The organism is Pseudonocardia terrae, assembly GCF_021343995.1.
Taxonomy (GTDB): domain Bacteria; phylum Actinomycetota; class Actinomycetes; order Mycobacteriales; family Pseudonocardiaceae; genus Pseudonocardia; species Pseudonocardia terrae.
This window is the reverse complement of the sequence record NZ_JAJTTE010000059.1, coordinates 1-42498: the sequence shown is the minus strand read 5'-3', so window position 1 is coordinate 42498 and position 42498 is coordinate 1. Positions and strand designations below refer to the sequence as shown.

Annotated in this window: 43 protein-coding genes; 26 read left to right on the top strand and 17 right to left on the bottom strand. The window is 72.6% G+C overall.

Annotated elements, in window-relative coordinates:
* Nucleotides 1–216: 216 nt before the first annotated feature.
* Complete coding sequence (locus tag LWC33_RS28895) at nt 217–1809, top strand: hypothetical protein (protein WP_233307853.1); 1593 nt, start codon at nt 217–219, stop codon at nt 1807–1809.
* Between the two features lie 264 nt (nt 1810–2073).
* Here the strand turns inward: LWC33_RS28895 and LWC33_RS28890 are convergent, their stop codons facing one another.
* From LWC33_RS28890 to LWC33_RS28850, 9 genes are all read right to left on the bottom strand, one after another.
* Nucleotides 2074–3267 (bottom strand): phage major capsid protein, encoded by a 1194-nt coding sequence (locus LWC33_RS28890; protein ID WP_233307852.1) that lies wholly within the window; start codon nt 3265–3267, stop codon nt 2074–2076.
* A 236-nt stretch (nt 3268–3503) separates the two neighbouring features.
* Nucleotides 3504–3773 carry a hypothetical protein gene (locus tag LWC33_RS28885; protein ID WP_233307851.1) on the bottom strand — a complete coding sequence of 90 codons (270 nt, stop codon included), beginning with the start codon at nt 3771–3773 and terminating at the stop codon, nt 3504–3506.
* A 12-nt stretch (nt 3774–3785) separates the two neighbouring features.
* A complete protein-coding gene (locus LWC33_RS28880; protein WP_233307850.1) occupies nt 3786–3965 on the bottom strand; it encodes a hypothetical protein in 180 nt (59 codons plus the stop codon).
* Entirely contained in the window at nt 3962–4153 is a 192-nt protein-coding gene (locus tag LWC33_RS28875; protein ID WP_233307849.1) for a hypothetical protein, read from the bottom strand. Before LWC33_RS28875 ends, LWC33_RS28880 begins: the two co-directional genes overlap by 4 nt.
* 1027 nt (nt 4154–5180) lie before the next feature.
* Nucleotides 5181–6677: a DNA primase family protein gene (locus tag LWC33_RS28870; RefSeq protein ID WP_233307848.1), complete on the bottom strand. Its 1497-nt coding sequence runs from the start codon at nt 6675–6677 to the stop codon at nt 5181–5183.
* Nucleotides 6674–6955, bottom strand: a complete 282-nt coding sequence (locus tag LWC33_RS28865) for a hypothetical protein (RefSeq protein ID WP_233307847.1) — start codon at nt 6953–6955, stop codon at nt 6674–6676. Before LWC33_RS28865 ends, LWC33_RS28870 begins: the two co-directional genes overlap by 4 nt.
* Before the next feature lie 98 nt (nt 6956–7053).
* Entirely contained in the window at nt 7054–7263 is a 210-nt protein-coding gene (locus LWC33_RS28860; protein WP_233307846.1) for a helix-turn-helix domain-containing protein, read from the bottom strand.
* A 224-nt stretch (nt 7264–7487) separates the two neighbouring features.
* Nucleotides 7488–8621 carry a tyrosine-type recombinase/integrase gene (locus tag LWC33_RS28855; RefSeq protein ID WP_233307845.1) on the bottom strand — a complete coding sequence of 378 codons (1134 nt, stop codon included), beginning with the start codon at nt 8619–8621 and terminating at the stop codon, nt 7488–7490.
* A 254-nt stretch (nt 8622–8875) separates the two neighbouring features.
* Nucleotides 8876–9502: a LysR family substrate-binding domain-containing protein gene (locus LWC33_RS28850; protein ID WP_233307854.1), complete on the bottom strand. Its 627-nt coding sequence runs from the start codon at nt 9500–9502 to the stop codon at nt 8876–8878.
* A 109-nt stretch (nt 9503–9611) separates the two neighbouring features.
* Between LWC33_RS28850 and LWC33_RS28845 the strand changes: the two genes are divergently transcribed.
* Together LWC33_RS28845 and phoU are read left to right on the top strand one after the other, a co-directional pair.
* Nucleotides 9612–10013: a DUF5997 family protein gene (locus tag LWC33_RS28845; RefSeq protein ID WP_233307844.1), complete on the top strand. Its 402-nt coding sequence runs from the start codon at nt 9612–9614 to the stop codon at nt 10011–10013.
* A 60-nt stretch (nt 10014–10073) separates the two neighbouring features.
* On the top strand, nt 10074–10730 hold the full coding sequence (gene phoU, locus LWC33_RS28840; RefSeq protein WP_233307843.1) for a phosphate signaling complex protein PhoU: 657 nt from the start codon (nt 10074–10076) through the stop codon (nt 10728–10730).
* A 332-nt stretch (nt 10731–11062) separates the two neighbouring features.
* Here the strand turns inward: phoU and LWC33_RS28835 are convergent, their stop codons facing one another.
* Complete coding sequence (locus LWC33_RS28835; protein WP_233307842.1) at nt 11063–11527, bottom strand: potassium channel family protein; 465 nt, start codon at nt 11525–11527, stop codon at nt 11063–11065.
* Between the two features lie 687 nt (nt 11528–12214).
* Here LWC33_RS28835 and LWC33_RS28830 point away from each other — a divergent pair.
* Both LWC33_RS28830 and LWC33_RS28825 read left to right on the top strand, forming a co-directional pair.
* A complete protein-coding gene (locus tag LWC33_RS28830; protein ID WP_233307841.1) occupies nt 12215–12694 on the top strand; it encodes an oxidoreductase C-terminal domain-containing protein in 480 nt (159 codons plus the stop codon).
* 168 nt (nt 12695–12862) lie between these two features.
* Nucleotides 12863–13999, top strand: coding sequence for a cytochrome P450 (locus LWC33_RS28825; RefSeq protein WP_233307840.1), 1137 nt, complete (start codon nt 12863–12865; stop codon nt 13997–13999).
* Nucleotides 14000–14242: 243 nt separating this feature from the next.
* On the opposite strand, the gene gad is transcribed toward LWC33_RS28825, so the two are convergent.
* Nucleotides 14243–15643 (bottom strand): glutamate decarboxylase, encoded by a 1401-nt coding sequence (gene gad / locus LWC33_RS28820; protein WP_233307839.1) that lies wholly within the window; start codon nt 15641–15643, stop codon nt 14243–14245.
* A 228-nt stretch (nt 15644–15871) separates the two neighbouring features.
* Between gad and LWC33_RS28815 the strand changes: the two genes are divergently transcribed.
* The 7 genes from LWC33_RS28815 (at nt 15872) to LWC33_RS28785 (ending at nt 22268) form a co-directional block, all read left to right on the top strand.
* Nucleotides 15872–16846 (top strand): hypothetical protein, encoded by a 975-nt coding sequence (locus LWC33_RS28815; protein WP_233307838.1) that lies wholly within the window; start codon nt 15872–15874, stop codon nt 16844–16846.
* Nucleotides 16847–17124: 278 nt separating this feature from the next.
* Nucleotides 17125–17628 carry a DUF389 domain-containing protein gene (locus tag LWC33_RS28810; RefSeq protein ID WP_233307837.1) on the top strand — a complete coding sequence of 168 codons (504 nt, stop codon included), beginning with the start codon at nt 17125–17127 and terminating at the stop codon, nt 17626–17628.
* Nucleotides 17629–17678: 50 nt separating this feature from the next.
* Entirely contained in the window at nt 17679–18644 is a 966-nt protein-coding gene (locus LWC33_RS28805) for a cyclase family protein (protein ID WP_233307836.1), read from the top strand.
* 252 nt (nt 18645–18896) lie between these two features.
* Nucleotides 18897–21050 (top strand): ABC-2 transporter permease, encoded by a 2154-nt coding sequence (locus tag LWC33_RS28800; RefSeq protein WP_233307835.1) that lies wholly within the window; start codon nt 18897–18899, stop codon nt 21048–21050.
* Between the two features lie 63 nt (nt 21051–21113).
* Nucleotides 21114–21398: an SH3-like domain-containing protein gene (locus LWC33_RS28795; RefSeq protein WP_233307834.1), complete on the top strand. Its 285-nt coding sequence runs from the start codon at nt 21114–21116 to the stop codon at nt 21396–21398.
* Nucleotides 21391–21666 carry an SH3-like domain-containing protein gene (locus tag LWC33_RS28790; protein ID WP_233307833.1) on the top strand — a complete coding sequence of 92 codons (276 nt, stop codon included), beginning with the start codon at nt 21391–21393 and terminating at the stop codon, nt 21664–21666. The genes LWC33_RS28795 and LWC33_RS28790 overlap by 8 nt, the downstream gene beginning before the upstream one ends.
* A complete protein-coding gene (locus LWC33_RS28785; protein WP_233307832.1) occupies nt 21663–22268 on the top strand; it encodes a nitrile hydratase subunit alpha in 606 nt (201 codons plus the stop codon). The genes LWC33_RS28790 and LWC33_RS28785 overlap by 4 nt, the downstream gene beginning before the upstream one ends.
* Nucleotides 22269–22325: 57 nt before the next feature.
* Here the strand turns inward: LWC33_RS28785 and LWC33_RS28780 are convergent, their stop codons facing one another.
* On the bottom strand, nt 22326–23273 hold the full coding sequence (locus LWC33_RS28780) for a LysR family transcriptional regulator (protein ID WP_233307831.1): 948 nt from the start codon (nt 23271–23273) through the stop codon (nt 22326–22328).
* Between the two features lie 127 nt (nt 23274–23400).
* On the opposite strand from LWC33_RS28780, the gene LWC33_RS28775 reads away from it, so the two are divergent.
* The 6 genes from LWC33_RS28775 to LWC33_RS28750 are packed head-to-tail and all read left to right on the top strand — an operon-like array spanning nt 23401 to nt 30279.
* Complete coding sequence (locus LWC33_RS28775) at nt 23401–24288, top strand: FAD binding domain-containing protein (protein ID WP_233307830.1); 888 nt, start codon at nt 23401–23403, stop codon at nt 24286–24288.
* Between the two features lies 1 nt (nt 24289).
* Complete coding sequence (locus LWC33_RS28770; protein WP_233307829.1) at nt 24290–24772, top strand: (2Fe-2S)-binding protein; 483 nt, start codon at nt 24290–24292, stop codon at nt 24770–24772.
* Nucleotides 24769–27135, top strand: a complete 2367-nt coding sequence (locus LWC33_RS28765; RefSeq protein WP_233307828.1) for an aerobic carbon-monoxide dehydrogenase large subunit — start codon at nt 24769–24771, stop codon at nt 27133–27135. Before LWC33_RS28770 ends, LWC33_RS28765 begins: the two co-directional genes overlap by 4 nt.
* Nucleotides 27132–28058: an XdhC family protein gene (locus LWC33_RS28760; RefSeq protein WP_233307827.1), complete on the top strand. Its 927-nt coding sequence runs from the start codon at nt 27132–27134 to the stop codon at nt 28056–28058. Before LWC33_RS28765 ends, LWC33_RS28760 begins: the two co-directional genes overlap by 4 nt.
* Entirely contained in the window at nt 28055–28975 is a 921-nt protein-coding gene (locus LWC33_RS28755; protein ID WP_233307826.1) for an AAA family ATPase, read from the top strand. Before LWC33_RS28760 ends, LWC33_RS28755 begins: the two co-directional genes overlap by 4 nt.
* Nucleotides 28972–30279, top strand: coding sequence for a vWA domain-containing protein (locus LWC33_RS28750; RefSeq protein ID WP_233307825.1), 1308 nt, complete (start codon nt 28972–28974; stop codon nt 30277–30279). The genes LWC33_RS28755 and LWC33_RS28750 overlap by 4 nt, the downstream gene beginning before the upstream one ends.
* Here the strand turns inward: LWC33_RS28750 and LWC33_RS28745 are convergent.
* Together LWC33_RS28745 and LWC33_RS28740 are read right to left on the bottom strand one after the other, a co-directional pair.
* Complete coding sequence (locus LWC33_RS28745) at nt 30170–31243, bottom strand: DUF2332 domain-containing protein (protein ID WP_233307824.1); 1074 nt, start codon at nt 31241–31243, stop codon at nt 30170–30172. The two genes, LWC33_RS28750 and LWC33_RS28745, sit on opposite strands and share 110 nt — an antisense overlap.
* A 24-nt stretch (nt 31244–31267) precedes the next feature.
* Nucleotides 31268–31723: an ArsI/CadI family heavy metal resistance metalloenzyme gene (locus tag LWC33_RS28740; RefSeq protein WP_233307823.1), complete on the bottom strand. Its 456-nt coding sequence runs from the start codon at nt 31721–31723 to the stop codon at nt 31268–31270.
* Nucleotides 31724–31795: 72 nt separating this feature from the next.
* Here LWC33_RS28740 and LWC33_RS28735 point away from each other — a divergent pair, with 72 nt between their 5' ends.
* Together LWC33_RS28735 and LWC33_RS28730 are read left to right on the top strand one after the other, a co-directional pair.
* Nucleotides 31796–32170, top strand: a complete 375-nt coding sequence (locus tag LWC33_RS28735; RefSeq protein ID WP_233307822.1) for an ArsR/SmtB family transcription factor — start codon at nt 31796–31798, stop codon at nt 32168–32170.
* A gap of 29 nt (nt 32171–32199) precedes the next feature.
* Complete coding sequence (locus tag LWC33_RS28730; protein WP_233307821.1) at nt 32200–33174, top strand: SAM-dependent methyltransferase; 975 nt, start codon at nt 32200–32202, stop codon at nt 33172–33174.
* On the opposite strand, the gene LWC33_RS28725 is transcribed toward LWC33_RS28730, so the two are convergent.
* Nucleotides 33167–33733: a TetR/AcrR family transcriptional regulator gene (locus tag LWC33_RS28725; protein WP_233307820.1), complete on the bottom strand. Its 567-nt coding sequence runs from the start codon at nt 33731–33733 to the stop codon at nt 33167–33169. The two genes, LWC33_RS28730 and LWC33_RS28725, sit on opposite strands and share 8 nt — an antisense overlap.
* 74 nt (nt 33734–33807) lie before the next feature.
* Nucleotides 33808–34773 (bottom strand): LysR family transcriptional regulator, encoded by a 966-nt coding sequence (locus LWC33_RS28720; RefSeq protein ID WP_233307819.1) that lies wholly within the window; start codon nt 34771–34773, stop codon nt 33808–33810.
* A gap of 119 nt (nt 34774–34892) precedes the next feature.
* Between LWC33_RS28720 and LWC33_RS28715 the strand changes: the two genes are divergently transcribed.
* The gene (locus LWC33_RS28715) at nt 34893–36650 is read left to right on the top strand and encodes an FAD-dependent oxidoreductase (protein ID WP_233307818.1); all 1758 of its coding nucleotides are present in this window, start codon (nt 34893–34895) and stop codon (nt 36648–36650) included.
* An 11-nt stretch (nt 36651–36661) separates the two neighbouring features.
* The gene (locus LWC33_RS28710; protein ID WP_233307817.1) at nt 36662–38569 is read left to right on the top strand and encodes a maleylacetate reductase and hydroxyquinol 1,2-dioxygenase domain-containing protein; all 1908 of its coding nucleotides are present in this window, start codon (nt 36662–36664) and stop codon (nt 38567–38569) included.
* 3 nt (nt 38570–38572) lie between these two features.
* Here LWC33_RS28710 and LWC33_RS28705 read toward each other — a convergent pair whose 3' ends face one another.
* On the bottom strand, nt 38573–39025 hold the full coding sequence (locus LWC33_RS28705; RefSeq protein ID WP_233307816.1) for a MarR family winged helix-turn-helix transcriptional regulator: 453 nt from the start codon (nt 39023–39025) through the stop codon (nt 38573–38575).
* Nucleotides 39026–39107: 82 nt separating this feature from the next.
* Here LWC33_RS28705 and LWC33_RS28700 point away from each other — a divergent pair, with 82 nt between their 5' ends.
* The 4 genes from LWC33_RS28700 to LWC33_RS28685 all read left to right on the top strand — a co-directional run.
* Entirely contained in the window at nt 39108–40247 is a 1140-nt protein-coding gene (locus LWC33_RS28700; RefSeq protein WP_233307815.1) for an LLM class flavin-dependent oxidoreductase, read from the top strand.
* Nucleotides 40248–40249: 2 nt separating this feature from the next.
* The gene (locus LWC33_RS28695; RefSeq protein WP_233307814.1) at nt 40250–40885 is read left to right on the top strand and encodes an FMN reductase; all 636 of its coding nucleotides are present in this window, start codon (nt 40250–40252) and stop codon (nt 40883–40885) included.
* A gap of 222 nt (nt 40886–41107) precedes the next feature.
* On the top strand, nt 41108–41434 hold the full coding sequence (locus LWC33_RS28690) for a DUF1330 domain-containing protein (protein ID WP_233307813.1): 327 nt from the start codon (nt 41108–41110) through the stop codon (nt 41432–41434).
* A 640-nt stretch (nt 41435–42074) separates the two neighbouring features.
* Nucleotides 42075–42498: hypothetical protein (locus tag LWC33_RS28685; RefSeq protein WP_233307812.1), on the top strand; the 424-nt coding region annotated here is incomplete at its 3' end.

The window sequence follows — 42498 nt, the reverse complement described above, 5'->3', positions numbered from 1 at the left end:
CCAGCGCCAGGAGCTCGGCCAACGACAGACATAACGATCTACGGCTGGAGTACTAACCGGGGCTGCGCCCCAGCCCGACGAGCCGTGCCGTGGCCGGTGTGGGTGGCGGGGCTCCAGTCGGGCGGGGTGAGACCGTGACCGGCGGGCCGGTCCGGTGTATGAACCGCGTCGAGGCGGTTGGTGGCCTGCTGGCCGCCCGTCCGACTGGAGCCGGCCATGACGCTACCGCGCAGTGTCGCTGATGTCCTTGCCGATCACGTGCTGTTCGAGATCGAATGCATCGACCGGATGTATCTCAACGTGTACGTGCCCGGGCTGCAGTACCCGGCCGGGCTGGTGGCCTACGTCCATCGCCAGCTCGATCTGCCGATCGCCTCCACCGCCCCGCTGGCCAAGATCAGCGAGGCCTTCGCTGCGGCGATGCGCCGCTTCGCCCGTGAGCAGCGAGTGCCGTGGGTGGACTTCGCCAAGGGCGAGCGCAAGGACGAGGTCATGCACGCCCATCTGGCCGAGTTCCCCGCCGAGGAGGGGGTGCTGTTCATCGGCCGGGCCCAGGAGAAGATCGCCTTGTTCCGGACCGAGAAGCGTCGTAACGCCGAGGGCGCGGCCTATCCATGGATCGTGGCCTCCACCGGGGTGGTCAACCAGTACTACGTGTATGCCGTCGACGCCGACTTCGGACCGTTCTTCCTCAAGTTCTGCTCCTACTTTCCCTACAACGCCAAGCTGTGCCTCAACGGCCATGAGTGGGCCAAGCGGCAGGCCAGCCGGGAAGGGATCGGCTACACCGCGTTGGACAACGGGTTCGCCGCTCTGGATGACCCGGGCGACGGCGAGCGGCTACAGGCGCTCTGCGCTCGGCTGGGCCCGGCCCAGATCCAGGCGCTGCTGGACAAGTGGCTGGCCATTCTGCCCAACCCGTTCAGCGACGCCGACCGCGCCGCGGGCTACCGCTACGAGTGCTCGGTCCTGCAGGCGGAGTTCTCCCTGACCCAGGTACTGGACCGGCCCATCTCCGGGCGGGTGTTCTTCGAGCAGGTCATCCGGGACAACCTCGACGCCGGCCGCCCCGACCAGGTGTCGCTGATCTTCGACCGGAAGCTGATGCGGCGCGGGCCTCGACCCACGCCGGGCCGGTTCCGCACCCGCGTGCTCACCGAGGGGGTCACCCCGAGCCTGCACATCGACTACAAGCACACCACGATCAAGCAGTACCACAAGGAAGGGCGGGCGCTGCGCACCGAGACCACGATCAACGATCCCCGCGACTTCGGCATCCGGAAACGGCTGACCCATCTGCCCGCGCTGCGGGAGATCGGCTTCTCCGCCAACCGGCGCCTGCTCGGCGTCCAACGACTGGAGCCACAACCCGATCCGCGCCGCCGAGGCCTTCACCGCTGTCCACGAGCCCATCCACACTGCCGATGGGCACCGCATCGCCGGGCTGCGCCTGGGCGACCGCCGCGCCCAGGCCCTGCTGCAAGCGCTGCTGGTGTTCCGGCTGCTCCCGAACGGGTTCCGCAACCCCGACCTGCGGGCGCTGCTCGCCGAGCTCCTCGGCCTCGGCGGGCTGTCGGCCGGACAGGTCAGCTACGACCTGCGCCGATTACGCGCCCACGGCCTCATCGCGCGGGTCCCCGGCAGCCACCGTTACCGGGTCAGCGAGACCGGACTGGCCCACGCCAAACTGATCACCGACATCCACACCCGGCTTCTCCAGCCCGGCCTCGCCCAACTCGTCGACCCCGACCCACCCGCATCCAGCACCCTGCGCACCGCCGCCCGCGACTACCAGCGAGCCCTCGATGACTTCACCCGCCAGGCCGGCTTCGCCGCATGACCTCCAAACATGACTCGATCACACCGACTTCGTCGGTCCTAGCCTCCTAGGCACCCACAGCGGCGCTCGGACCTCGGCTTGGTTGGCACGACGCCCCGGGGGACGATCGCCGACGGTGTCAACGCTCGGTCCGGGGGCGTGCCGCTGGACAGCTTACGAGTGGTCGGCTCGTAGCCGGCGAAGGTAGACCTTCCGAAGGTGTCCCTTCCCGGGTTCTGAGCTGCGAGTCGGGCTCATGCCGTGGTCAGGTCGACGGCTGCGAAGGCCGAGGGCCTGCGCACGGCGAGACCCCAACGCCCCTCGACTCGGAGGCGCACCTGGTTGGTCGTGAAGAGGTCACCGGAGCGGTCGACGTCGACTTTGGCGTCCTCGCGCACGTACAGGCGGGTCTGCCGCCAATCACCGAGCAGCGCGGTGCCTGGGGGTACAGCGATGGATCGAACCAGAGGCAGGCCGGTGGTGATGTTCCCGGGCGCCGAGGCGAGCAGCCAGCCGCCCTCGGTTCCCTCGCGGGCGAGGTCGAAGGCCTCCGCGTCGGCCGGGTGGACGACGATCGCCGTTGGCGACTCTCCCATGACTTCCAGCGCTGTCAGCCCCTTGCGAATGCTGACCCAGGGGGAGGTGACGTAGGGCTGGGCAATGGTGCCGCTGGTGTGGAGCAGGCCGGTGAAGTCCTCGCCCTGCCCGTCACCGGAGACGAGCTGCGCTTCCAGCGCCTGCAACACGCCGAATTCCAGCTCGCTGCGGAGGAAGTCCTCCAGATCGTCGTAGTCCGCCAGCAGGCGCTCGACCACAGGCTCTGAAATGTGTGCCACCACGCGACAGCGATCCTCGATCTCGGTGGTGGTGACGACCGACGTGGGCTTCACCGCCCCGTCGGGGACGGGGGCGGCGTTGAGGTCGCGGACCGTCTGTCGCAGGTAGGAGAAGACGTTGCCGCTCATCGCCTTCCGGTCGGTGAGGAGGTCGAGCACCCTCAGCGGGTACTGCGGGAAGGTCACCGTGTCGTCAGCCGGGGCGCGGACGTCAACTGATCCGGCCACGAGCGCCTTGATCCCGTGGGCGGTCTGCACCTTCGTGATGCGCTCGGCCGTGTCCTGCGCCCATGCCGACGCCTTGCGCTTGGCGTAGGAGGGCAGCTCGCCCTCGGTCCTCCGTCCTGGGCTGGCCGAACCGTCGATCAGGCCGAGGCCGCCGCCGAGATCGGCGATCTGCGCCCGCATGGACTGGTCGGCCTTCAGCGCCTTGATCTGCTCGGTGGCCGCCTTGGCTTCCTCGAGGTGACGCTGCGCGCGCTGCTCCTCGGCCGAAGTCAGATCCCGGCCCTCCTTCTCGGCGCGGTCGGTGATCGATTCGATTGCCTTGACGTGCATGCGGGCGGTCTTCGCAGCCCGCTCGATAAGTCGCGTTTCCACGCGATCCTCCACGAGGTGGGTGGTCTGGTGAGACCGGCGGGCCCGGAGAGCGAGACGGCCCGTGGTCGCGGAGGCGCGTACGGGGGCCGCCCGGCCAGCATCGGAGGCGCTGGTGCCGGGTCCAGCAGCGTGGCCAACCGCCTGGTGGCTCTCCGGTCAGCTCCTCGCCTGGGGCGTGATCTTGACCCGTGGCGGCCCTCGATCTCGCACGCGGCTTGGCGTCGCGGTCGCATGTGGACGGTCTCAGTCTAGAGGGTCGGCCGACCGATAGTGCGCTCGGTCTCCCGTTCGTCACGCCAGCGTGTGACCTCGACTCGGCCACGGTCCAACCCGACGACTCGGGCCACGCCGTCGGGCTCGGCCCACCACGTGCCGGTGGTCGTGAGGAGCTGAGGCGGCCCGTCCGGCTGGCCCTGCGCTACGAGGGGGCGGCCCAGGTCCACCAGGGCGGGTACGTGGCGGTGCATGGCCACCAGGGTGTGAGTGGCCGCAGCGTGGCTGGTGTCGATGACGTTCATGCGTCTCCTTGATCAGCTCACCCGGCGCCATGCGCTCGGGTCGTAGTGGGTGAGCGCCTCGACGCTCTCGGCTTCGATCTCCTGCTCGCCGCCCGGCCAGCCCGGCACCCGCACCCGCACCCACACCCGGCGCGGCTGCACGGGCTCCTGGTCGGGCCCTGTGTGGCCCTGCACGGGCCGGTCGCCGCTCACCGGGGCTCCCGGGTGCCGCCCAGCACCCGCGCCCAGTGCCGGGCGCTACGGGCCGCCCTGCGCTTGCGGGCCAGCTCGTGCTCGCGGTCCCGGCGACACCTGACTGAGCAGTACCGGGGTGCCGGGCCCATGTTCGTGGTGCGCGGCGGCAGCGGGTCCCCGCACTGCCGGCACTTGCGCGCAGTCACGAGGCGCCGTCCAGGAACGCCGTCACCTCGGCCGGGTCCAACGGGATGACGCCCGTCGCGGGCCGCCACCCGTTCCGATCCCAGACCAGCGGGCGACCGTGCTCATCCACCCGCTCCACCCGGGTCGCGCGCGGGTCACGAGGGGCGCACGGCCGCCACCGGCCGGTCGCGGCGTGCCAATACAACCCCACCGATCGTGGTTCGTCGTTCTTCATCATGAGCCCTCCCAAGGGCTGCTCGGGACCCGAGATCACGAAACCTGGGACGGTCCCGTGACCGTGATCGCAAAACGACCCACAGCGTCAGGTCGACCACCTGCACGGTGGCCGTCGGCGGTCTGGTCTGGGACTGGAACGCCCTGTCCCCCCGGGCCGCTGGTGGTGTCGCTGGCGGCTTGGCGGGCGGTGGGTCGGGTGTCGGGTACCCCGTGGGCGTGGGCGCGCGGCAGCGGGCCGTACAGGCCGGTTCCTGTCCACATCGGTCGGTGATCATGGCGCGGTGGTGTGGCGGTCGTGGTCATCTGGTGTGCTGCGTGCTCGGCGGTCGCGGTTCATCGCTTGTGACGCGGCGGCGAAGCGGGCGACGAGCTGGTCCATGAATGCGTCGTGCTCGCGCTCGGCGTGCGAGCGCTGCGGGATCGAGGTGAAGGGTCGGCGACCGGCGAAGGCGCGGTGTGTCCGTGGCGCGCGAGCGTGCTCGAACAGCGGGTCGGGTCGACGGTTGATCACCGGTTCCCTCCATCGGTTCGGTCGCGGGGTTGAGCGCGCTGACGGCGAACTGCGGCGCACTTGGCTCGCAGGTCCAGGCGGGGCCGCCCGGGCTCGGCGGCCGGGGGTTGGCGGGGGCCCCGGGTACCAAGGGCCCCAGGCGCGCCCCGGCCACCAAGAACCCGGACCGTGGGTCGGGCCCTCGCCGAGGGGCACAACGCTCTGACCTGCGGAGGTGTCGGGTGGTGTCGGGTTCTCCAGGACTTTTCCACCCGCACCCGCGTAGGACTCCTGGGAAGCCCTACACAACCCGACACCAGTCACTGCTCGCCCCGCAGCGACAGCCCCGCCCACCAGCGTCCGGCGCTGGTCCGCCGGGCGATGTTGAAGCCCCGCTTGTGCAGCGCCGTCGTGAACGCCTTGTTGGTCAGCTCCGGGGGCTCGCCCTCGGCACGGCACCAGTCGGTGAAGGCGCTGTAGAGCTTGCTCGACAGGACAGTGCCGTGGCCCCGGACGATCACGCTGTCGTCGGCGAGGAAGCGGCCGATGAGGTCTGAGTCGTCGTGGTACTGCCGGGCGGCGGCCAGCACGGTCTCGGGCGGGTTGAGGCCCTGGCGCCGGTAGTCCAGCCAGCCCGCCCACAGCCAGGCCAGCACGGAGTCGGCCTCGGCGTGCAGCTTCTCGGGCAGCTCCGGGTCGCGTTCGGTGGCCGGGACGACGACGTTGAACGGCACCGGCTGGAGGCGCCGCCAGATTGCGGGGTCATCGGCGCTGACCTTCGGCAGCCAGTTGGTCAGCATGAACAAGGTGTGCGAGGGCTCGAACTCGATGGGGTTGCGGTAGAGGAGCTTGGCGGGCACCGGGTCGCCACCGGTGAGGTTCTTGACCGTGGCCTCGTCCAGGCTCGCGTCCCGGGCGATCTCCGAGCAGAACGCCAGCCGAGCCCCGCGCAGGCGCATCTTCTCCGGGCCGAGTGCTTGGTCGCCGTACTTGTTCAGCAGGAGCACGCTGGGCGGCACCTCGATGGCGTAGTCGCCGAGCGCGTGGCGCACGGCGTCGCGCAGGGTGCCCTTGCCGTTGGCGCCGGTGCCGTACCAGATGTTGAGGACGTGCTCGCGGACCCGGCCGAGGAGTGCGGAGCCGAGCTGGCGGGCGAGGTAGGCACGCATGTCCGGGTCGGGCTGCACCCGGGCCAGGAACTCCTCGAACACCCCCGAGGCCGCGTCGGGCACGAACGCGGCCGTGGTGACCTTCGACAGGCGGTCGGCCGGATGCGCGGGCCCCAGGTCGGCGCGTTCGAGGTGCACCGTGCCAGAGCGGGTGTTGAGCAGCAGCGGGTCGGCGTCCATCTCCTCGTGCGTGGTGGTGCACGGGTGCAGGTTCCCGGCCAGGTCGAGCACCCCGGCCACCCCGGCCGAGGATTCGACCCGCCGGATGTCCTGGAGCAGGTCGTCGCGCTCAGCCTTCGGTAGCTCGGGCAGCTCCCGCCAGGCCTCCTTGATCAGGTCGACCACGGCGCGGGTCTCGGCCCCCTCGCGGCACTCGGCCCAGCGGGTGCCGTCGTAGCGGTGCCAGCCGATGCCGTGCACGTGCAGCAGCCGGTCGGCGTTGGCCCGGACCAGCCGCTCGGCGAAGCGGAGCTGCCCGCGATGAAGCTCGGGCTGGGTCTCCTTGGCGCCCGCCGGCGAAGGCGACCCTTCGCCAGCAGGAGGCGCCCCTTCCGACTGTGGCGGTGTAGGGGTGGGCGTCTCGGCCTGCTGGCGCAGCCTCGCCTCGAAGATCGCCTGTCCCCGGCTCACGCCGTCAAGCGGGGTCACCGGCGCCCTCCTGTCAGGAGGCGCGCCAGGACGCCCTCTGCACCGCGCCGACGCTGCTCCACGCGGGCTGCAGCGACGAGGGTGCGCGCCTCCTCGGCGCTGGTGTCGCTGGGGCGCCAGCGCAGAGCCCGCCGCACCGCCCGGTCGTGGGCCAGCACCTCGCGGAGCCGCGTGTCCTCGGCGCGCAGCACGGCGTGGATCGCCGCGCGGTTGTCGGAGTCCACAGTCGACTCCACGTCCGCGTCTTCGTCCTTGGCGATAGACTTGACCTGGCTCATCGGGTGAGCTGCGACGCAGGTTGGCGGGGGCGGCTCCAGCGAGCTGGGGCCGCCCCTCCGCTGTGTCGGGGGCGGCTGGCCCGTGGAGCGTGTGCGGCTCATGCCCCAGCCGTCGGGACGCGCTGGGCCAGCTCGTCGAGCTCGTTCAGGTCGACCTTGAGCAGCTTCGGCCCGAGGCGGTACCCGGGCAGGCGCCCTTCACTGATCCAGCGGCGGATGGTGTTGACGCCGCAGTCGGCGTACTCGGCAGCGGTGGACAGGCTCACGAGCTGCCGCTTCGGGGTCTTCGGTTCGGTGGTGCGTGCCATGGTGCTGCGCCCTTCTCGCCCCGGCGGGTTGGGGAGGTCTGGCGACTGTCGGCCAGGAGCCGGGGGGTGTCGGGTGCTGACGCTACGAACGGGCCGCACGGCCGATCAAGGAGTATCACCCGGTCGGGTACTTGCCACATCGCACCACAATGCGCTAGTTGGCGCACGCTTTGCTACCTGACTGCACGGCACGCACACGCGTGGGCACCGGGCTGGTTATCCGCTCAGCCCGAGGGCGGGGCCACCGCCAACTTCGACAGCGCGTCGGCAATCACGCGATCCCGGTCGCGCGCGGCGTGCTGATAGCGCAACGCGGCGGCGGGCGTGGAGTGACCGAGGCGGGCCATCAGCTCCGCGATGGTCGCCCCCGACACAGCGGCCAGCGTCGCTCCCGTGTGGCGCAGGTCGTGGAACCGGAGGTCCGTGCGTCCCGCCTTCTCGCGGGCCGGGTAGTAGACCTTGTACAGCGTCGAGGGGGCGAGCTGTTCCCCGTGGCGGGCGGGGAACAGCAGGCCGTCACGACCCGTCGCCGCGTACTCCTGTAGGTGCTCCCGCACGAGCGGCATCAGGTGCGGTGGGATGGCCACGGTCCGTTTGCCTGCCTCGGACTTCGGGCCCTTCACCTGGCGGCCGGTCTTGGTGCGGACCACGCCGCGCCGCACGTGCAGCAGCCCGGCGTCTACGTCCACATCGGACCGCCGGATCTCAGCCAGCTCGCCGAACCGCAGCGCGCACCACGCCGCGAGCAGGGTCATCAGGTGGTACTTGGCGGGCATTGCCTTCACGAGGACCTCCAGCTCGGGAAGGCTCGCCGGGACGATCTTCTTCACCCGCCTGGACTGGCCCGCGCCCCGTACTCGGCATGGGTTGGCGGGGATCAGGTCGTCGGCCACGGCGGTGTTCAGCACGGTTCGCAGTAGTCCGTAGGCGTGGGCGCGCGCGGTCGGCCCCGTGGTGGCGCCCAGGGCTGCATGCCAGGCGCGGACGTCGGCCGCCGTGAGGTTCGTCATCGGTACCTCGCCCAGCGAGGGATACATGTGGTCGCGCAGGAGCTGCTGGTAGTGCTCGCGGGTACGGACCTCCAAGTCTCGCTGCGCGAGCCAGCCGTCGGTGAACTCCCGCACGGTCGCAGGCTTGGTCTTCGGAGCGGCCGGAGGCAGCCAGTCCTTGCGCAGGATCTCCGAGTGCCGGAGCGAAAGCCACGCCTCGGCATCGCCCTTCGTCTCGAACGTGAGCGCCTGGCCGCTCTCTCGCCGCGCGGAGTACGTCCTGCCGTCTGGGCCGGTGTAGCGCGCCTGGAACCTGCCCGAGGGCAGCTTCCTGATGCTGCCGAAGTACCTCTTGCCTGCCTTCGCCATGGCCTGCTCCCTGGTGCCCGTGCCAGATACGTGCCAGATACAGGGTACCGGTGTGGTGCCCAACGGAGACGTGTGGGCGCGCCAGATCTTGCCATATCCCCAGGTAGAGCAGCATTTGGACAGGTCTCGAGGGGCCTAGGGGCAAGCGTGTGGTACTGGTTCGATCCCAGTATCGCCCACCAGCGAAGGCCCTGGTCAGGACTCCGAACAGGAGGCAGGGACCAGGGCCTTCGTCGTGTGTGCCGACCTCTGACTCAGCGGCGGTGCGTGCCGCGCCGGGCTCGCGGGCGCCGGTCCGAATTCTCCTTCGAGGGGCGGGTGTCCCCGGGGTTCCCTCTCGGCGGAGGGGTGCGGGAGCTGTTGACCGTGCGTCCGCGGACGATCCCGATGAACTCCTCCATCAGGTCGGTGTTCTCCGCGTCCGGCCAGGTGAGGACGACGCCCGACCCCGGCGCGTCGGCCAGTGGTCGGTAGGTGAGGTCCCGGCGGTGGTGGAGGCGGGCCAGCGACTGGGGGAGGACCAGCAGGCCGACGCCCGCGGCGACGAGGTCGATCGCCTCGGCCGTCGTCGCGGGGTCGTACACCCCCGCCCGTCCCGGTCGGTCTCCGGGCCAGGCGAGCGTGTCGTCCTGCGGCCGGAGGACGATCTCGTCGGCCAGGTCCGCGACCGTGACCTCCTCGGCCGCGGTGAGCAGGTGCTCCTTCGGCACGACCACCACGGTGGTCTCGGTGTAGAGCGGTATCGCGTGCAGCCCGGTCCGGTCGATCGGCAGCCGGACGAGTCCGGCGTCCACCGCGCCGGTCCGGACCAGTTCCACCGCCTCGTCCGTGGTCACCATGACCAGATGCAGGGGGACCTGCGGACGGCGCTCGGCCCACATCCGCGCCCACTTGCCCGGGGTGACGCCCGGGACGTAGCCGAGCCGGAAGGAGGCGGGGTGTCTCACCGGCCCAGGCTATCGGCCGGTGCGGCCCCGATACCCTGGGCGTATGACGCGGCAGAGGGCGACCCAGACGATGAAGCCCGCGACGGCGGCGAAGAAGCTCGGCGTGCTCCTCGACGCGACGCCCGCCGAGTTCCGCGACGGGGTCGTCTCGCGCGACGAGCTCGACGCCCTGCAGGCCGATCCGCCCGAGTGGTTGCGCGAGCTGCGACGCAACGGCCCGCACCCCCGCCAGGTCGTCGCGGACCGACTGGGAGTGTCGATCTCCGGGCTGGCTCGCGCCGAGATCACCGAGCCGCTGACCACCGCCCAGATCGCGGCGTTGAAGGAGGAACAGCCGGAGTGGCTGCGCCGTGAGCGCAGCACCCGGGCCGAGGCTCAGCGCGCGGAGGCCCGACTGCAGGCCGAGCGGTCCGGGAGGCCACGCGGCGATCGGGCCGGGGGATGAGGGTCGTGTCGGCGTCGGCCTTCGTCGTTCTCGCGCCCGGAAGGGCATAGCCTGTTCCGGGTGCGTGACGCCTACACCGAGCAGCTCGACGAGATGGTCGCTCTCCTGACGAGCATGTGCCGTGACGTCGCGGTCGCTCTGGAGAAGGCCACCCGTGCGCTGATGCGATCCGACGCGACGCTCGCCCAGGAGGTCGTCGACGAGGACGGCGGCATCGACCTCAAGTGGCACGAGGCCGAGGAGAAGGCGTTCGAGCTGCTGGTGCTGCAGGCTCCGATCGCCACCGACCTGCGCAGCGTCGTCTCGGCCATCCACACCGCCTCCGACATCGAGCGGATGGGAGCGCTGACCGAGCACATCGCCGAGGCGGTCCTCCGCCGCCACCCCCAGCCCGTGCTGCCCGCAGAGGTCGCCCCCTATTTCGGCGAGATGGGCCGGGTCGGCGTCGAGCTCGCCCGCAAGGCCGTCGACGTCATCGAGAGCCGCGACCTGGTCAGGGCCGCGCAGCTCGAGGCCGACGACGACGCCATGGACGACCTGCACGAGCACATGTCCCGCCAGCTGATGGACCGCAACTGGCCCCACGGTGTCGCGGCGGCGGTCGACGCGATCCTGCTCGCGCGCTTCTACGAGCGCTACGCCGACCACGCCGTCGCCATCGCCCGCCGGATCATCTACATCGTCACCGGCCAGATGCCCGGCCCCCTGTCGATCTGAGCCCCGACGATCGTGCACCTGATCGTCGCCCGCCGGACGTCGTCCGTCAGCGACACCTCCGCCACTCGCCCACGGCGATCGGCTTCAGCTCACCTCGTCCAACTCGGCCTGCAGTTGCGCCGCCTCGACGTCGCGCGCGACGGCCCGGGCGAGCAGTGTCCGCAGCACGAGCACGATGAGTGCGACCCCCAGGATGGCCACGCCGACCCCCGCCCATGATGACCGCGACGCCCGGGTCGTCGCGCTGGCCCGGCGCATTGAGGGCCGTGACCGCGAACCACACGAGGGCGGCCCCCGGTGCCGGGCCGTCGACGCCGCGGCCGCCGGGCGCGTCAGCGGCTCGTCCCTGCCTGACCGCGCTTGACCGCGCCGACGATGACCTTGACGGCCAGGCCGAGGACCAGGAGGTCGGCGATCATCTGGACGGTGACCAGGACACGGGCCGGCTGGGTGTGGGCGGTGATGTCGCCGAAGCCGACGGTGCTGAACACGGTGACGGTGAAGTACAGGCCGTCGGTGTGGGTCAGGGGCTCGCCGAAGCTGCCGGGGGACAACCCGGCCAGGACGACGTAGGTGGCCGCGAACAACAACAGGAAGAACGGCACGCTCGTGGCCAGCGCCTCCACGGCACGCAGCATCGGGTACGGCGACCGGATGATCCAGCGGACCTGGAAGCCGACCAGCGCGATGAATCCCGCCAGTCCGATCAGGAGGATCGTCAGTGCTGCCCGGACCGAGGAGTGGTCCAGGGGCAACCCGTAGAAGAGCGCCACCAGCGCGGTGACCGAGGTGGCCACCCGCACGATCGTCCAGGCGATCCGAACCGACGAGGGCCGGCCCTCCGCATGCCCTCGGTCTGCCGCGCCGTCGGGAACGGTCACGATGCCCACCGCAATGTCCTCGCCCGCATACCGCGTCTCCTCGCGGAGATCAGCCGACGTCGCGGTCGGCTCGTACGCGCGACACGACCTCGTGGCGCGGCTCCCTCGTCGATCGTCGCCCGGCAGCACGGGCCCGGTCAGGGCCGAAAGCCTTGGGAACCGGGTGCCTTCGTTCGGTAGATCCGCCTGGTACCGGGCTCGCACCCGCGGGCGTCACGCGCGCCTGGTCGAGGCCGGGTAACCGGGCACCGACACCGTGCTCGACGGGCGGGACGGGACTGAGACGGGACTGAGCATGCGTACGAGCGGTCCGCGAGGTCCCCGGGGGAGAACCAGTCGACGTCAGGCCACCGCCGGTTTGCGGTCGTTCGTCGGCGGTGACCGGACGCGACCCGGTGGCTCCCCCTCGCCGGGTGACGCCAGTGCCCGCTCACGGTCGGACCCTCGTCGCCCGGCGGTCCGCCTGGGTCGGCGTGAGCACGGACACGGGCGTCGAAGGATGCAGCGCCCGCCGCCCGGGTTGCCGGTCGTACGCATCATCACCTGACAGCGCACGATCGCCTGACAGGAGGACGGCGGGACGTCGCCCGGGCCCCGCAACCGATGTTCGGCTACCAGTTCCTCGCCCTCGAGCACTGGGGGAACGCCGTGACGCAGGCCGAGGTCGCCGCCCACAACATGATCAGCAGCCAGGCCGACCGCTGGCCGCACCTGGCCGTGCCGGTGTTCTGGTCCACGCAGTTCGGCACCGAGATCAAGTCGACGGGGGTGCCCAGCGTGGCCGACTCCGTCGTGATCACCCAGGGTTCGGTCCCCGACCGCCGGTTCGTCGCGGCCTACGGGCGGCAGGGACGCCTGGTCGGTGCGGTCACCTTCAACCAGTCCAAGTGGCTGGAGTTCCACGGTCGCCAGGTCGAGCGCGCCGCACCCTTCCCGCCGACCTACCAGACGGTGGATCAACCCGCCGACGTCCGCCCGGTCCCGGCCGAGTTCCCCGAGGCGCCGATCCCCACCCAGGCCGCCACTGTCGTGGTCACCGGCCACGACCCGAGTGAGCGCCGAGCCGAATTCGTGACGCGCTGAGCGCCACGAGCCTCCACCAGCCGCAAGCACGGACGAGCAAGGAGCCGGTGCCATGGCCGCACCCAGCCTCTTCGAACAGGTTCTGGACTACGCCAACCGCCCGACCCGTATCCCCTCTACGCCCAGCTGCGCACGACGCCGGTCGCCCGACAGGACGACGGCGGCTACGTGGTCAGCACCTACCGCGAGATCGTCGAGCTGCTGCACGACCCGCGGGTCAGCTCGGACCCGCGCAACCTGACCGCCTCGGCCGCCGGGGTCCCGGAGGGAGTGCCCGGCCTGCCGGCGAGCTTCCTCCACCTCGATCCCCCCGAGCACGACCGGCTGCGGCGGGTCGTCACCCGCCACTTCAGGCCACCCCACACCCCTGACCGGGTCGACGGCCTGGCACCGGAGCTGCACAAGATCGTCGGCGGCCTGATCGACGGTTTCGTCGGCCGCACCGAGGTCGACATCGTCGACGAGCTCGCCTATCCGTTGCCGGTCGCGGTGATCTGCCAGCTGCTCGGCGTGCCACGCGAGGACGAGCCCCGCTTCCACGTCTGGGTCGAGTCCCTCCTCAAGAGTCTCGACCCCGACACCGGCGCTGCCGCAGAGGTGCAGCAGGCGGGAACGGAGATGGCCCAGTACTTCTCCGGGCTGATCGACGCCCACCGTCGCGCCCCGGGCGGGGACATGCTCTCCGCCCTGGCCACCGACGACGGACCCGAGGGGCAGCTGACCCAGGAGCAACTGCTGAGCACCTCCTTCCTCCTGCTGATAGCGGGGCACGAGACCACCGTCAACCTCATCGCCAACGGCACACTGACGCTGCTGCGTCACCCCCACGTCCTCGAGCGGCTGCGCCGCGACCCCGAGATGGTCTTCCGCGTCGTCGAGGAACTGCTGCGCTACGAGCCGCCCGTGCACTTCGTCCCGTGGCGGACCGCTCTCGACGACATCGAGATCGCCGACACCACCATGCCGAAGGGCTCCCGGATCGTGCTGCTTCTGGCCGCCGGGAGCCGCGACCCCGACCACGTCCGCGCCCCGGACCGGTTCGATCCCGACCGCTTCGACCCGGACCGGTTCGGTCTCGCCCGCGAAGGCGACCAACACCTGGGCTTCGGCGGGGGCATCCACTACTGCTTCGGGGCGCCCCTCGCCCGGCTGGAGGCCCAGACCGCGCTCGGCGAGCTGGCGCGCCGGCTCGTCAACCCGCGGCTGGTCACCGACCCGCCGCCGTACCGGACCAATCCGGTCCTGCGCGGGCCTCGCCACCTCCAGGTCGCGTTCGACGACATCGTCCCCTCCCGGGAAGGATGACGAGCGAGCCGCGCTGTGGGCGATCCGGTCCTGCGGGACGAGGCGTCGTGGCCCTGCGGTCGATGGGGCAGCGGAACTCGATGGCCCGGGAGGTCGACTTCTGGGACGACGGCTACGAGGGGCGGCGGCCGTTCCCCATCTGGTTCCTGGCGAACCGGGTGGGAGGCCGTGGCTCGAATGAACCATCTCGTGCAACCGGACGATGAACGCGTGACAACGCCCGTAGGCAATTGTGGCGCCGGGTCAGAGGTGGCTGAAGCCCCCCGATTCCTGCTTCGTCATGGGAATGGTGACGGGGTGGTTGCTGAAATGGGCGACGGCGTCCCGGAAGTCGTCGAGCAGCAGGGAGGCCATGTCGCGGCTGACGCCGAGGCGGACCAGGACGCGCTGGACGGCGATGTCGGCGGCGGTCCCGGTGAGGGTGTAGGCGGGCACCTGCCACCCCTTGTTGCGCAGCCGGTCGGCCAGGTCGAACAGGGTGTAGCCGGGGTCCTCGCCCTCGCGGATCCGCCAGGTGACCGTCGGGATCCCGGTGTCGGGCCTGCTGTCGCACAGCAACTCGAAAGGACCGAGTTTGACGATCTCGGCGGCGAGGTACTGGCCGACGTCGTAGGAGGCCTGGTGGATGCGGCGATAACCCTCGTGTCCGAGGCGGAGGAAGTTGTAGTAGCTGGCGATGATCTGCCCGGCGGGCCGGGAGAAGTTGATCTGGAACACCGGCATGTCGCCGCCCAGATAGTTGACGTGGAACACCAGATCGTCGGGTAGCTCGCCGGCATCGCGCCAGACGACCCAGCCGACGCCGAGCGGTGCCAGCCCGAACTTGTGCCCGGAGGCGCTGATCGACTTGACGCGGGGGAGCCGGAAGTCGAAGGCCAGGTCGGGCGCGCAGAACGGGGCGAGGAAGCCGCCGCTGGCGGCGTCCACGTGAATGTCGACGTCGAGGCCGGTGTCCGCCTGCAGCTGGTCGAGGGCGAGCGACAGGTCGGCCACCGGCTCGTAGGCGCCGGTGTACGTGACCCCGAGGGTCGGCACGACCATGATGGTGTTCTCGTCGACCCGTTCGAGCATCGTGGCCGGGTCCATGGCGTAGCGGCCGGGGGCCATCGGGACCTCGCGCATCTCGATGTCCCAGTAGCGGGCGAACTTGTGCCACACCACCTGCACCGGGCCGCACACCATGTTCGGGTTGTCCACCGGCTTGCCCGCCGCCCGCCGCTTCGCCCGCCACCGCCATTTGGCCGCCATCCCCGCGAGCATGCAGGCCTCCGACGAGCCGATCGCCGAGGCGCCCACGGTGTTGGCCGCCTCGGGCGCGTTCCACAGGTCGGCCATCATGTGCACGCAACGCCGCTCGATCTCGGCGGTCTGCGGGTACTCGTCCTTGTCGATCATGTTCTTGCTGACCGACAGCGCCATCAGGCCCATCACCTCGGGCTCCACCCAGGTCTGGCAGAAGGTGGCGAGGTTCTGGCGCGCATTGCCGTCGAGCATCAGCTCGTCGGACACCAGCTGGGAGACGTCCCTCGGGAGGCTCTCCTGCCGGGGGAACCGGTACTTGGTGACGGGCCTGGTCAGGTCGCGGTCGACGAACACGCAGTCGTCGAGCTCGTCACGGACCGAGTCGCGGTCGTGTAGCGGCATTCTCGGCATCCCCTCTGATCGGGCCACCCGCGTCGGCCTGCCCGATGGTCACCGCGGGTCGGGGCGCAGCCTTGCCTCGAGCACCCCGTCGGGTTCCGACCGTGATGGCCTGCGGCGCCCACCGTCATCACCCAGCGGGGGTGGGACCGCCGCCCTCACATCGCCTGAGCGTGCTTTCGCCCGAGCCGGGCGGTTCCGACGGCTCATGGTGTCCAGGACGATCGGCGGATGAGCCTGGGGGACGCTTTCGAGGTGCCACCGGACGCCCGGGTCCGGCACACGGGTGGTCGTGGTCCGCTGGTCAGCCGGGTGCATTGGCAGCACGCCGACGGCTCGACCGCTACCTGGGAGTCCCGGCTCGCCCGCAAGCGGGGCTTCGTCGAGGTGGTCCGGGACGGCACCGTCACGCGGATCCTGGCGCGTCCGGCCGTCGCCGTCCGGCTGCGGCGATGCAACGATCTCTCGGGGGTGTCGTTCTTCCTCGGCGGTGCGCTGTTCACCCTGGGTGCGCTGCTGGCGCAGTACGGCGGAGCACCGCTGTCCACCCTCGACTGGACGTTCCTGATCGGCGGGTTCTGGTTCTCCACCGGCGCTTATGCGGCTCTGGTCCAGGAGCTGAACTCGCCTCGCAAGATCGGCGAGGACGGAGCGCTGGTCGCCCGCCCCTGGCGGTGGTGGGCGTACGAGCCGGGCCGGCCCGGGTGGGTGGCGGCGTTCGTCTTGTTCTGTGGCACGTTGGCGTTCGCGATCAGCCTGCTCGACGCGTTCTTGTCGGGCCTGAGCGCGCGCCAGGTCGACCGGTTGGTCTGGGCGCCGGAGGTGGTCGGCTGCATCCTGTTCCTGCTGTCCGGACACGTCGGCATAGTGGAGGTCTGCCACGGCCGGTTCCGTGTGATGACCTCGTCGCTCGGCTGGTGGATCGTCATCGTCAACCAGGTCGGGTCGTGGCTGTTCATGCTGTCCGGGCTCGCCGCGTTCGTGCGACCCGTCACCGGTGACGCGATCAGTGTCGGGGTGATCAACTGGGGCACCGCGTCGGGCGCGGCGTGCTTCAGCGCAGCCGGGCTGGCCCAGTTGTTCGAGCGGCCCGCGGTCGCGCGTCCTGTCGTCCGGGACCCGGGCGCAGGCATGACGCCACAGGCCGTACCCGGTAAGAGCACGGCCACTCGCGAGCCGCCCCCGGATTCGGTGCCCCGACGGTGACTCACCCTCGCGGGGTGACGTCGTCCCCTGCTCGTGGGCCGCACCCTCGTCTCGGCCCGGCTGCTCGCCTGGGGGGCGCGAGGAACGGACATCAGCGTGATCGGCCACGACACCGACAGCACCGACGACCCGGCCCGGCGAGCGCCTGCTCGGCCGCCGGTGTGAGCCGGCCGGGACGGCGTGGTGATCCATCTCCGCGTGGTCAGCCCACCCGATGTCACCGGCGCGCTGATGACGATGCTGCGCGGCGAGCCTGCGGGATCCTCATCGTCGGCGCGATGGTGGTCGGACCGGAGTACGGCGCCGTCCTCAGCCTCGCGTTCGGCGTCACCCGCCGCGACCTCGTCCGGGTACGGCGCAGTGCGGGCGCGTTGCTCGTGGGGTTCACCCTCGCCGTGGCCGGCGCGCTGCTGCTGTCCCTCGGCGTCCGGTGGGCAGCGCTGGAGCCCGAGCTCTACGCCCTCGGCGTGCGTCCGGTGTCGAACCTGATCGACACCCCGAACTGGTTCTCCTTCATCGTCGCGGTGCTGGCCGGGGTGGTCGGCGTCGTCTCGCTGACCGAGGCGCGGTCGAGCACGCTGATCGGGGTGTTCATCTCCGTGACGACCATCCCGGCGGCCTCCGACGTCGGCCTGTCGCTGGCCTTCGGGAGCGGGAGCGAGGCGTGGGGCTCGTTCCTGCAGCTGCTTCTCAACGTCACCGTCCTCGCCGCCGTCGCGATCGCCGGACTCCCCGTGCAGCGGCTCGTCTGGCAGCGGGCCGTGCGGCGCGGTCGGGGATGACCGGCGCGCGCCCGCAGGGTCCGGACCCGAACCGATCGGAGGCCGAAGGCATGACAGGCAGCCAGTTCACCGCCACCGACCCGCCTGCGTTCCCGCCCGGGCCGATGAGCGAGACCGAGTTCCGCACGCTGTACGAGCAGCTTCGCGCCACCCCGCCGTGGGGGCCGGACGACCGGCGGGGCGCGTTGAACTACATCACGCCCGCCGAGGTGCTCGTCGCCATCGGGCAGGTCAGGCTGGGCCGCACGGTGTCCCTCGAGGCGCCGATCGAGCACCAGCCGGCCGCCGACAACCCTGATCCGGCCCGGCACCGGATGAAGGGACCGCCGGGGGCCGACGCCGGACCGGGGGTGTCGTTCAGCCTGGACCGGATCGCCATGAACATCCACGGCAACGCCGACAGCCACCTCGACGCGCTCTGTCACGTCATCTTCGACGGGACCCTGTACAACGGGGTGCCGGCGGACACCGTCACGGAGGACGGGGCGGCCGAGCTGTCCGTCGAGACCGCGGCCGAGGGCATCGTCGGGCGCGGTGTGCTCCTCGACGTGCCGCGCTCCCGCGGCGTGCCCTGGCTGGAGCCGGGCGACCACGTGACGGTGCAGGACCTGCTCGCCGCCGAACGGGACCAGCAGGTGCGGGTCGGCCGGGGCGACATCCTGTGCGTGCGGGTGGGGCACCGCCGCCGACGGATGGAACAGGGCCCCTGGGATGCCGCGGAGGCCCGGGCCGGGCTGCATCCGGGCGTGCTGTCCTTGCTGGCGGAGCGGCAGATCGCCGCCCTGGCCGGGGACGGCAACAACGACACCGCCCCCAGCGCCGTCGGGGGGGTCGACTTCCCCGTGCACGTCCTGGCCGTCAACGCGCTGGGCCTGCATCTGCTCGACTACCTGCAGTTCACGGAGCTGGCCCAGGTGTGCGCGGAGGCCGGCCGCTGGTCGTTCCTGTGCGTCGTCGCGCCGCTGCGGCTGCCGACGGGCACGGGGTCGCCGGTCAACCCGATCGCGATCCTGTGACCGGTCCCGGGCGCCACGCCTGCGAAGGCGTCACCCCCGTCGGGTGAGGCCGCCCGCCGGTGCGCGGGCCAGCCTCGGACTCTCTCCTGGAGCCGAAGTCAGCGGACTGCGCCGGACGAGTCGGTGGAATGTCACGGGTTCCGGGACCGGTGGGTGTGCCACAGGCCCCAGGACGATCCGACCCTCGGGCCGGACGATCCGCGACACGGATCGAGGGTCAGGGGCTCACGACTGCAGCGTGCGGGAGCTGGCATGGCCGAGCCCGAGACGGGCCGCGAACCGATCACGGCGACCGCGGCGGACGCGACACCCGCTCAGCGGGGCGCACCCCCGGAGCCACCTCCGACGGGCACCCGGCCGGGCGGAGGGTGGCGCCGGATCGTCGCCGCCCTGGCGGTGGTCGCGATCGTGCAGGTGCTGCTGGCGCTGTGTCTGGTCAGCGCCGACCAGAAGCTGGAACCGCACAACCTGCCGTTCGGGGTGACCGGCTCCTCGCCCGTCAGCTCGGCGGTGACGTCGAAGCTGTCGCTGACGCTGACCAGCTACCCCGACCAGGCCGCGGCCGTGCAGGCGGTCGACAACGGGGAGATCTACGGCGCCTATGTGCCGGGTGGCGCCTCCGACACGCTGGTCATCGCGCCGCAGAAGAGCTTCTTCGCCGCGATCATCCTCGGCGCAGCCTTCGAGGACGCCGCGCACCAGGTGGGGCGCCCCGTCACCGTGGACGACGCCAAGCCGTTGCCCCTGCGCGACCGGACCGGCGGCGTCACCGGCCTGCTGCTGTTGCCGCTGCTGATCGGCGGTTTCCTGGTGGCCGTCTTCGTCCTGAAGGCGACCGGTCGGGCGGCCGCTCGATGGCGCGTGTCCATCCTGGTCGGCTACTCCGTGATCGGCGCGCTGCTCACCGACCTGATCGCCGGTCCTGGCATCGGGGCCTTCGGCTCCGACCGGTTCTGGCCCCTGCTGCCCTGCTTCATCCTCGTCATCGCCGCGGTGGCGATCCCGGCGGCGGCGATCCAGCGGCTGGCAGGCCGGCTCGGCTCGCTGATCGTGGTGGTGGCGTTCATCGTGCTGGGGCTCGCCTCGTCGGGCGGGCTCGGGCTGTCCCTGCTGCCGGTGTTCTGGCAGACCGTCGGCACCGCGCTGCCCCCGCAGCACGCGGTCACCCTGATCCGCAACACGCTGTACTTCGGCGGGCACGGTCTCACCGTCCCGCTGCTGGTGCTCTTCGCGTACGTCATCGTGGGCACCGCGGTCCTCGGCTACTTCGAGTGGTTCCGCGAGGCCCGCCCGCACCCGCCGGCCGTGACGCCCGATCCGACCACGGCCACCCCGCCCGGTTCGGCGGGCCCGTCGCACCGCCGTGCGGCCGCTCCGTCGGCCCGGCGGACGGCAGCGGTCGCCATTCTCGGTGCCCTCGCCACCGCGGCGGTGATGCAGGCCCTGTTCTCCACCACCTACATGGCCTCCGGCCACTCGCCGGTCGCCGACCAGATGCCGGTCGGCGTGGTCGGCGCCTCACCGCTGATCGGCCAGGTGCAGCAACAGGGCTACTCGCTCGCGGTGCACGAGTACCCCACCGCCTCGGCGCTCCAGCAGGCGATCGACCAGGGCGAACTGTTCGCCGCACTGGTGCCCGACACGCCGCCGGGGGCCAGCACCCTCCTCGTGGTGCCCACGCAGAGCGACCTGGCCCCGCTGGACATCGCCGACCAGTTCCGGAGCGCCGCCGTCGCGACCGGCCAGCAGCTGCAGGTCCAGGCGTCCGAGCCGACGCCGCTCGCCTCCGGCGACCCGTACGGGATCGTGCTGTCGATCATGCTCGCGCCGCTGCTGATCGGCGGCTACAACGCCTCCACCTCGCTGATGGGGGCCACCGCCGAGGCCACCGCTCCGTGGCGGGTGGGCATCCTCTGCGGCTTCGCCGTGCTCGGGGGCCTGCTGGTGAGCCTGGTCGTCGGCCCGCTGCTGCACGGCTTCCCGCCGGGCAAGTTCTGGCTGGTCTGGCCGATCGCCGCGCTGATCATCGCCGCGGTGGCGCTGTTCGCCTCGGTGCTGCAGAAGCTGCTCGGTCCTCCCGGCACCCTGCTCACCGTCTTCGTGGTCATGCTGCTGGGCAACCCGTCCTCCGGCGGTGCCAACGGGGTGCCCTACCTGCCCGGCTTCTGGCGCGACCTCGGCCCGTACCTGCCGCCGCGCAACGCCTACCTGCTGCTGCGCAACACCGTCTACTTCGACGGCCACGGCATCGCGCCCCATCTCTGGGTCCTGCTCGGGTACCTGGTCGTCGCCGGCGTGATCAGCAGCCTGCTCGGCTGGTTCCGCACACCACGCAGCCCGATCTCGGCCGATACCGACACCCAGGCCGCGGCCATGACCACCGCGGCCGTCGCCGCGCCGCCGTGATCGGGGGACTCCGACCCTCTCACCGGGATGACTGCCTCGGAGGTTCTGAGGTAGGAAGAGCCGGTGAGCCGCATCAACGACGTCGGCGGGATGAGCGGCTTCGCGCCGATCGTCGAGGAGCCCGACGAACCGCGCTTCCACGCCGACTGGGAGGCGCACGTGTTCGCCCTCAACGGCGCCCTGATCCGGCGCGGTGTGTACAACCTCGACGAGTTCCGCGACGCGCAGGAGCGGCTCCCGGTGCAGGAGTACCTGGCCGCCTCCTACTACGAGCGGTGGTTCGCCGCGATCCGCCTGCTGCTGGCGGAGAAGGGCGTCGCGACCGCTGAGGAGCTCGCCCATGGCTGACCGGTTCGCGCCGGGCGACCGGGTGCGCACCCGGTCGGTCGACGTCGCAGGCCACACCCGGCTGCCCGGCTACGCCCGCGGCGCGGTCGGCACCGTGGCGGAGCAGGCGGGCCGGCACCCGCTGGCCGACGAGCGGGCCCGCGGCCGGCACACCGAGCCGCACCCCGTGTACCACGTCCGCTTCGCGGCGGCGGACCTGTTCGGCTCCGGCGACCACACCGTCGTCGTGGAGCTCTGGGAGGACTACCTGGTGGAGGAGCGGGGATGAGCGGGGCACACGCGAGCTCGACGATCTCGGCCGAGGTCCGGCACGTCGAGTCGCTGCTGGAGGCACGCGGTCTGCTGGAACCCGGGGAGATCGACACCCGCATCGACGAGTTCGCCGCCAAGGGGAGCCCGGCCAACGGAGCCCGGATCGTGGCGCGGGCCTGGACCGACCCGGGGTTCGCGGAGCGGCTGCTGGCCGACGCCAACGCCGCGATCCGTGAGCTGGGCCTGTCCATGGCGGGCGGGATCCAGGAGCAGCGGCTCAAGGTGGTCGCGAACGGGGTGGGCGCGGACGGGACGGAGGAGCACCACGTCGTGGTCTGCACGCTGTGCTCCTGCTACCCGATCGCGCTGCTCGGACCCTCGCCGACCTGGTACAAGAGCGAGGCCTACCGGTCCCGGGTGGTGCGCGACCCGCGCGGCGTGCTGCGCGAGTTCGGGCTCGAGCTGCCGGACTCGGTCGCGATCTCGGTGTGGGACGCGAGCGCCGAGTCCCGGTACATGGTCCTGCCCCGCAGGCCGGAGGGCACGGACGGGCTCACCGAGGAGCAGCTCGCCGGGCTGGTCACGCGGAAGGGCCTGATCGGCACCGCCGCGGTCTGAGCTCTGCCGAACGTCGAGGCAGCGCCGACCACGACGGAAGGCCGGGAAGCAGCAGGATCAGCTCCAGATCGTCACGTGGACGGGCGGGCGGAAGCGCGACGGCGGCACCCCCGTGCCGGGGGAGCGCAGCAGCTTCGTCGCCTCCGGGGTGCCGAGGAACCGGCGCAGGGTGGTCGCGCCGGGAGCGCGACGGTCGACGGGCGGCATCGTGGCGTGCCAGCACAGCTCGACCGGGGTGCGCGGCACGTCGATGACCTGCAGCTCGCGTCGGCGCAGGTGGTGCACGGCCAGATGGGTCCACCCCGTCGCCACCCCCCGGCCCCTGGTCGCCGCGTCCCAGGCCGCCGTCTGGTTGGGGAAGACGCTCCGGCGGGACTCCGGTACGCCGAGCGCGGCGAGCAGGCGACCGACCTCGCTCCCGGGGTCCGTGCCCGACGGGTCGATGAACCAGTTCCATCGGGCCGGGGTGCCGCGGAGCAGGACACCCGGTGCGGCCAGGACGGCCAGCCGGCACTTCATGATCGGCTCGCTGACGAGACCGAGGCTGCGGTCCCCGGTGAGCCGGGGCCCGAGGGCGATGTCCGCGAGCCGCTGCGCCACCAGCGCCGCCATCTCTCCGGTCCCGGCCACGCCGGCGGTCAACTCGACGGAGCCGGCCGTCCGCGCGCCGAACGCGGCCGCCAGCGGGCCGGCGACGAACTCGACGACGTCGCTGGGCGCGACGAGCCGGACCTGCTCGGGCGCGCCGAGGGCCGAGCGCACCGCCGCCTCGGCCTCCGCGCCGAGCCCCACCAGCTGGGCGGCGATGGGCAGCAGCCGCTTCCCTCCGGGGGTCAGCACCATGCCGGCCGCGCCGCGGGTGAGCAGAGGGTCGCCGAAGTGCCTGCGCAGCGCCGCGAGCGCCTGGGAGACGGCCGGTTCACTCACACCGAGGGTGCTCGCGGCGGCCGTGACCGACCCGAGCCGGGCGGCGAGGACGAACACGCTCAACTGGGTCAGCGTCATCGCGGGCTCCCCCCGGCCCCCATAAGCGAAGGCTTAAGCATCCGTTGCCGCCGAGTGTGCTTGACATCACAATGACTCGCCACGTCGGCCGACGTCCACCATGGGACGTCCGACTCCGGGAGGCGCCATGCAGGTGCCTGCGCAGTTCGAGTACGAGCGGGCGACGAGCGTCGACCACGCCGTCGCGCTCCTGCAGCGGTACGGGCCGGAGTCGCGGCTGCTCGCCGGGGGACACAGCCTCATCCCGATGATGAAGCTGCGCATCGCGAACCCGGAGACGCTGATCGACATCAACGGGCTCGACGAGCTGGGCACCATCCGGCTCGACCGCGACGAGCACGGGGCCCAGCTCTGTCTCGGCGCGCTGGTCCGGCACGCCGAGCTGCTGGCGTCCGCCGTCGCGGGCGAGCACTTCCCGATGTTCCACGACGCCGAGCGCGTCATCGCCGATCCCGTGGTGCGCAACCGCGGGACGATCGGCGGCTCGCTCTGCCAGGCCGACCCGAACGAGGACCTCTCGGCGGTCTTCACCGCGCTGCGGGCCGTCGCGGTCGTCCAGGGACCGGACGGCCGCCGCCTCGTGCCCGTCCGCGAGTTCCACGTCGGTCCGTACCAGACGGTGGTCGAGGACTCCGAGATCCTCGTGGAGGTCCGGGTCCCGGTCCGGCCCGGCGGGGGGAGCGCCTACACGAAGGTGGAGCGCCGCGCCGGGGACTGGGCCGTCGCGGCCGCGGGCGCCGCGCTGTGGCTGGACGGCGGCCGGGTCGCGGAGGTCGGGCTCGGGCTGACCGCCGTCGGGGCCGACCGGTTCGGGGCGCCCCGGGCCGAGGAGTTCCTGCGCGGCGCGCCGGCGACCGAGGAGAGCTTCGCCGAGGCCGGGCGGATCGCGGCCGAGCACTGCCGGCCGGTCGCGGACCAGCGGGGGCCGGAGGACTACAAGCGGCACCTCGCCGGCGAGCTGACGGTCCGCTCGCTGCGCCGGGCCGCCGCACGCGCCCGCGGGCTGGAGGCCTGACATGCAGATCACCGTCACCGTCAACGGCGCCGAGTACACCCGGGACGTCGAGCCCCGGCTGCTCCTCGTGCACTTCCTGCGCGACGAGCTGGGGCTCACCGGGACCCACTGGGGCTGCGACACCTCCAACTGCGGGGTCTGCGTCGTCCTCCTCGACGGACTGCCGGCGAAGTCGTGCACCGTGCTGGCCGTCATGGCCGACGGGCACGAGGTGCGCACCGTGGAGGGCCTGGCCGGCACGGACGGCAGCGACGGGCTGGATCCGGTGCAACGGGCGTTCAGCGACATGCACGGCCTGCAGTGCGGGTTCTGCACGCCGGGGATGCTGCTGACGAGCAGGGCCCTGCTGGACCGCAACCCGGACCCGTCGGAGGCGGAGATCCGCGAGGCCATCTCGGGGCAGGTCTGCCGGTGCACGGGCTACGAGAACATCGTGCGTGCCGTGCGGGCGGCCGCCGAGCGCGCCGGGACGGTGACGTCATGACGACCCACGCCGCCGACACCACGCCCATGGGGTTCGGTTCCATGCGGCGCAAGGAGGACGCCCGCTTCCTCCGCGGCAAGGGGCGCTACCTCGACGACATCGTGCTGCCCGGCATGCTGCACGCGGCGATCCTGCGCAGCCCCCACGCGCACGCCCGGATCGTGTCCGTCGACACCAGTGCGGCCGAGGCCCACCCCAAGGTCACGGCCGTGATCACCGGCGAGACCCTCACCGGCCTCGGCCTCGCCTGGATGCCGACGCTGAGCCACGACGTGCAGGCCGTGCTGGCGACGGACAAGGTGCGCTTCCAGGGCCAGGAGGTCGCCTTCGTCGTCGCCGAGGACCGCTACGCCGCCCGCGACGCCCTGGCGCTCATCGAGGTCGAGTACGAGCCGCTGCCCGCGGTCGTCGACGCCACCCGCGCCCTCGACCCCGACGCCCCCGTGATCCGCGACGACCTCCACAAGACGGACAACCACATCTTCGACTGGGAGGCCGGCGACGCCGCCGCCACCGACGAGGTCTTCGCCACCGCCGACGTCGTCGCCGAGTGCGACCTGCTCTATCCGCGCTGCCATCCCGCCCCGATGGAGACGTGCGGCTCGATCGCGAGCATGGACCCGGTGAGCGGCAAGCTCACCGTCTACACGACCACCCAGGCGCCGCACGCGCACCGCACGGTCTACGCCCTGGTGGCCGGGATCCCCGAGCACAAGATCCAGGTCATCGCGCCGGACATCGGCGGCGGCTTCGGCAACAAGGTCGGGATCTACCCCGGCTACGTGTGCGCCGTCGTCGGGTCGATCGTGACCGGGCGGCCGGTCAAGTGGGTCGAGGACCGCTCCGAGAACCTGATGAGCACGTCCTTCGCCCGCGACTACCACATGCACGGCGAGATCGCCGCCACGAAGGACGGCACCCTGCTCGGCGTGCGCGTGAAGGTGCTCGCCGACCACGGGGCGTTCAACAACACCGCGCAACCGTCCAAGATGCCCGCCGGACTGTTCCACGTCTTCTCCGGCTCCTACGACCTGAAGGCGGCGCACTGCGCCGTCACCGGCGTCTACACCGACAAGTGCCCGGGCGGGGTGGCCTACGCCTGCTCGTTCCGGATCACCGAGGCCGTCTACCTGATCGAACGGCTCGTGGACGTGCTCGCGCGGGACCAGGGCTGGGACCCGGCGGAGCTGCGGATGAGGAACCTGGTCCGGCCCGAGCAGTTCCCGTACCGGACCGCGCTGGGCTGGGAGTACGACTCCGGGAACTACCCGCAGACCCTGCGGAAGGCGCTGGACCTGGCCGGCTACGCCGAGCTGCGCCGCGAGCAGGCCGAGCGGCGGGCCCGCGGCGAGCTGATGGGCATCGGCGTCTCGTTCTTCACCGAGGCGGTCGGTGCGGGCCCGCGCAAGCACATGGACATCCTCGGCCTCGGCATGGCGGACGGTGCCGAGCTGCGGGTGCACCCCACCGGCAAGGCGGTGCTGCGGCTGTCGTGCATGACCCAGGGACAGGGCCACCAGACGACGTTCGCCCAGATCGTCGCGGAGGAGCTGGGCATCTCGCCCGACGACATCGAGGTCGTCCAGGGGGACACCGACCAGACGCCGTTCGGGCTCGGCACCTACGGCTCGCGTTCGACCCCGGTCTCGGGGGCGGCGACCGCGATGGTGGCGCGCAAGGTCCGGGAGCGGGCCCGGATCGTGGCGTCGGCGATGCTGGAGGTCGCGCCGTCGGACCTGGAGTTCGCCAAGGGCCGGTTCCACGTCAAGGGCGACCCGGCGGCGTCGGCGACGATGGCCGAGATCGCGATGGCCGCGCACTCGGACCTCGAGCTGCCCGAGGGCGTCGAGGGCCACCTGGACGCCACCTGCGTCTACAACCCGCCGAACCTGACCTATCCGTGCGGCGCCTACGTCTGCGTCGTCGACGTCGACCCGGGCACCGGACAGGTCGCGGTGCGTCGGTTCGTGGCCGTCGACGACTGCGGGGTGCGGATCAACCCGATGATCGTCGAGGGGCAGATCCACGGCGGACTCGCCGACGGCATCGGCATGGCGCTCATGGAGGTCCTCGCGTTCGACGCGGACGGCAACCACCTGGGCGCGTCCTTCATGGACTACCTGCTGCCCACCGCGTTGGAGTGCCCGTCCTGGGAGCTGGGCGAGACCGTGACGCCGTCGCCGCACCATCCGATCGGGGCGAAGGGCGTCGGGGAGTCGGCGACGGTCGGGTCGCCGCCCGCGGTGGTCAACGCCGTCCTGGACGCGATCGGGGTGCGGGACGCCGACATGCCGCTCACCCCGGCGCAGGTCTGGCGGTCGATGCAGGGCAGACCGTTGCGCACGGACGTGGCCGTGACATGACCCTCTCGAGCGACCGGGAGCTCCTCGGCCGGGCGGACGAGCTGCGGGCCGGGCGGACGCCCTACGTGCTCGCGACCGTGGTGCGGGTGGAACGCCCGGCGAGCGCCCGCCCGGGCGACCGGGCGCTGGTGCTGGCGGACGGCACGATCGAGGGGTTCGTCGGCGGGACGTGCGCGGAGTCGACCACCCGCGTGGAAGGGCTGCGGGTGCTCGCCAGCGGTGAGCCGGGGCTGCTGTGGATCAGACCGGGTGGCGCGCAGCTGCCCGCTCCGCCGGGGGTGCGCACCGTCGACAACCCGTGCCTGTCGGGTGGTGCGGTCGAGCTCCTGCTGGAGCCGGTGCTGCCGGCCGCACTGGTCCTCGTCCTCGGCGACGCGCCGGTGGCCCGGGCCCTGGTGCGCGTCGGTGCTGCGGCCGACCACCACGTCCGCGTCGTCACCGACCCGGCGGCGCCGCTGCCGCCGGACACCGCCGCGGTCGTCGTCGCGTCGCACGGCCGGGACGAGCCCGAGGTGCTGACCGCCGCGCTGCGCGCCCGCGTGCCCTACGTGGCGCTGGTCGCGAGCAGGCGGCGCGCGGCCGGTGTGCTGGCGGAGGTCGCGGCACGCGGGGTGCCCGCCGAGGACGTCGCCCGGGTGCACGCGCCCGCGGGCCTGGACATCGGGGCGCGGACGCCGGCGGAGATCGCCCTGGCGATCTACGCCCAGATCGTCGAGAGCCGGCGGTCGGACGCCGCCCCTTCAGCTGCGGGCACACCGGGACCGGCGCACGTGGTGCCCTCGGCGACGGACCCGGTCTGCGGGATGACCGTGGCGGTCGTCCCGGCGGGGATCTCGCTCGAGCACGAAGGCGCCGCGGTCCACTTCTGCGGCACCGGCTGCCGGGACGCCTTCCTCGCCGACCCGGCGGGGTACGGGGGATGAGCCCGCCGGGGCCGCCGGCCGACGTGGACGCGCTGCGCGCGGGGCTCGACGCGACCGGCTACCTCGCCGACGACGCCCTCGCCACGGCACTGTTCCTGGCCGTCCGGCTGGGCCAACCGATCCTCCTCGAGGGGGAGCCGGGGGTCGGGAAGACGCAGGCGGCGAAGGCCTTGGCCGAGGTGCTCGACACGCCGCTCCTGCGGTTGCAGTGCCACGAGGGGATCACCGCGGCCGAGGCGCTCTACGAGTGGAACTACCCACGGCAGCTGCTGTCGATCCGGCTCGCGGAGTCCCGCCACGCCGAGCTCTCCGACGCGGACCTCTTCACCCCCGAGCACCTGCTCGCGCGGCCGCTGCTCGCCGCGATCGAGCACCCCGGCCCGCGTCCGGCCGTGCTGCTGGTCGACGAGATCGACCGGGCCGACGACGAGTTCGAGGCGTTCCTGTTCGAGCTGCTCGCCGAGTCCGCGGTGACGATCCCCGAACTGGGCACGCGGCGTGCGGTGGTCCCGCCCGTCGCGGTGCTGACCTCCAACCGCACCCGGGACCTCCACGACGCCCTCAAACGCCGCTGCCTCTACCACTGGATCGCGCATCCCGGCCCGGACCGGGTCGCGGAGATCGTCCGGCGTCGGGTGCCGGAGGCCGCCGGCTGGCTGGCGACCCGGGTCGCGGGGGGCGTGCACCGGATGCGGGGCCTGGAGCTGCTCAAGGCGCCGGGTGTGGCGGAGGCGATCAACTGGACGAACGCGTTGCACGTGCTGGGTGTCGGTGCCGGTGTCGACGGGGACGGGCCCGGAACGGAGCGCATGCTGCTCGCCGCCGCGGAACGGAGCCTCGGGGCGGTGCTGAAGTACGACGAGGACGTGCAGGCCGTGCGCGTCGCGGGCCTGGCGGGCCTGCTCACGGCGCCGTGAGGGCCGACCTGCCCGTCCTGGTCGCGCGGTTCACCGAGGCCTGCCGGGCGGCCGGGCTGGCGATCGGCCCGGACCGCGCGGAGCGGTTCGCCCGCGCGATCACGGCCGTCGAACCGGCCGGGCTCGACCGGCTCCGGTCGTGCGCGCAGGCGACGCTCGTCTCGGACCCGGCGCAGCTCCCCGTCCTGGAACGGGTGTTCGCCGCCGTCTTCTGTGCCGTCCCTGCCGGCGCGATCGACCCCGCCGCCGCGCACCGCGGCGATCGGGCGACGTCCGGGCCGGATCCTGCGCCCGCATCCGTCGGGCCGCCGACGGTGCCTGCCGGGGCCGCCGCGGACCGGGCGTCGCGGCCGGGTGCCGGGGCGGCCGGGGCCGGGCGGGAGGTCCCCGTCCCCGCCGTCGCCTCCGCGGTCGAACGGCTGGGCAGCCGCGACTTCGACACCCTCGACCCCGACGAGCTCGCGCTGCTGGCCCAGGCCATGCGGCGGCTGCGGATCGCCACCCCGACCCGGACCACCCGGCGGACGCGCCGGGCTTCCCACGGTCCGGCGGTGGACCTGCGCCGCACCCTCCGCGAGGCCCGGCGCACCGGCGGGGACGCCGTCCGGCTGGCCGTGCGGACCCGCCGCCGGCGTCCGCGCCCGCTCGTCGTGCTCTGCGACATCTCCGGCTCGATGGAGCCCTACGCCCGCGCCCTGCTCCAGCTGCTCTACTGCGCCGCCGGCGCGCAGCACGCCGAGGTGTTCACCTTCGCCACCCGGCTGACCCGGCTGACGCGCTCCCTCGCCCGGACCAGCCCCGCGCTCGCACTGGAGCGCGCGGGGCAGCTCGCCCCGGACTGGTCCGGCGGCACCCGGATCGGCGAGTCGGTGGAGCGGTTCCTCGCGCTGCGCGGTGGCGCGCTGGGCCGGGGCGCCGTCGTGCTCGTCGTCAGCGACGGCTGGGACACCGGCGATCCGGCGGTGCTCGGCCGCGCGATGGCCCGCCTGCGCCGGCGCGCCCACCGGGTCGTCTGGGCCAACCCGCGAACCCGGCACGCGGGCTTCCGCCCGCTCGCCGGCGGCATGGCCGCCGCCTGGCCCTACTGCGACGCCGTGGTCAGCGCGCACAGCCTCGACGCGCTCGACGCGCTGCTGGCCGCCCTCGCCGGCGGGGCGGCTCCTCCCCAATGCCCCGACGACGAGGTGGCGGCGGTCAGGACTCCTCGTCCCCCGCCAGCCACGACAGCAGGCGACCCTGTGACCAGCACCGCCCGAGGGCCTCGGCGCGCAGGGTCGAGTGGGCGAACACCGCCAGCCCGATGATGCTGTGGCCGGAGGCGCGGCGGTCGCCGAAGGTCGGGATCGCCGGCGCGACCCCGACCCCTTCCACGGACACCCAGGCCACTGGCCGGTCGGTCGCCGCGTCGCCGAGGCGGTGGAGGAAACGGAGCCGGTTCTCGAGCGGGAAGCGCGACAACGCCCGGGTCGTGGTGACGACGGGCAGGGCGTCCACGGGCACCCGGGCGAGGGCGTCGGGCAATACGTCGACGGCGTCACCGCGCAGCAGCAGGGGAGGTGTCGTCGCGGCCAGCGCCAGCTCCGCGTCGAGCCTCCCGATCCGCTCCGGCTGATCCGGCCACAGGCAGGCGCGCAGCCATCGAGCCTCCTCCTCGTCGGTCACGTCGACCGGGTCGAGGTCGATGCCGATCCGGGCGACGACCTCGGGCAACGGCCGCGTCGGGACGGGCCGGCCGCCCACGATCGACGCCGCCGTCTGCACCGGGGAGGACGGGTCGCCCAACGCCTGCCCGTTGTCGTAGGTGATGCCGACGCGGTCGACGATGAGGTCGAGCCCGGCCGAACAGCCCACGTCGACCAGCCCGACCGCCGTCGCGCCCACCCGGTGCGCCGCCTCGGCGATTGCCGGATACAGCACGGCACCGTGGCCGGTCTCGTCCGCCCGCGTCGGCCGGCGGGTGGCGACGGCCACGACCACGTCGGTCATGTGCAGCAGCGTGTCGATCGCCGCGGCGGCCGCGGCGTCACCGTCCCCGTCGGCGTAGGCCGCGGCGAGTGCCGGGGCGCGCCCGGCGAGGGCGAGGTCGTGCAGCGCGGCGAGGATCACCGTGGGCCGCCGCTTGCGCGCCGGTGCCGTCTCGATGGCGCGCAGCGCCTCGTCGGACCCGCTCAGGGCGACGGCGACCCGCTCGTACAGCCGAGACCTCCCGGCGGCGTCCACCTCACCGAAGCGCCGGTACACCTCGGCGAGTGCGCGAGCCCTACCCACGGGTGCGGCGCTTCCCGCGGTCGGTCAGCCGCAACGGGCGGGCCCGTCGGGAGTTCCGCAGCGACAGGGGCCGTCCGCGGCCGCGCCGGCCGGACGGATCGACGTGGCGTCGGGGGCGTCGGCCTTGACCGTGTAGACCTCCCACGGCTCCTTGCCCGGGCCGTGCACCCAGACCTTGTCCTGCAGGGCGTAGCAGCAGGTGGTGTCGTCCTCGACCTGCGCGGACAGGCCGAGCTCGGACAGGCGGGCCGTGGCCGCGCGGACCTCGTCGGTCGTCCCGACCTCCACGCCGAGGTGGTCCATGACCGTCGGCCCACCCGGCTCGCCCTCGATGAGCACCAGCTTCAGCGGCGGCTCGGCGACGGCGAAGTTGGCGTAGCCCGGCCGGCGCTTGGCGGGCTCGACGCCGAACAGCGACCGGTAGAAGTCGATCGAACCCTCCAGGTCGGCGACCCGCAGGGCGAGCTGGACTCGGGACACGGAGGCCTCCTTGTCTCGACGGTTGTCGAGACAGAGGTTGCTCCTTGATTCGAGGGCTGTCAAGATAGACGTATGCCGAAGCAAGAACTGCCGGTCGTCGACCGGGGAGAGCCGGCCTGTTGCCCGCCGCTGACCAGCGAGCCCCTCGACGCGCAGCGCGCCGTGCAGCTGGCCCGGGCGTTCAAGGCCCTCGGCGACCCGGTTCGGCTGCGGCTGCTGTCGCTGATCGCCTCCCACGAGGGCGGCGAGGCATGCGTGTGCGAGCTGACCGGCGTCTTCGACCTGACGGGTCCGACGATCAGTCATCACCTCAAGGTCCTCAAGGAGGCCCGGCTGATCATCGGTGACCGCCGTGGGACCTGGATCTACTACCGCGTCGCACCGGACACGCTGCGCATGCTCGGCGACGTCCTCGCCCCGACCTCGGTCGCCGAGCCGGCGGCATAGCCGTGCCCGGCCCGGGACGCAGCTGCCCGGTGGCCTACCGCCACCGGCCCGAGGAGCTGGCCGGACCTCCGGCCTTCGCCTGCACCACGCTCTACGTCGTCGGCGGGCTGTACGGCAACGCGCACGCCCTCGAGGCCGTCGTCGCCCGCGCCGCCGCCGAGCCGTCCCCGCCGGAGATCGTGTTCAACGGCGACTTCCACTACCTCGACACCGACCCCGGCCTCTTCGCCGCCGTCGAGGCCGGGGTCCACGCCCACCGCGCGACCCGGGGCAACGTCGAGTACGCCCTGACCGCGGACGACGACACGGTGGGCTGCGGCTGCGACTACCCGGACTACGTCGCCGACACGGTCGTGGCCGGCTCGAACCTGGTGGTGGAGCAGCTCCGCACGGTGCCCGACGACCGCGCCCGTGCCCGGCTCGCGGCGCTCCCGCACCAGCTCACCGCGAACGTCGGCGGCCACCGCGTCGGGATCGTCCACGGCGACCCCGAGAGCCTGGCCGGCTGGCGGCTCGCCCTCGAGGCCGTCGACCCGCCGGACGAACGCGCCCGGGCCGTGACCGGCTTCACCGGCCCGGCCACGACGTCGGAGACCGTCGTCGACTGGTGCCGCCGCGCCGGCGTCAGCGTGCTGTGCTGCACCCACACAGGCCTGCCGTACGCGCAGGACCACACCGCCGACGGCGTCCGGTACCTCGTGGTGAACAACGGCTGTGCCGGGCTCCCGAACTTCTCCGGCATGCGCTGCGGGATCCTGACCAGGCTGTCGGTCGATCCGCATCCACCCGACGACGGCCTCTACGGCATCACCCTCGACGGGCTGCGGGTCGACGCCGTGCCCGCCCGCTACGGCCACGACCGCTGGCACGCCGACTTCCTGCGGTGCTGGCCGCCCGGCTCAGCGGCGCACGCCAACTACGCGGCCCGCATCGAGGAGGGGACCTGGCTGACCGTCGACCACGCCACCCGCGGCACCGTGACGGCCGGACCGGGGGTCAGCTGACGCCGGAGGGCGTGGTCGAGCCGGCGCGGAAGCGCAGCCCGTCGACGACGAGGTCGATCATGCGCTCGGTGAGGCCGGAGGCGTCGCTGGGCAGGCACAGGGTGGCGACCCCGTGCAGGAGGTCCATGGCGTCGACGTCGGCCCGGATCTCGCCGGCGGCCGCGGCCGCGTCGAGCAGCGTGCTGAGCGCGGGCCGGAACCGCTGCTCGAAGTAGCCGGGGAGGGCGTCGAAGGCGGGGTCGCCGGAGTGCAGGGCCGCGGCGAGCCCGCGCTTGGTCCCGATGAAGCCGGCGTAGCGGTGCAGCCACCGCGTGAGCGCCTCGGCGGGCCCGTACTCCGCGGTCAGAGCGGGCGCGGCGTCGGCACAGGCGTCGACCTCGTGCCGGAACACGGCCTTGACCAGGTCGGAGCGCTTGGGGAAGTGCCGGTAGACGGTGCCGACCCCGACCCCGGCGGCCGCCGCGATGTCGCGCATCGGGGCGTCCACGCCCGCGGTCGCGAACACCGCCGTGGCGGCCTCGCGCACCGCGTCGATGTTGCGTTGCGCGTCCGCGCGCACCGGCGTCTCCCTCCTCGCGGACCAGCCGATGTCGGAAGGCTGTTCCGGTTGTCGATGGTAGGTCACGGACCGGCTCACCAGTGGGCGGCGCCGAGGCCGTGACGGGCGTGGGCGGGGCCGAGCACGTCGGGCTCCGGGGTGGCGAGCGCGGTGCGCAGGAAGCGGTGCAGCACGGGGGAGTCCTCGTCGGGGCGCCAGCACACCGCCGTCTCGACGACGGGGCCGTGCTGGCGTGGCGGCCGGGCGACCAGCCCGTCCCAGAGCATCGAGGTGTATTGGGCGGGCAGCAACGTCACGCCCGCCCCGGCCTCGACCAGCGCCATCGCCTGCATGATCGACCCGGCCTCGACCAAGCCGTGCCCGCCGTCCGGCGCGGCGACCGCCCACGCCGCGCGGACGTGCGCCGCGAACCCCTCGCCCACCGCGTCGGCGACCACCACCCGCGCCCCCTGCACCCGGTCCAGGTCGACGCGGTCCTCGGATGCCTCAGGGTGCGCCCCGGGCAGGACCGCGACCAGCGGTTCGCGGGCGACGACCGCCACCTCGAGCCCCCGGGCGCGGGCCCGCGGGTGTCGGGTCCCGCCCGGCTCACCGGGGGCGAGGTGGAGGAGCCCGGCGTGGGCGTCGCGGCGGTGGACCCGCTCGACGACCTCCGCGTCGGTGCCCTCGACGACGGTCAGGTCGACGCCCGCCCCGAGGGCGGCCCCGCCGGTGAGGTGCGGCAGCAGCCGGGGCGACACCGTGTGCCCGACGACGACGCCGAAGCGGCCGCGGGTGCCGAGGCCGACCGTCCGGACCTCCTCGGCCGCGGCGGACACGTCGGCGAGGACCCGGCGGGCGCGCTCCACCAGCACCCGTCCCGCCGCGGTGAGGTCCACCCCGCGGCCGTGCCGGACCAGCAGCTCGACGCCGAGCTCGCGCTCCAGGGCCCGCAGCCGCACGGTCAGGGGCGGCTGCGTCATGTGCAGCCGGGCGGCGGCGCGGCTGATGGAGCCCTCCTCGGCCACGGCCACCACACACTCCAGCGCCCGCAGATCCATAGGCGCAGCGTATAGCCGACCCCCGGTCTCGGTATTGGACGTATGGGAGCCCGGCTTCGCATACTCGGACCAGGTGCCGACGCACCCCGGAGACGGCGCACCCCAGAGACGAGGTCGGCGTGAGCGAGCAGACGGTTCTGACCACCGACGTGCTGGTCGTCGGAAGCGGCCCGGCCGGGGCGTCGGCCGCGTTGTTCCTGGCCACCTACGGCGTCGACCACATCGTGATCACGAAGTACCGGTGGACGGCGAACACGCCGCGGGCGCACATCACCAACCAGCGGACCGTGGAAATCCTGCGGGACATGAGGATCGAGGACGACGTGCGGGCGCAGGGCACGCCGTCGGCGCTGATGGGCGACACGGTGTTCTGCACGAGCCTGGCCGGCGACGAGATCGGTCGGGTGCGGACGTGGGGGACGCACCCGGCGCGGCGCGCGGACTACACGTTGGCCAGCCCGTCGGACAACTGCGACCTGCCGCAGACGTTGCTGGAGCCGATCCTGATCGGGCATGCGGCGGAGCGGGGCAGCCGGCTCCGGTTCGACACCGAGTATCTGGGCCTGGTGCAGGACGGCGACGGCGTGACGGTGACCGTGCGGGACCGGCTCTCGGGCCACACCTATCCGATCCGGGCGAAGTACGTGATCGGCGCGGACGGCGGGCGCAGCCAGGTGGCGCGGGATGTGGGGCTGCCCTTCGAGGGGCAGATGGACATCGCGGGCAGCATGAACATCGTCTTCCACGCGGACCTGTCCCGCTTCGTGGAGCATCGGCCGAGCGTCCTGTACTGGGTGCTGCAGCCCGGCTCGGACATCGGCGGGATCGGGATGGGCCTGGTCCGGATGGTCCGCCCGTGGGACGAGTGGCTGATCGTGTGGGGCTACGACATCACGGCGCCGCCGCCGGAAGTCGACGACGCGATGGCCACGAGGATCGTGCACGACCTGGTCGGCGACGACACCGTGCCGGTGACGATCCGCTCGACCTCGTTGTGGGGCAACAACAAGATGTACGGAACGCGGTATCGGGCCGGGCGGGTGTTCTGTGCGGGTGATGCGGTGCACCGGCATCCGCCGTCGAACGGGTTGGGCTCGAACACGTCCATCCAGGACTCCTACAACCTCGCGTGGAAGCTGGCGGCGGTGCTGTCCGGGAAGGCCGGTGAGGAGCTGCTCGACAGCTACGACGCCGAGCGCGCCCCGGTCGGGAAGCAGATCGTGCTGCGCGCCAACAAGTCCATCGAGCAGTTCGGGCCGATCTTCGACGCGCTCGGGTTCACCGACTGCGACGACCCCGCGCAGCAGATCGCGAGCATGCGGGCCCGCGGCGACGACACCCCGGAGGCCGCGGAACAGCGGATCGCGTTGCGCAAGGCGCTCGAGCTCAAGGACTACGAGTTCAACGCGCACGGCGTGGAACTCGGCCAGCGCTACCGTTCCGGTGCGGTGGTCGGCGACGGCACGCCGGAGCCGGAGTACGACCGGGATCCGGAGCTGTACTACCACCCGACCACCTGGCCGGGGGCCCGGCTGCCGCACTGCTGGCTCGGCCGCGGCGGGCACAAGGTCAGTACCCACGACGTGACCGGCAAGGGCCGGTTCACCGTGCTCACCGGCATCGCGGGGCAGGCGTGGGCCGACGCCGCGGAGGCCGCGGCCCGGTCGTTGGGCATCGAGGTCGACGCGCACGTGATCGGCCCGGGCCGGGAGTACACCGATCTCTACGACGACTGGGCGCGCCTGCGCGAGGTGTCCGAGTCCGGCTGCGTGCTCGTCCGGCCCGACGCGCACGTCGGCTGGCGGGCCCACGAGCTCCCCGCCGACCCGGAGCGGGAGCTCACGACGGCGCTGGCGACGCTGCTGGCCCGGGCCTGAGGGGAGACGTCGTGGAGCAGTTCACCTACACCGCGCAGCCGGCTCGGATCGTGTTCGGGTCCGGCACGCTCGAGCGTGTCGCCGACGAGGTGGCCCGGCTCGGCCGCTCGCGCGCCCTGGTCCTGGCGGGGGAGCACCTGCGGGCGGTCGGCGACCGGGTCGAGGAGATCCTGGGCCCGCTCGCCGCGGGCCGCTTCGACGGCGCGGCGATGCACACGCCGGTCGAGGTCACCGAGCAGGCACTCGCCGTGTTGCGCGAGACCGGCGCGGACTGTGTGGTGGCGGTCGGGGGCGGCTCGACGACCGGGCTGGCCAAGGCGCTCGCCGTCCGGACCGGGGTCGACCAGGTCGTCCTGCCGTCCACCTACGCCGGCTCCGAGGTCACGCCGGTGCTCGGCGAGACCGAGGACGGGGTCAAGACCACCCGCGCCGACCCGGCGATCCTGCCCGAGACGGTGATCTACGACGTCGAGCTGTCGGCCGGGCTGCCCCGTCCGCTGGCCGTGACCAGCGCGGTCAACGCGCTCGCCCACGCCGTCGAGGCGCTCTACTCGCCCGACGCCAACCCGGTCGTCGACGGGATGGCGCTCGACGCGATCCGCCATCTCGCGCGAGGGCTGCGGGCGCTCGACTCAGGGAGGGGCCGCGCGGACCTGCTACGCGGCGCCTGGCTGGCCGGTACCTGCCTCGGCGCCGTCGGGATGGGCCTGCACCACAAGCTCTGCCACACCCTCGGCGGCAGCTTCGGGCTGCCGCACGCCCCGACCCACACCGTCGTGCTGCCACACGCGATGGCCTACAACGCCGCCGCCGCACCCGAGGCGATGCGACGGGTGGCCGAGGCGCTCGGGACGGCCGACGCGCCCACGGCGGTGTTCGACCTGATCGTCGAGGCGGGCGGGCCGACGTCGTTGCGCGAGCTGGGGCTCGCCGAGGCCGACCTCGGCCGGGCGGCCGACCTCGCCGTCGGGAAGCCCTATCCGAACCCGGCCCCGCTGACCCGCGACGGCCTGGCCGGGCTGCTGCGCCGGGCGTGGGCGGGGGAGCGGCCCGCGGGCGGCGCCGTGAGCACGATCGACGCCCTGACCGCACAGGTCGTGGCGACCTTCGCGGGCACCGAGGACGCGCGGCTGGGCGCGCTGCTCACCGACCTCGTGCCGCGGCTGCACGCCTTCGCCGTGGACAACGACCTCACCCAGGCCGAGTGGCAGCAGGGCATCGACTTCCTCACCCGCACCGGACAGACCTGTACCGACACCCGGCAGGAGTTCGTGCTGCTCTCCGACACGCTCGGGCTGTCCAGCGTGGTCGACGTGCTGGACAACTCGCGCACCCCGGACACCACGCCGTCGGCCGTGCTGGGGCCCTTCTACGTGGAGGGGCCGCCCGAGCTGCCGCAGGGCGCGGACGTGTCCGCCGGCCTGCCGGGCACCCCGCTGTACGTCGACGTGACCGTCACGGACACCGACGACCGCCCGGTGGCCGGCGCCGTCGTCGACGTCTGGCAGTCGAACGAGGACGGGTTCTACGACGTCCAGCTGCCGGACCTGGACGGGCCGGTGCTGCGCGGCCGGCTGCGCACCGACGACGGGGGCCGCCTGCGGTTCCGCTCGATCCTGCCCTCGGAGTACCCGATCCCCGACGACGGCCCGGTCGGCGGGATGCTGCGGGCGGCCGGCCGACACCCCTATCGGGCGCCGCACCTGCACTTCATGATCGACGCGCCCGGACACCGGCGGCTGATCACCCAGCTCTTCGTGCGCGGCGGCCGCTACCTCGACTCCGACACGGTGTTCGGCGTGAAGGAGGACCTGGTCGTCGACTTCGTGCCCCGGACCGGCCCGACGCCCGACGGCGCGCCGGTGGCGGGGGAGTGGCGGGAACTGCGCTACACGTTCCGGATCGCGACGACCGGCTGATCGTCAGCCCGCCGCGCGGATCCGGCCGAGCACGGTCTCCGCGATGCCGGCCAGCGCGTCGACCTGGTCGGCGTCGAGGCCGTCGAACATCAGCTCCCGCACCGCCTCGACGTGCGCGGGCGCGGCCTCCTCGATCGCGCGCCGCCCCTCGGGGGTGAGGACGACGAAGGCGCCGCGGGCGTCGTCGGCGCACTCCTCGCGCTCGACGAGCCCGCGCTTCTGCATCCGGGACAGGTGGTGGGAGAGCCTGCTCTTCTCCCACTGCAACGCCTCGGCCAGCTCCAGCACGCGAACCCGCTCGTCCCGATCGGTCAGGGCGACGAGGACGTCGAAGTCCGCGTAGGACAGGCCGGAGTCCGCCTGCAGCCGCCGGTGGAGCCGCGCCTGCAGCTGGGCCTGCATCGCCAGGTAGCCGCGCCACGCGCGCTGCTCCCGCTCGTCGAGCCATCGGGTCACGGGGTCCAGCGTACCGGAATAGTTGACACGTCATCGAAGTTCAGGGAAGGTAGATGACACATCAACCAACGAGGTGAGGGTCATGCAGTTCGGAGTGTTCTCCGTCAGCGACGTCACGATCGACCCGACGACCGGGCGTACGCCGTCCGAGGCGCAGCGGATCAAGGACGTCGTGACGATCGCGAAGAAGGCCGAGGAGGTCGGCCTGGACGTCTTCGCCCTCGGCGAGCACCACAACCCGCCGTTCTTCTCCTCGTCGCCCACCACGACCCTCGGCTACATCGCGGGGCAGACCGAGCGCCTGCAGCTCTCGACGGCCACCACGCTGATCACCACGAACGACCCGGTGAAGATCGCCGAGGACTTCGCGATGCTGCAGCACCTGGCGGGCGGGCGCGTCGACCTGATGATGGGCCGCGGCAACACCGGCCCGGTCTACCCGTGGTTCGGCAAGGACATCCGGGACGGCATCCCGCTGGCCATCGAGAACTACGCCCTGCTGCGCCGGCTCTGGGACGAGGACGTGGTCGACTGGGAGGGTCGCTTCCGTACCCCGCTGCGCGGCTTCACCGCGACGCCGCGTCCGCTCGACGGCGTGGCGCCGTTCGTGTGGCACGGCTCGATCCGTAGCCCGGAGATCGCCGAGCAGGCCGCCTACTACGGCGACGGGTTCTTCCACAACCACATCTTCTGGCCGGCCGAGCACACGAAGCGGATGGTCGAGTTCTACCGCCGTCGCTTCGAGCACTACGGCCACGGCGCCGCCGACCAGGCGATCGTCGGGCTGGGCGGGCAGGTGTTCATGCGCAAGAACAGCCAGGACGCGGTGAGCGAGTTCCGGCCGTACTTCGACAACGCCCCGGTCTACGGGCACGGGCCGTCGTTGGAGGACTTCAGCCGGGAGACCCCGCTGACCGTGGGCAGCCCGCAGCAGGTGATCGAGCGGACCCTCGGGTTCCGCGACTACGTCGGCGACTACCAGCGCCAGCTGTTCCTCGTCGACCACGCGGGCCTGCCGCTGAAGACCGTGCTGGAGCAGCTGGACATCCTGGGCGAGGAGGTCGTGCCGGTGCTGCGCAAGGAGTTCGCTGCGCTGAAGCCCGCGCACGTGCCCGACGCCCCGACCCACGAGTCCCTCGTCGCCGCGCGCGGCGCCAAGGACTCGACCGTGTACGCCCCGGCGGACGACGTCACCGGGCAGGCTCCCGAGGAGGCGGCCTGATCATGGAGAAGCGCAGGATCGCCGTGGTGAGCGCGGGACTGTCCGTCCCGTCGTCCACCCGGCTGCTGGCCGACCGGCTCACCACGGCGACCGTGGCGGCGCTGCGCCGCCGCGGCGTCGAGGCCGAGGTGGAGGTCGTCGAGCTGCGCGAGTACGCCCGCGACCTGGCCGACAACCTGGTCACCGGCTTCGCCAACGCCGATCTCCGGCCGGCGCTCGACGCGGTGACCGGCGCGGACGGGATCATCGCCGTCACGCCGATCTTCTCGGCCTCGTACAGCGGGCTGTTCAAGACGTTCTTCGACGTCGTGGACAAGGATGCGCTGACCGGCAAGCCCGTGCTGATGGGTGCGACGGCCGGCACGGCCCGGCACTCGCTGGCGCTCGAGCATGCGATGCGCCCGCTGTTCGCCTACCTGCGCACCGTCGTCACGCCGACCGCCGTGTTCGCGGCCTCGGAGGACTGGGGTGGTGCAGGGGAGGCGAGCCACGGCCTGGCCTCGCGGATCGAACGCGCGGCCGAGGAGCTGGCCGAGCTGGTCGCCGCCCGTCCCGCGACCCGGGCGGCGGACCCGTTCGCCGACGCTCCCTCGTTCGAGGCGCTGCTCGGCGGCGTGGGAACCGCTGCCGTGGGGTGAATCCTGCCGCGGCGTGAGACGCTGCAGAGTGGATCTTCTGTGGAGTGGAATGCCGGCAAAGTGGCGTGCTGCGGAGTGGAATGCCGCGGAGTGACGTGCCGCGAAGTGGCCCCTGCCGCGGAGGCCCCGTCCCTGGTCGGACGGGGCCTCCGGCGTTCTCGGGGGATGTGCTCCTCGGGCCGCCGGTGGGAACATCGTCGGCTCGTGCAGAGGGGGTGTGCCATGACAGATGACACGGAGCCGGCCTCGGGTCGCTACTACGTCCTCGTCGACGTGGAGGTCCGGGACCCGGAGCGGTACCGGACCTATATGGAGAAGGTGCGCCCGGCGCTGGAGGCGGCCGGCGGGCGCTATCTGGTCCGCGGGGGCTCCCACACGGTCTACGAGGGCGGATGGACGCCTGCCCGGCTGGTGCTTCTCGAGTTCCCGTCGCGGGAGGCGTGGGAGGCCTTCTACGAGGGGCCCGAGTACGCCCCGATCCGGTCGCTCCGCGACGAGACCAGCACCGCCCGGTTGGTCGGGGTGGAGGGGTTGGCGCCGGGGACCTGAGTCTGAGGAGCGGGACGCCGAGAGGGCGGGAACTGAGGGGGCGGGACGTGGCGTCGGGCCGGGTCGGGCTGAGGGGTGAGGAGAAGCTCGGCCGCCGGTGGAGGACCAGGGCGCGCCCGTGATGGGATCTGACGCAGGGCCCCGGAGCTTGCCCGTCCGAAATGTCGCGCTCGGGCCGGACCTGACGGCTCATCCGCCGGGAAGGCCATCCCGACCTGTTCGCTCCGTGCACGACCTCCCCTGGGACGTGCGCCAACCACCGACCTGGTGAACTTCTCGTTCGGCAGACGCGACAGAGTGCCAGGAAGGTCGTCGTGACGATCGGACTCGCTCGGCGCTCGTGACTCGGTCTCGTCGTGGAGCAGGTGCAGCGGGAGCGTTGGACCTCGGTGGTGGGCCGATGGGGCGGGACCGAGAGCGTCCACGGCGGACTCCGGGCGCAGGACGGGCTCGAGCTCGTCCTACCGAGATGTCGCGCTCCACACTGGCCTCACGGCTCCCCGCATCCAGGTCAACCGCCCGAGCCTCTCTGCACGTGGCCTCCCCGGGGAGTGCAACCAGGCGCCGGCCGGGGCGGTCTTCTTCGGCAGCCGCGGCCGGAATGCCGGAAATTGTCGGTGGTCGAAGATATGTTCGACGTGTGCAGCTGACCGGGTGTCTTCCGGCCGGGCTGGCGGAGCTGCCGCCCGGCCCGGAACTGGCTGCTGCGCTGGCCCGGATCGACCTGGCCGCGGTGCCGGCCGGTGAGCGGTTGGCGGTGCTGGAGGCCTGGCATCGCCAGGAGAGCCACGCTCGGGCGTGGTTCGTGCGGGCGATGGTCGCGGTCGGTTATGCCGATCCGGAGCGGCTGGACTCGGCGGCGGAGTTGCCGGAGCCCTACCTGGACTGGGCCGACGAGATCCGGGCGGCGCTGGCCTGGACCCGCCGGGCCGCGGACGGGCGCGCGGACGAGGCGTTCTTCCTGGTGGCCGAGTTGCCGGCGGTGTGGTCGGCGTTGGAGCGCGGGCACATCGACTGGCCGAAGGCCGCGGTGTTCCTACGCCACCTGGTCGGGCTCCCGGCCG

Bases quoted from the DNA above. Each gene is read 5' to 3' on its own strand.
- LWC33_RS28895 (WP_233307853.1), top strand. From the start codon at position 217: ATGACGCTACCGCGCAGTGTCGCTGATGTCCTTGCCGATCACGTGCTG.
- LWC33_RS28885 (WP_233307851.1), bottom strand. From the start codon at position 3,773: ATGAACGTCATCGACACCAGCCACGCTGCGGCCACTCACACCCTGGTG.
- LWC33_RS28865 (WP_233307847.1), bottom strand. From the start codon at position 6,955: ATGAGCCAGGTCAAGTCTATCGCCAAGGACGAAGACGCGGACGTGGAG.
- LWC33_RS28860 (WP_233307846.1), bottom strand. From the start codon at position 7,263: ATGGCACGCACCACCGAACCGAAGACCCCGAAGCGGCAGCTCGTGAGC.
- LWC33_RS28855 (WP_233307845.1), bottom strand. From the start codon at position 8,621: ATGGCGAAGGCAGGCAAGAGGTACTTCGGCAGCATCAGGAAGCTGCCC.
- LWC33_RS28850 (WP_233307854.1), bottom strand. From the start codon at position 9,502: ATGTGGGCCGAGCGCCGTCCGCAGGTCCCCCTGCATCTGGTCATGGTG.
- LWC33_RS28845 (WP_233307844.1), top strand. From the start codon at position 9,612: ATGACGCGGCAGAGGGCGACCCAGACGATGAAGCCCGCGACGGCGGCG.
- LWC33_RS28830 (WP_233307841.1), top strand. From the start codon at position 12,215: ATGTTCGGCTACCAGTTCCTCGCCCTCGAGCACTGGGGGAACGCCGTG.
- gad (WP_233307839.1), bottom strand. From the start codon at position 15,643: ATGCCGCTACACGACCGCGACTCGGTCCGTGACGAGCTCGACGACTGC.
- LWC33_RS28815 (WP_233307838.1), top strand. From the start codon at position 15,872: ATGAGCCTGGGGGACGCTTTCGAGGTGCCACCGGACGCCCGGGTCCGG.
- LWC33_RS28810 (WP_233307837.1), top strand. From the start codon at position 17,125: ATGGTGGTCGGACCGGAGTACGGCGCCGTCCTCAGCCTCGCGTTCGGC.
- LWC33_RS28805 (WP_233307836.1), top strand. From the start codon at position 17,679: ATGACAGGCAGCCAGTTCACCGCCACCGACCCGCCTGCGTTCCCGCCC.
- LWC33_RS28800 (WP_233307835.1), top strand. From the start codon at position 18,897: ATGGCCGAGCCCGAGACGGGCCGCGAACCGATCACGGCGACCGCGGCG.
- LWC33_RS28790 (WP_233307833.1), top strand. From the start codon at position 21,391: ATGGCTGACCGGTTCGCGCCGGGCGACCGGGTGCGCACCCGGTCGGTC.
- LWC33_RS28785 (WP_233307832.1), top strand. From the start codon at position 21,663: ATGAGCGGGGCACACGCGAGCTCGACGATCTCGGCCGAGGTCCGGCAC.
- LWC33_RS28780 (WP_233307831.1), bottom strand. From the start codon at position 23,273: ATGACGCTGACCCAGTTGAGCGTGTTCGTCCTCGCCGCCCGGCTCGGG.
- LWC33_RS28775 (WP_233307830.1), top strand. From the start codon at position 23,401: ATGCAGGTGCCTGCGCAGTTCGAGTACGAGCGGGCGACGAGCGTCGAC.
- LWC33_RS28770 (WP_233307829.1), top strand. From the start codon at position 24,290: ATGCAGATCACCGTCACCGTCAACGGCGCCGAGTACACCCGGGACGTC.
- LWC33_RS28765 (WP_233307828.1), top strand. From the start codon at position 24,769: ATGACGACCCACGCCGCCGACACCACGCCCATGGGGTTCGGTTCCATG.
- LWC33_RS28760 (WP_233307827.1), top strand. From the start codon at position 27,132: ATGACCCTCTCGAGCGACCGGGAGCTCCTCGGCCGGGCGGACGAGCTG.
- LWC33_RS28755 (WP_233307826.1), top strand. From the start codon at position 28,055: ATGAGCCCGCCGGGGCCGCCGGCCGACGTGGACGCGCTGCGCGCGGGG.
- LWC33_RS28735 (WP_233307822.1), top strand. From the start codon at position 31,796: ATGCCGAAGCAAGAACTGCCGGTCGTCGACCGGGGAGAGCCGGCCTGT.
- LWC33_RS28720 (WP_233307819.1), bottom strand. From the start codon at position 34,773: ATGGATCTGCGGGCGCTGGAGTGTGTGGTGGCCGTGGCCGAGGAGGGC.
- LWC33_RS28700 (WP_233307815.1), top strand. From the start codon at position 39,108: ATGCAGTTCGGAGTGTTCTCCGTCAGCGACGTCACGATCGACCCGACG.
- LWC33_RS28695 (WP_233307814.1), top strand. From the start codon at position 40,250: ATGGAGAAGCGCAGGATCGCCGTGGTGAGCGCGGGACTGTCCGTCCCG.
- LWC33_RS28690 (WP_233307813.1), top strand. From the start codon at position 41,108: ATGACAGATGACACGGAGCCGGCCTCGGGTCGCTACTACGTCCTCGTC.